Source organism: Sphingomonas parva (ex Maeng et al. 2020) (genome assembly GCF_004564275.1).
GTDB lineage: Bacteria > Pseudomonadota > Alphaproteobacteria > Sphingomonadales > Sphingomonadaceae > Allosphingosinicella > Allosphingosinicella parva.
This window is the reverse complement of the sequence record NZ_SPDV01000047.1, coordinates 1-41,372: the sequence shown is the minus strand read 5'-3', so window position 1 is coordinate 41,372 and position 41,372 is coordinate 1. Positions and strand designations below refer to the sequence as shown.

The window sequence follows — 41,372 nt, the reverse complement described above, 5'->3', positions numbered from 1 at the left end:
TCGGGCGAGACGGGCCATGGAACGAGGCTCTCGCAACCCCCAGATTGCGTCAATTAAGTGGAGTGTCACCGTAATTCTATCCCCTAGGTACTTTCGATGCAAAGCCAAATAAAATGGATTCACAATGAGAAACCTAAAGTCATTCATAAGTGCGCCTAGAAGCGAGCGTGAGTATTTCCGCGCAACAAGTCGAAAGTTGATCTTCGTTGGCGGCTGCATACTCTTCGCAACTGTAGCTATGTGCATCGCTCACTTCGCAGGAGGCGTTCCGATCACCGCCGATGCCATGACCTCGGTTCCTGAGGAGGACAGAGCAGCCTACCTCCTAATAATTTCTGCTGGAGCTGGCCTGTTCTTACTCGTCGGCGGCTTGATAATGCGGTCCGTAGTGCGCGGACCGGAACGGCCGCACTCCGAGGCGAACGACGGGGGCAGGCGATCAGTATTTCTTGGTTCTGTGCGGATCATGTCCTGGTGGCGCAATATAGTGCTTATCTTGGTTGCAATCGTGCTCTTGGCCGGAATTATTGGGTTACGGTGACACTCCACTCAATTGCTTCGGCTTCGGCCCGCGCTTTCGCGGCAGGAGCGTGCGCCCCGTGGCGCTCTCGAGGCGGGTGACGAACGCCTCGCTCCCCACCGGCCGCCCGATCGACTCCGCCTTTCGCAGGCGCATCGTCATTTCCGCATCTTCACCCGCAGCAAGGATCGCCGCGAAATCGGGGAACCGCTCCCGGACCGGCGCGACCGTCGTCACACCATCTTCGGTCTCGGGGTCCAGGTGAGCATGGACGCTGGACCAGCGCCAGGCCTCCGCACGGTCGACAAGGCCGGCGCGCACCGGGTTCAGCGCAATGTACCGCAATGCCGCGGCGAGGTGATCCTCATCCATCGCCACGCAACCGAAACGCCCTTGCCAGAAGTGACCCGTCCGTTTCAGGCGCGCGTGGATACGCCCCGCATAGCGGCCGTGCACGGCCGACATTGCCCGGCCAATCCCGCCGGGGTCGCTCGGTACCAGGATCATGTGAACATGATTGGGCATCAGAACCCACGCCCACACCTCGACGCCCGCGGAACGCGCCCGAGCCGCCAGGAGATCGCGATAGGCCGCATAATCGGCATCCTCGAAGAACGTCTGCTGGCGCCCGTTGCCACGCTGCGTCACGTGGTGCGGGATGCCGGGAAAGACAGCTCGGGCGAGACGGGCCATGGAACGAGGCTCTCGCAACCCCCAGATTGCGTCAATTAAGTGGAGTGTCACCGTAATTCTATCCCCTAGGTACTTTCGATGCAAAGCCAAATAAAATGGATTCACAATGAGAAACCTAAAGTCATTCATAAGTGCGCCTAGAAGCGAGCGTGAGTATTTCCGCGCAACAAGTCGAAAGTTGATCTTCGTTGGCGGCTGCATACTCTTCGCAACTGTAGCTATGTGCATCGCTCACTTCGCAGGAGGCGTTCCGATCACCGCCGATGCCATGACCTCGGTTCCTGAGGAGGACAGAGCAGCCTACCTCCTAATAATTTCTGCTGGAGCTGGCCTGTTCTTACTCGTCGGCGGCTTGATAATGCGGTCCGTAGTGCGCGGACCGGAACGGCCGCACTCCGAGGCGAACGACGGGGGCAGGCGATCAGTATTTCTTGGTTCTGTGCGGATCATGTCCTGGTGGCGCAATATAGTGCTTATCTTGGTTGCAATCGTGCTCTTGGCCGGAATTATTGGGTTACGGTGACACTCCACTCAATTGCTTCGGCTTCGGCCCGCGCTTTCGCGGCAGGAGCGTGCGCCCCGTGGCGCTCTCGAGGCGGGTGACGAACGCCTCGCTCCCCACCGGCCGCCCGATCGACTCCGCCTTTCGCAGGCGCATCGTCATTTCCGCATCTTCACCCGCAGCAAGGATCGCCGCGAAATCGGGGAACCGCTCCCGGACCGGCGCGACCGTCGTCACACCATCTTCGGTCTCGGGGTCCAGGTGAGCATGGACGCTGGACCAGCGCCAGGCCTCCGCACGGTCGACAAGGCCGGCGCGCACCGGGTTCAGCGCAATGTACCGCAATGCCGCGGCGAGGTGATCCTCATCCATCGCCACGCAACCGAAACGCCCTTGCCAGAAGTGACCCGTCCGTTTCAGGCGCGCGTGGATACGCCCCGCATAGCGGCCGTGCACGGCCGACATTGCCCGGCCAATCCCGCCGGGGTCGCTCGGTACCAGGATCATGTGAACATGATTGGGCATCAGAACCCACGCCCACACCTCGACGCCCGCGGAACGCGCCCGAGCCGCCAGGAGATCGCGATAGGCCGCATAATCGGCATCCTCGAAGAACGTCTGCTGGCGCCCGTTGCCACGCTGCGTCACGTGGTGCGGGATGCCGGGAAAGACAGCTCGGGCGAGACGGGCCATGGAACGAGGCTCTCACGGCCCCCAGACTGTGTCAATTACGTGGAGTGTCACCGTAATTCAGGCTCTCACAACCCCCAGATTGCGTCCATTAAGTGGAGTGTCACCGTAATTCGCGTAATTCCCTAGTGGAGTGTCACCGTAATTCCAGATTGCGCCAATTAAGTCGAGTGTCACCGTAATTGATGCTGCCGTTACGGTGGTCGTTGCGGTGACCTTACGGTGATGGGGTGGACGCCCCCCGACGGCATCGACGTGCCGGGCGGCGTCGCGATTGGCAAGCGAGGTTTGCCGGTGCTAGTGGCACCGCAAACCTTCCGGGAGAGTAGGCTTGTCCCCGTTGACGCGACATAATGTTCACCTTCGCGGCCAGGGTTCCCGGGCGATGGTCTTCGCCCATGGCTTCGGCTGCGATCAGAACATGTGGCGCTACGTCGCGCCCGCTTTCGAGGACGAATTCCAGACCGTGCTGTTCGATCATGTCGGCGCGGGCGGATCGGATCTCGAGGCCTACGACCCTGTCAGATACGCCTCGCTCGACGGCTACGCCGACGACGTCGTCGAGCTCTGCCGCGCATTGGGCGTGCGCGGCGGCGTCTTCGTCGGCCATTCGGTGAGCGCGATGATCGGCATCCTCGCCGCGAAGCAGGCACCCGAGCTGTTCTCCGAACTGGTGCTCGTCGGGCCGTCGCCGCGCTACATCGACGACGGCGACTATGTCGGCGGCTTCAGCGAAGCGCAGATCCACGAGTTGCTGGACTTCCTCGACAGCAATCACATGGGCTGGTCGCAGGCCATGGCACCGGTGATCATGGGCAATGCCGATCGGCCGGAGCTGGGCGAAGAGCTCACCAACAGCTTCTGCCGCACCGATCCGGAGATCGCGAAGGCCTTTGCGCGCGTCACCTTCCTCTCCGACAACCGGGCCGACCTGGCGGGTGTGTCGGCGCGTGTGCTGGTGCTGCAATGTTCGGAGGACGTGATCGCGCCACGCAGCGTGGGCGAGTTCGTGCATCGCAGCCTCCCGCGCAGCGAGCTCGTGCTGATGGCGGCCACCGGTCACTGCCCGAACCTGAGCGCCCCTGAAGAGACGATCGCCGCGATCCAGTCCTTTGTCCGGGCCTGATCCAGATACGACGTTCGAGCCTTTGGGCGCGGACGATGTCGACGACCTGTTCGAGCATGCGCCCTGTGGTTACGTGTCCGCGCAGGCGGACTGCCGCATCCTCCGGGTCAACAGCACCTTGGCGAAGTGGCTGGGCAGCGCCCCTCACGAGCTTGTCGGCCGCCGTTTTCCCGATCTGCTGAATATCGCCGGCAAGATCTTCTACGAGACGCACTTCGCGCCCCTGCTCAGGATGCAGGGCTCCTTCGACGAGGTCGCGCTGGAGATGGTGCGATCCGACGGGACAATGCTGCCGGTCCTGGTGAACGCCGTCGAACGCCGGGACGAGGCGGGGCAGGTTCGCTTCACGCGGATTACCGTCTTCAACGCCACCGACCGGCGACGCTACGAGCAGGAACTGCTGCACGCCCGCAGGTCCGCCGAGCAGGCCAGCGCGGAGCTGCGGGAGCTGAACGCGACGCTGGAAGCCCGCGTCGCCGAGGCGGTCGAGGAGCGCATGAGGGCCGAGGAGGCGCTTCGCCAGTCTCAAAAGATGGAGGCGATCGGCCAGCTGACCGGCGGCGTCGCGCACGATTTCAACAACCTCCTCACCGTGATCCTCGGCGGCCTCGACACCATGATTCGACAGATGCCCTCCCTGCCCCGTTCGGCGCAGACGGAGCGGATCGAGCGATCGGCCCGCATGGCGCTGCACGCCGGCGAGCGCGCCGCGACGCTGACCGCGCGGCTGCTGGCTTTCGCGCGCCGCCAGCCATTGGACCCGAAGCCGCTCGACGCCGGTCGCCTGATCACCAACCTTGCCGATCTGCTGCAAAGGACCCTGGGCGAGACCATATCGCTGGAGACGGTCAGCGGGGGCGGGCTGTGGCGCACCCAGGCTGACGCGAACGAGCTGGAGAACGCCCTGGTCAATCTGGCGGTGAACGCCAAGGACGCGATGCCGGCTGGAGGACGGCTGACGATCGAGACCAGCAATGCCTATCTGGATGAGAGTTACGTCGCGCAGGTACCCGAGCCGGTGCCGCCGGGTCAGTACGTTCTCATCGCAGTGAGCGACACCGGAACCGGCATGGCGCCCGAGACCCTTGCGCATGTCTTCGAGCCATTCTTCACGACGAAGGAGGTCGGCAAAGGGACCGGTCTCGGTCTCAGCCAGGTCTACGGGTTCGTTCGGCAATCGGGCGGACATCTCCGGATCTACAGCGAAGTCGACGAGGGTACGACGGTCAAGATCTACCTTCCGCGGCTGATGGCCGAGGTTGCGCCCCCGGAGTCCGAACGCGCGCGCCCGCAGCCACTCACGCACGGAGGCCTGGAGACCATCCTCGTCGTAGAGGATCACGATGACCTGCGCGCCTTCAGCACCGGCATCCTTCGCGAGCTCGGCTATCGCGTACTCGAAGCGGCGAATGGCCGAAGCGCCCTCGAGGTTCTGCAGGCTGCGCATGACGTAGATCTGCTGTTCACCGACGTGGTTCTGCCGGAAGGCATGGACGGTCGTCGCCTGGCTGACGAGGCGAAGCGCCGGCGTCCCGCGATCAAGGTGCTTTTCACGACCGGGTACACCCGCAATGCCATCGTGCACAACGGGCGCCTCGATCCCGGCGTGAACCTGATCAGCAAGCCTTTCAGCTTCGAAGGCCTGGCGGCCAAAGTGCGCGAAGTCCTCGATGCCGGTTCAGAAGTGTCGGTTTCGCCCTGAAGCCCCTCTCCTGGAGAAGGGCGATAATCGACAGCTTCGCTGCCCTGTCGATCAGAGTGAGCAAAAGAACCCCCTCGCCCGACCAGGACCCTGACGATATCGCTACACGCGGGTGCGGTTAGCCGGGTCGGGAGTCCGCAGCGGTGGTCTGGGCTCGACGACGTCGCCGGCCGGCGGACGCCCTCGTGCCGATCCTCTTCCCGCACGGGATCCCTAATCCCGGACAGAGGTCATCCCCCTCCCCCGAAGATTTACCCTACATCTCTCCTGCGCGATAGGTTATCGCGCCCTTTCGGGAAAGGGTGCCGCGCCCGAGGGCGCATCGACGGGATCCCAAAACCGCAGGATAATGATCTTCGGGCCGCGGCACGCCGGCCGAAAGGAGCGATTGCTTGTTCAAGGGGTCGATCACGGCATTGGTGACGCCGTTCCGCGGCGAGCAGATCGACGCGGACGGCCTGCAGCGGCTGGTCGAATGGCAGATCGCCGAAGGCTCGCACGGGCTGGTGCCGTGCGGGACGACCGGCGAATCCCCCACCCTCAGCCATGACGAGCATCACCGCGTGATCGAGCTGGTCGTCGAGGCGGCCGCGGGCCGCGTGCCGGTGATCGCCGGCACGGGCTCCAACAGCACCGACGAGGCGATCCAGCTCTCCCGCCACGCCGAGCAGGCCGGCGCCGACGGCCTGCTGGTGGTCGCGCCTTATTACAACCGGCCCAGCCAGGAAGGCCTCTACCGCCATTTCCGCGCGATCGACGACGCGGTCGGCATCCCGATCATCGTCTACAACATCCCGCCGCGCAGCGCGGTCGACATCTCGGTCGAGACGCTGCAGCGCATCCACGCCGACTGCCGCAACGTGATCGGCGTCAAGGACGCGACGATGAACCTCGCCCGCCCCTCGCTCGAGCGGATGGCCTGCGGCAAGGACTTCAACCTGCTCTCGGGCGAGGATGCGACCGCGCTCGGCTACATGGCGCACGGCGGCCACGGCTGCATCTCGGTCACCGCCAACGTCGCGCCGCGCCTCTGCGCCGAATTCCAGGCAGCGTGCCTGGCCGGCGATTTCGCCGCCGCGCTCGGCCTGCAGGACCGGCTGATGCCGCTCCACCGCGCCCTGTTCCTGGATCCGAACCCGGCCGGCGCGAAACGGGCGCTGGAGCTTCTGGGCAGGATCGGCGGCGGCGTCCGTCCGCCGCTGGTCGCGGCGTCGCCCGGCGCGGCGCGGGAGATCGAGGCGGCGATGGCGGCCGCGGGGCTGATCGGATGAGGGGGATAGACTGATGGAAGTGTTCGTTGCCAGCCGGGAGAGCCCGGACGTGCTGGCTTTGGTCGAGCGGCTGAAAGCGCTCGGCCTCAGCGGCCGCGACGCCGCCTATCTCGCCTCGGTCGACCTGCCGGCCACGGCCGATCCGCAGGTGCGCGCCAACTTCCTCTCCGAATTCCGCTTCATGGTCGGTGCGGAGCGCAGGGCCGAGGCGGCGCGGCTGGTCGGCCTCGAGGAATGGTGACCGGGTCGGCGGCGCACCGTCGGGTCCTGCTCGCCAGCCTGGTCGGCACCGCGGTCGAATTCTACGATTTCTACATCTACGCGACGGCGGCGGCGCTGGTGTTCGGGCCGCTGTTCTTCCCGGCGAGCTCCGAGGCGGCGCAGCAGCTCGCCTCCTACGCCAGCCTCGGCGTCGCCTTCATCGCGCGGCCGGTCGGCGCCAGCCTGTTCGGCCATTTCGGCGACCGCGTCGGCCGCAAGTCGACCCTCGTCGCCTCGCTGCTGCTGATGGGCGGATCGACCCTGCTGATCGCCTTCCTGCCGACCTACCAGAGCGCGGGCTGGCTGGCGCCCGTGCTGCTCTGCCTGCTGCGCTTCGGCCAGGGGCTCGGCCTCGGCGGCGAATGGGGCGGCGCCGCGCTGCTCGCGGTCGAGAACGCGCCGCCCGGCTGGCGCGGCCGTTTCGGCATGGTCCCGCAGCTCGGCGCGCCGGTCGGCTTCATCGCCGCCAACGGCCTGTTCCTGATCCTCGGCGCGCTGCTCGACGACCGGGATTTCGTCGCCTGGGGCTGGCGGATCCCGTTCCTGATCAGCGCCGTGCTCGTCGGGCTCGGCCTGTGGGTGCGGCTGAAGCTGACCGAGACCCCGGCCTTCGCCGCGGCGCTCGCCGAGGCGCCGCCGCCGCGCGTCCCGATGGGCGAGCTGCTGCGCGACCATCTGCGCGCGACGATCGCCGGCACCTTCTCGGTGGTCGCCTGCTTCGCGCTCTTCTATCTGACCACCACCTTCGCGCTCGGCTACGGCACGACGACGCTCGGCCACGACCGCCAGGCCTTTCTCGCCGTCCAGCTGACGGCGATCCTGTTCATGGCGCTCGGCATCCTTCTCTCGGGCATCTTCTCCGACCGCTGGAGCCCGCGCGCCGTGCTGATCGCCGGCGGCGTCGCCGCGCTCGCGGCCGGCCTGCTGATGGGGCCCTTGTTCGGCGGTGGCACATTGTTCCTGGTCGGGCTGTTCCTGGCGCTCGCCTTGTTCGTGATGGGCTTCGTCTACGGCCCGCTCGGCGCCTTCCTGCCCGAGCTGTTCCCGGCCCGCGTGCGCTACACCGGCGCGTCTTTGACGTTCAACGTCGGCGGCATCATCGGCGGCGGCGCGGCGCCGGCGGCGGCGCAGTGGCTCGCCGTCCATGGCGGCCTGTTCTTCGTCGGCCTCTACATCACCGCGGCGGCCGCGATCAGCCTGGTCGCGCTCGCCGCGCTGGGAGCGAGACCGGCGGCCTGAACGCCGGTCAGGCGCCCAGACGCGCGCCCTGCGCCCGCAGCCGCTGCAGCACCTGCGGATCCGCGATCCGGCGGAAGCGCGCCTCGACCAGGCTGAACAGGCCGAAGAGCAGCAGGCCCGCCGCGACGCCGGCGCGCAGGCCGGGAGAGAAAGACGCCAGCACGTCGGCCATGCCTGCGGCCTGGCCGGCATCGTGCTCGGCCGCCGCCCGAAGCAGGAACCAGCCGACCGCCAGGAACACGATTCCCCGCGCCGCATAGCCGGCACGGCCGAGCACCTCGACCCAGCGCCGCCGGGCCGCGTCGGAATGAAGATCGCCCAGGAAATCGGCCTTGGCCGCCTTGCGGAACTGAAGGGCGGCGGTGAGCAGCAGACCGGCCGATGCGAGGCCGAGGAGCAGGCCGCCGGCGGGAAGGTGGAGCGCGGTCGCCGCGCCCTCGCGCGCCGTCTCGCCGCTGCCGCTGCCGCCGTGACCGCCGAGCAGGAGCGAGGCCGCCGTCACGAAGAGGCCGAAATGGACGATGGCGCTGATCGCGCCGCCGCAGCGCACGGCCAGGCCGGAGAGGGCGCGGCCGTTCCCGTCGGCATCGACGATCGCTTCCGAAAGCCGCCAGACGGCGTAGCCCAGGAAGCCGAGGCTCATCGCCGCGAGCAGCAGCCGCCCGGCGCCGCCGTTCAGCCGTTCGAGAACGTCGCTCCCGTCCGCCGTCCGGCCCGCGGACAGCGCCAGCCCGCCGACCAGCACGTACATCATGCCGCGCGCGCCGAAGCCGATGCGCGCCAGGGTCTGCAGTCTCGGAACGCCACGCATGCTCGACCTTCCCCGCTGTGCATCCGCACGAAAGCGCCAGGCCCCGGCTCGGTTCCGCCGCCGCAACGATCCGGGCTTGGCCGGCGGCATCCCGGCATCCTAGAAGGTGGCGTCGATGCCGAAAGGAACGAAGGTGACGCTCGCGCTCTACGCCCACCCTTTCTCCTCTTACTGCCAGAAGGCGCTGATCGCGCTCTACGAGAACGACATTCGCTTCGAATTCCGGCTGATCGAGCCCGACCAGCCGGAGGTGCTGCGGGATTTCGCCGCGCTCTGGCCGATCGGCCGCTTCCCGATCCTCACCGACGGCGGCCGCCTGGTCGTCGAGGCGACCTCGATCATCGAGCACCTCCACGTCCATCATCCCGGGCCGGTCCGCCTGCTGCCAGACGATCTCGAGGCGGGCGTCGAGGTGCGGATGCTCGACCGGATCTTCGACAATTATGTGATGACGCCGATGCAGAAGGTGGTCGGCGACGCGCTGCGGGCGCCGGAGGAACGCGACCCGAAGGGCGTCGCCGACGCGCGCGCGATGCTCGACACGATCTATCCGTGGCTGAACGCGGCGCTTGCCGGGCGCGAATGGGCGGCCGGCGCCGACTTCAGCCTGGCCGACTGCGCCGCGGCGCCCGCGCTCTTCTACGCCGACTGGGTGCAGCCGCTGCCGGAGGCGCTCACCGATCTGAGGGCCTATCGCGGGCGGCTGCTCGCGCGTGCGTCGTTCGCACGGGCGGTGAACGAGGCACGCCCCTATCGCGCCTATTTCCCGCTCGGCGCGCCCGACCGCGACTGAGCGACGCGGGATCGGGACGCGCGCGCAACGATCCGGCGCGCATTTCGAATCGCCCGTCGCAAAAGCGCGCCGCCCCCGTCGCTTCCGCGGCAGGACAGGCTAAGCCTGGGCCAGGGATCCGCCGGGGAGGCCAAGGTGCTCAAGCTGCTCATCGTCGAAGACGAACCCGGCCTCGCCGCGATCCTCAAGCAGATGATCGAGCTCAACCCCCGCTATGCGGTGACCGGCCTCGCCGACGATCTGGCGACCAGCCTCGCCGCCTGCGACCGCGTCCTGCCCGACATCGCGCTGATCGATCTCCAATTGGCCAATGCGAGCAGCGGCTTCAACGTCGCCGCCAGGCTCCACGACCGCGGCGTGCTCTGCCTGTTCATCACCGGCAGCGCGCCGAGCTTCCCGCTCCCGGACCTGGCGATCGGCTGCCTGGCCAAGCCGTTCCGCGAGGACGATCTGGTCCGCGCGCTGGCCGAGGCGGAGGACATATTGCGCGGTCGCGAGCGGCTGGTCCTGCGCCCGAGCCTGCCGCCGCAGCTCCAGCTCTACGCGAGCGCGCCGGCGCCGCGCCCGGCGAGCGGCTGGGCGCCGGCCGTGCGCAGCCGCCGGTCATGGCGCGAGCGGGTGATGACTTGGGTCCATCGTCCCGCCCGGTTCAGGACGACCGCGGGGCGCTAGGCTCTTCGCCTCAGAAGATGATGGCGACGATGACGAGCAGAAGGATGAGGCCGCCGACGCTGATTCCGATCGTCCGATTCATGACGTGTCTCCTGAAGTCTCGCCATCTCAACCTCTCTCAATACGCTTCCGTTCCAAGCCCCGCTCAGCCGAACAGGCCGCAGGCACGGGCGAGGGCGTGGACGCCGGCGTCGAGCGTCTCCGGCTTCTTGGCGAAGCAGAGCCGGACGATATTGGTGGCCGGGGCCTCGGCGTAGAAAGGCGAGAGCGGGATCGCCGCGACTCCGGCCTCGCGCACGATCCGGTCGCAGAAGGTCATGTCGTCGACGCCGAGGCCGGAGGCGGCGAGATCGACGCACAGGAAATAGGTGCCTTCGGCGGGCAGCACCCGATAGCCCGCCGCGCCGAGACCGGCCGCGAGCCGGTCGCGGGCGACGGCGAACCGGCTGCGCATGCCGGCGAAATAGCCCTCCTCGAGGCCGAGGCCGTAGGCGACGGCGGTCTGCAGGTTCGGCGGCGTCGCATAAGCGAGATATTGGTGCGCCTTGGCGATCGGCCCGCCCAGCGCCGGCGGGGCGACGATCCAGCCGACCTTCCAGCCGGTCAGCGAGAAGATCTTGCCGGCCGAGCCGACCTTCACCGTCCGCTCCGCCATGCCGGGCCGTCCGGCGAGCGGGAGATGGGCGCGGCCGTCGAACACGACATGTTCCCACACCTCGTCGCTGAGGGCGATCGCATCGTGGCGGACGCAGGCGGCGGCGAGCAGGTCGAGCTCGTCCGCCGAGAACACCCGCGCCGTCGGATTGTGCGGGTTGTTGAAGATCACGAGCTTCGTCCGCGGCGTGAAAGCCCGGTCGAGCGCTTCCGCGGTGATCCGCCAGTCGGGCGGCGCCAGCCGGACGAAGCGCGGCACGCCGCCGGCCCGCAGCACCAAGGGGACATAGGCATCGTAGAGCGGCTGGAAGAGCAGCACCTCGTCGCCGGGCGAGACCAGGGCCAGGATCGCGGCGGCGAGCGCCTCGGTCGCGCCGGAGGTGATCGTGACGTGACCTGGCTCGACCGCGAGCCCCTGATGCCTGCGGTAATGAGCGGCGACCGACTCGCGCAGCGACGCCAGGCCGAGCATCGGCGCATATTGGTTGGACTCGGCCAGCGCCGAGGCGGCGCGGGCGACGACGTCGTCCGGCCAGCCGAAATCGGGGAAGCCCTGGCCGAGGTTGACCGCCTCGTGCTCGGTGGCGAGCGAGGACATGACGGCGAAGATCGACGTCGGCATGGTCGCGAACAGGGGATTCATCGGCCGCTCACAGCCGCTCCAGCAGCGCCATCGCCGCCGCGGGCGCGCGCTCCTTGGCGCCGTTGATCATGAACACATAGGTGTCGCGGGGGCGGACCGGGGCGGCTTCGGCGGCGTAGGGAAGATCGGCGGGGCTCTCGCCCGCCGCCCAGGCGCTGGCGATCGCCGCCCAGCGGTCGAGCTCGGCGGGCGAATAGCCGGCCGGCTCCTCGCTGCGGGCGCCCATCAGCCGCGCATAAGCGATGTCGCCGCTCAAATCCGCGAAGCAGGGGAATTCGGCGCCGTCGCCGAAGACGATCGCGACTCCGGCCGCGCGCGCCATCGCGACGAAGGCGGGATCGCGGAAGCTCTCGTGCCGCACCTCGATCGCATGGCTGAGCCGGACGCCGGCGACTTCGCGCGGCAGCAGGGCGAGGAAGCCGCGCATGTCGTCCGGATCGAACCTCTTGGTCGCCATCAGCTGCCAGACGATCGGCCCGAGCCGGTCGCCGAGCTCGGTGAAGCCCTGGCCGCAGAAGCGGGCGACCGCCTCCCCGCCTTCGGCCAGCAGGCGGCGGTTGCTGCAGTAACGCGAGCCCTTCAGCGCGAATTTGAACCCGTCCGGCACCGCCTTCGCCCAGCGCGCGAACAGATCCGGGCTCTGCAGCTTATAATAGGTCGCGTTGATCTCGATCGCGGTGACGTGGCGCGCCGCGTGCTCGAGCTGCTTCGCCTTGGGGAGCCCGGGCGGATAGAAGGTCTCGCGCCAGGGCTCATAGTCCCAGCCGCCGATCCCGACCCTGATCGCGCCCGCCGCCATCGCGACGTGCTAGACGGGGCGCGTGGCAGGCTCAACAGGTTTGAAATTGACACCGGTTTCCGGTAGTCTCCCCCGATGAGGATCGACAGGCGCGGCGCGATGGCGCTGGGAGTGGCGGGGCTCGCGGCGGCGGGCACGGCAGCGGCCGAAACCAGGGCCGGCGGCCGGCCGCCCGATCCGTCCGAGACCGTTCGCCTGTGGCCGAACGGTGCGCCCGGCGGCGAGCGCGTGACCGTGACGCCGGTGGTCACCGAGCGCAGCACCTCGCCCGATTTCCACGACCGCTTCGCCGCCCATACGCGCGACCCGCTGATGATGGTCTACCGGCCGGAGCGGCCGAACGGCGCGGCGATGCTGCTGATCCCGGGCGGCGGCTACAAATGGGCGGTGATCGACAAGGAAGGCACGGAGATCGCCCTGCCCCTCAGCCGCGCCGGCATCACCTGCTTCGTGCTGCGCTACCGCCTTCCGGCCGACGGATGGGCCGCGGGGCCCGACGCGCCGCTCCAGGACGCGCAGCGCGCCCTGCGGCTGATCCGCGCCCGGGCGGCGGACTATGGCGTCGATGCGAAGCGGATCGGGGTGCTCGGCGCCTCCGCGGGCGGGCATCTCGCCGCCTCGCTGGCGACCGATTTCGCCCGCAAGGTCTACACGCCGGCCGACAGAGCGGACCAGGTCTCCGCCCGCCCCGACTTCACCGTGCTGCTCTATCCGGTGATCAGCATGGCGGAGCCGAACGTCCACGCCGGCTCGCGCACCGAATTGCTCGGGACATCGCCGTCGGCGGAGCAGATCGCCGCTTACTCGCCGGAGCGGCAGGTACGCGCCGAGACGCCGCCGGCCTTCCTGGTCCATGCCTATGACGACAATGCGGTGCCGGTGGAGAACAGCCTGATCTACGCCGAGGCCCTGCGCGCCGCGAAGGTGCCGGTGGAGAGCCATCTGTTCGAGGAAGGCGGCCACGGCTTTGGCATCCGCCTCGCCGCCGGCAAGCCCGCGGCCGAATGGCCCGCCATGTTCCTGAGCTGGGCGCGGCGCCGAGGCCATCTGGGAGCGGCGCGATGAACCCGTTGCTGATCGCGGCGGCGATGCTCGGCGCCGCGCCGCCGATGGTGGTGATCGACGAGCGCGACGTCGTCCGCGACGAGCCGCCGCCGCACGGCGCGATCGGGATGAGCACCGCCTATCGGATCAGCGATTCCGCGCCGGGCCGGGCGATGGAGTTCCGCCGGCGCGTGCTCCACAAGGGCGCGGCGATCGGCCTTCATCCGATCGCCCACGACGAGGTCTATTACGTGCTTTCGGGCGAAGGCGAGGTGGAATCCGACGGCGTCCGCACGCGGCTGACCGCGGGGATGACCGCCTATCTCTACGACGGCGCGGTCGTCGGCATCTGGCAGCGCGGGCGCAAGCCGCTGTCGCTGATCATCGCCTATCCGCTCGCCGAGCGGGTCCCCGCCAGGCGCTGACCCCGGCGGCTCAGCGGCTCTCCAGCCAGGCGTAGCGGAGCAGCGCGGCGGCGACCGCAATCGAGCTGGGCAGGCGGATCGCGTCGGCCGCCGCGATCTCCGTCCGCCAGCCGGCGAAATAGACCGCGACGCCCGCGAGCACGCCGGCGAAGAAGCCGAATGCGAGGGCCCGACTGCGGTTCTGCAACGAGAGCTCGTCATTGATCAGGCCGCGCATCGCCGCGCGCAGCCGCAGCCCGCCGCCGTTCCACAACAGGAACAGCCAGAGCAACAGCACGACCACCCAGCCGGCGCCGCGCGCGCCGGGCGCGCCATAGGCCGGCTCGCCATATTCGAGCGCGGCACTGACCAGCAGCACGACGGCGGCCAGGGTCATCAGGATCGCGCGGGCCCGGGCGGTGCGCTCGGCCGTCTCGATCGTCACCTCACAGGTCGTGGTCATCGTCTTCCTCCTCGAGCGAAAAGATGTCCTCGACGCGGCAGTCGAGCGCGCGCGCCAGCTTGAGGGCGAGGAGAGTCGACGGAACGAACACCCCGTTCTCGACGGTGTTGATCGTCTTGCGGCTCACCCCGACCAGCTGGGCGAGCGCCGCCTGGGTCAGCTCGCGCTCGAACCGAAACTCGTAGAGCCTGTTGCCGAGCACTTCCGCCATGCGCCTCATCCATCTGTAACTTGCGGGTGACATGTAACCCGCGCGTTACAAGCGGTCAAGCGCGATCATGGCCGACCGCTACGGGCGCTGGTCGAGGCTCCGGATGAGGGCGGCCATGTTGGCCATGTAGGTGGCGGTCGAGATGCCGGTGACGGGCGTGTCGGTATTGTAGGGCGAGGTGTCGGTCTCGTCGCCGACCTGGGTCGAGCGATAGTCGCCCGGCACCGGCGTCGCCGGCCCGTCGCCCTTGTAGGTGTGGCTGGTCGCCTTGAGCGGTGTCGGCCACCAGCCCTGGGCGTTGAGGGAGCGGATCAGCTCGCGCGGGGACCCGGCGTCCGCCCCGGCATTGAGGTCCGAGCCGACCATGCCGCCGCTGACGAAATAGCGCGGCAGCGGCGCGCCCTGCGCCGCCGCGAGCAAGGGCGAGTTCTTCGTCGCCTCGGCGACCGGCATCGCCTTCAGCGCCGCATAGTCCCGGCGGAGCCTGGGGACGTCGATGTTGCGGAACGCCGAATAATGGCCGAGCGTCGCCTCGGGGCTGTAATCCCAATAATATTCGCCGTTGACCACGTTCGAGCCGCGGCGGTGGACGTAGATCGGACGGTTGCTGCCGATCTCGACGAAGGTCGGGAAACGGCGGTTGGCCGGGCCGACGCCGTCCGGCAGCCGCACGCTCTCCAGCCAGTCGAGCGCCTCGGGAATGCGCGCCAGGAAGCGGCTGTCCCCGGTCATCCGGTAGAAGTCCATCAGCTGCTCGACGTTCGAGGCCGTGGTGTGGGTGGCGAGCGCCTTGGGCTCGTAGGTGCGCGCCGCCGCCGGCTCGAGATCGAGCGTGTGCTGGAGCGCCCAGCCCGCCTGCGGCGCGCCCTGCTGGGCGGCGAGATAGACGTTCATGCCGCGGTTGATCGCGTCGAGCGCCCGGGTCTCGCCGAGATGCTGATAGGCCATCAGCAGGAACTTCACATTCTCCGCGGCGACGTCGTCGTTGAACGTGATGTAGCTCTGGTAATCGGGATATTCGGGATCGTAGGGCCAGCGCTGCGGCCAGCCGCCGTTCGGATATTGGCTGTCGAGGACGAAGCTCACCGCCCGCTCGAGCGCCGGGCGATAACGCGGGTCCTGCTTCTCCAGATAGATGCGCAGCAGGAACTGGGCCGCCTCCGACGTACCCATGTCGTCGAACGTGGCGTTGTCCGCATAATGCTGGAATTCCTCCATGCGCCACGCGTTCTTGCCGATCGTCTGATACCAGCGCCGGGTCGCGGCGGGGCCGGCGAAATCGATGAAATAATGCCAGCCGCCGGAGCGGTGCTGGCCGCGGATCAGCGCCCCGGCGACCTTCTCCGCCGCCTGGTAATAATATTCGTCGCCGGTGGCGTGATAGGCGTCGAGGAACAGATGCCCCATGGTCGCCGTGCCCGGCGGCTGCACCCAGATCATGCTCGGAGTCGCCTCGATCTCGCCCCAGCGGCGCGACATGTCGGGCAAATAGGACCAGACGTAGCCGCCGTGGCTCGACGCCTTCTCCACCATGAAGCTGGTGGCGCGCTTCATCGTTCGCTCGATCTCGGGACGGGTCTGCGCCGCTGCGGGGGCGGCACAGAGGGTGGCGAACGCCGCGAAAGCGAGAAAGCGCGCCTTGAGCATCATCAAATCCTTACGCCTCACATCTTGAATCGGGCGCCGACCTGGATCGTGCGGCCGAAGTGGTTGTATTCGTAGTTACGGTTGGCATCCACGTCGGTGAACCGATCGCGGAAATCGTCGGTCAGGTTGATGCCCTCGAGCGACAGCTCGATGCGATCGGTGATCCGGTAGCGGAGCGAGGCATCGACGTTGATCGTCGAATTGAAGCCCTCGAACTGGTTGCCGGTCGCCGAGGCGTTCTCGAGGAACTTGCTGCGGTAGCTGGCCGAGACGCGGGCGCTGAAGCGATCGTCCTCGTAATAGAGGGTGCCGTTGAACGCCCGCTTCGAGAGGCCGAACAGAGTCGCGGCTCGCGCCGCCGAGCCGAGCGCGAGGGTCGCCGGATTGGTCGCGGCCGTGCTGACCGTATAGGTGGCGTCGGAATCGACCAGGGTGACGTTGGCGATGCCGCCCATGTTCTTCAGGAAGCCGGGCAGGAAGCGGAACGGCGCCTGCAGCTGGAACTCGATCCCCTTCAGCGAGGCGCCGGTGCCGTTCTCGATCGTCGAGATCTGGAACGGCGCATTGGGGCTGGCCGCGGCCGGGGAGCCGGACGGAAGGATCGACAGCGGCAGGCCCGTCTCGGCGAAGGTGCCGTTGCGCGTCACCGAGATCGGGAAGCTGGCGATGTCCTTCTTGAACACCGCCACCGAGGCGATCGCCTGCGGCGCGAAATACCATTCCAGCGCGAGATCGTAAGCGGTCGCCCGATAGGGCTCGAGGAACGGATTGCCGAAATTGACCCGGAAGTTGAACGCGTCGACCGAGCCGCCGGGGGTCAGCTGGCCGAGCGTCGGCCGGGTGATCACGTCGGCGACGGCGGCGCGCAGGATCAGATTCTCGGTCGGGAAGATCGCCAGGTTCAGCGCCGGCAGGAAATCCTCGTACGAGCGCTCGACGGTGACCTCGGTCGTGCCGTTGATGATGCCGGTCGAGCTCTGGTCGGTCTTGACGTAGCGGATGCCGGCGTTGGCCGCGTAGCGCACTCCGGCGATCTCGCCCTTGGCCCGCGCCTCGAAATAGCCGCCGGTCACCTTCTCGACGACCGCGCGGTTGTTGCCGACGTCGGACAGCAGCGGCCGCTCGTAGAGCTTGGTGAACGCGGTGGCCGCCTCGAGATTCGGGATCAGGAAGCTGTTGGTGTTGCCGCCCGGCTGGCCGGAGGCGCCGAGGTCCCAGATCTCGCCGAGATTGCCGGCGGGGAAACCGTAGACCGCATTCGCGCCGAAGACGTTCGACGGGGTGCAGGTGATCGTCCCGAGCACCACGTCGGGCGCGGCGGCCGGGCGGCTGGGGCAGACCAGGGTATCGCGCAGGAAGGCCGTGGTGTCGAACTGGAAGCGGCGGTAGACGCCGCCGCCGGCGAACTGCAGGCCGTCGGCCACGTCCCATTCGCCGCGCAGCGACAGGGTCCTGAACCTGTTGGTGACGTTCGAGGGACGGTCGCGGATCTCGGCGAGCTGGAAGACGGCCGGATCGGTGACGCTGGTGCCGAAGGTCAGCAGCGGGTGGCGGCTGTCGCTGTAATCGTAGCTGTAGCCGGTGGCGTCGCGATCGTCGAACATCAGCGACGTCTCGATCGGAATGTCGGCGTCGGACTTGGAGAAGCCGCCGAGCAGGGTGAAGCGCAGGCTGTCGCTGAGGTCCTGGTCCCAGGTCGCGCCGAGCTGATAGAAATCGGTCTTCGAGCGGCGCAGATAATGTTCGGTGCGCACATAGACGTCGTTGAACGTGCCGCTGACCAGATTGTTGGTCGCGGGATCGATCTCGAACGCGGCGACGTCGATGAAGCGCTCGTTGTTGCGGAACAGAATTTCTCCGTGCTTCTCCTCGCGATCCTCCTTGAAGCGCGAGAACAGGCCGTCGACCGAGACCTTGGTCGCGTCGCTCGGCGCCCATTGCACGCTGCCGGTGAGGCCGAGCCGTTCGCGATCGTGGCCGACCTCGCTGTAACGCGGAATGCGCGGATGGAAGGCGAGCGCCACCGCGTTGCAGCCGGCGCTCTGCCGGTACACGCCGCCGGCGTTCGGCGCCGGCGTGGTGCTGGTCGCGCTGGTGAAGAAGCACGGCACGCCGGCCACCGAGTCGAAGCGCGACTGCTGCCAGCGCACCGTGTTGTTGCCGAGCTCGAGCGTCTTGTTCTCCTGGTACGCCGCCGAGACCGCGACGCCGAACGTGCCCGCCTGGTTCTTCCAGGAAACGAGGCCGGCGAGCCGGGGACCGACGTCGTCGCTGAGATCGTTGTACGAGGCCTGCGCCGAGGCGACCAGGGTGAGCCCGCGCTTCCCGCCCAGCGGATTGCCGGTGTTGAGATCGACCACGGCGCCGAGCGAGCCTTCGTCGAGCGAGGCTTCCGCCGTCTTGTGGACGACGATCGAGTTGAACAGCTCCGAGGCGAAGACGTTGAAATCGAACGCCCGGTCGCGGTTCGCCGCGGCGCCCTCGGTCGACGTGGCGACGGTCTCGAGGCCGTTGACCCGGACCCGGGTGAACTGGGCGCCGAGGCCACGGACGGTGATCGTCCGCCCCTCGCCGCCCTCGCGCTGAATCGAGATGCCGGGGATGCGCTGCAGCGACTCGGCGAGATTCTGGTCGGGGAACTTGGCGATGTCCTCGGCGACGATCGCGTCGACCGCGGCGACGCTGTCGCGCTTCACCTCCAGCGCTTCGGCGAGCGACCGCCGGAAGCCGGTGACGACGATCCCGGAGTCCTCCTGGGCCGCGTCGGCCGCCTGCTCCCCGACGTCCTCGCTCCCGGTCGGTTGCGTCTGCGCGGCAGGATCGGACGCCTCCTGCGCCGACTCCTGTGCCCAGGCAGGCGCCGCGACGCCCGCGAGGGCGAGCAGCGAGGCCGCGCCGAGCAGCCGCGTGATCGTGACGGTGCGGGTGATTTCGAGAGCCATGGACATGTCCGCCTCCTGTTCGGCGCCAGACGTGGCGCAATGAACCATGACACCGGTGTCCAGAGGGCGCGAGATCGCGCGCGTCGCTGTTCGCCGATGCTGAGGAAGAAGCGAGACCGCCGCGTTGCAGCCTCTACATCCTCTCGCCCGGCGCCGGGCTTGTCCTCGCCTCGGTCGCCTTTACTAAGTAACCGGTGTCATAAGGAGGGCTGCGCTGTCAAGTGGGCGGCCGCCGCAGCGCCTGATGCGCGACCTCAGACCGTCTCCAGCCGCTCGACCCGGCGGCCGTTCACGCGGACGTTGTCGAGCCGGAGCCCTTCTGTGTACCGGACGATGCTCGGCTGGGTCACCCCGCCAAAATCGCAGTCGCGAAGCGTGATGCCCTCGACCGGCGCACCGGGGAGCCCTTGCGAGTCGAGCACCCGGACCGCCGAGTCGGCGCGGAGCCGTTCGACGACGACGTTGCGCAGGATCGGCTTGAAGGCCCCCCTGCCCCCCTCCTCGTAATTGAAGTCGCAGGTGATCGCGGCGCGGCCGACGCGGCCGACCTGGAGGTCGCGATAATAGAAATTCTCGAGCAGGCCGCCGCGAAGCGCGTTGTTCTTGAAGCGGATCGCGTACCAGAGATCGGGACTGTCCATGCGGCAATTCTCGGCGAAGACCCAGCGCGCGCCGCCCGAGATCTGGCTGCCGACGACGACTCCGCCATGCCCTTCCTTCATGTGGCAGCCGCGCACGAGGATGTTCTGGGACGGCACCGCCAGGCGGCGACCGTCGGCGTTGCGCCCGGAATTGACCGCGATGCAATCGTCGCCCGTGTCGAACGTGCAGCCCTCGATCAGCATGTGATCGACCGATTCCGGATCGCAGCCGTCGTTGTTGGGGCCATGGCCCTCGACATGGACGTTCCTCAGCATGACGTTGCGGCACAGCACCGGGTGGATGTTCCAGAAGGGCGAGCGGATCAGGCGGACGCCCTCGATCAGCACGTTCTCGCAGCGATAGGGCTGGACGAAGCTCGGGCGCAGGAAGTGGCCGTCGCCGAAGCGCCTTCTCTCCACCGGCACGCCGTCCTCGGCCATCTGGAACAGGATCGCCCGCGCCTTGCGCTGGTCGGGCATGCCCTCGCGCCAGCCGTGATCGATCGTGCCGCCCCACGGGCCCTTCCACGCCCACCAATGCCGGGCGTCCGCCTGCCCGTCGAGCGTGCCGCGGCCGGTGATCGCGATGTTCTTCTGCCCGAAGGCATAGACGAAGGGCGAGTAGTTGATCAGTTCGATCCCCTCCCAGCGGGTGAAGACCATCGGATAATCGGCGGGATCGGTGCTGAAGGCGAGCGTCGCGCCTTCGGCGAGATGGAGCTCGACGTTCGACCTGAGGTGCACCGCGCCGGTGAGGAACCGCCCCGCCGGCACCAGCACGCGTCCGCCGCCGGCTTTCGCGCAGGCGTCGATCGCCGCGGCGATCGCGGCCGTGGCCAGGCTGCGGCCGTCGCCTCTCGCGCCGTAGCGGACGATGTCGAAGGTGCGGGCGGCGAAGACCGGCGGCCGCACCGCGGCGGCGATCGCCCGGGCCCGCGACCAAGGATCGCTCTCGGCGGCGAGCGCGGCGCGCAGCGGCAGCAGTCCCGCGGCAGCGCCGGCGCCGGCGAACCGGAGCATGTCGCGGCGGGACGGCGTGACGATCATCCCGGCCTCCTCAGACGCGGGTGGCACGCGGCGGCATCGGCACCGGCTGGCGGCGCGTCGGCATCGGCGGCAGCTCGGGCCGCGCCAGGCCGGCGACCATGTCGGCGATGCGGACGGGTCCGCCGGTCTCGAAGCATCGATTGGCGGCGGCGCCGATCAGCATAGAATTGCAGCCGCTCCTTTCGTCGGCGACGCGGCCGGCGGCGTCGGGGCTGGGCGGGCCGAACAGATCGGCGAGCATGACGTCGTCGCCGCCGCCGTGGCCGCCGGTGCCGGTGCGCGGCACGATGTCGCGGGCCGCGCCGCGCAGCGGATAGAGGCGGGTCCTGATCCGCTCGGCGTCGGTTCCGCCCTGCTCCATGTCGCCGCCCGCGACATAGGTCTTCTCGACGATCGAATGCTCGAGCCGGCCCCTGGTCCCGTTGAAGGCGATCTGATAGCCCTCCCAGGCATTGCAGGCGTTGAGGCTGTAGGAGAGCGTCGCGCCGGTGTCGTAGCCGACGATCACGTTCATCGTGTCCTCGATCGAGATCTCCGGCCGCCACACGCAGCGATCGCGGAAATAGCCGTCGTAGACCTCGTTATCGAGGTACAGCGCCTTGAGGCTCGGATCGGCCGCGATGTCGAGGAAGAAGCTGCACTTCTCCTTCTCCGGGCAGGTGCGACAGCGTTCGTGATGCGACTGCAGGCCCAGCCGCCGCGCCATCTGCGGCGTGTAGAACTCGCGCTTCCCGACCGCGGTCACCGTCTCCGGCACGGCGCTCAGCCACCAGTTCACCAGGTCGAAATGGTGGGTCGCCTTGTGGACCATCAGGCCGCCGGAGATCTCCTTGCGGCTGTGCCAGCGCCGGAAATAGTCCGCGCCGTGGGTGGTATCGAGCAGCCAGTGGAAGTCGACCGAGAGCACGTCGCCGATCGCCCCCTCCATCAGCAGCTCCTTCACCTGGGTGCGCGGCGGCGTGTAGCGATAGTTGAAGGCCACCCGCACGTGACGGCCGTTCCGTTTCACCGCGTCGAGGATCCGCTGCGCCTTGGCCGCGGTCGTGGTCATCGGCTTTTCGGTGATCACGTTGCAGCCGGCGTCGAGCGCGCGGACGATATAATCGTCGTGAAAGGAATCGGACGTGGTGACGATGATCGTCTCCGGCCGGGTCTGCCCGATCATGTCGTCGAACGCACCGGCGAGGAACACGCGGGGCGCCGCCGCGCCGGCCCGTGCCGCGCGGCGCGCCGTGAAGGCGAGACGGCCCGGGTTGGTGTCGCAGATCGCGACCAGTTCGTTGCGGTCCTTGTGCGCACCCCAGATCGCGTCCTGGTAGATGCGCGCGCGGTGGCCGGTGCCGACGATCGCGTGGCGGTGCCTGGCCCCCGCCGCCTTCGCTGCGAGCGATGACGATGCCAATGCGGCGCCGCCCGCGCCTGCGGCCTTGATCAGGGCGCGCCGGTCGCAGCCCGCCTGCCTGTCGTCGCTCATCCACCCTCTCCCGCAGGGCCGCGGATAGGCTTCCGCTTGCGCCCCTTCTAGCCTGACACCGGTAGCATCCGCCGCCGGACGCGCGGCGTCAAGCGGCCGACGCGGGCGTCGTCAGGTCCCGGGCTGGATGTACGGCACGCGGGCGAACAGCGCGCGCTCCCAGCGGCGAGGATCGTCGATCGCGCGACTCTCGACGTCGAAAACCATCGTGGCACGATCCGGCAGGCGGTAGCGCGGCCAGGACGGCAGGCCGGCGTGGCTCGGATCGCCGCTCCGCGCGAAGGCGAGGAAGGCGTCCATCACCTGCCCGCTGAGCGTGCGGGCGGCGACGCCCGTGCCGGTGATGGAGCCCTGGGCGTCGAGCGTTCCAAAGGAGAGCGGGATGTCGATCGTGTGCGGCGCGCCGCGCCACGGCTCGACCGGCGACTGGAAATCAACCTGATAGACCCAGGTCGGCGTCTCCGCGGCGGCGCGGGCATCGGCCTCGAGCACCTGGCCCGGCCAGCTGCGCCCGGCGGTCGTCGCCGCGTAGAAGATCCGCTCGGCCGACCAGGACGGATAATGCTGGCGATACTGGCCCACCACCCATTCCGGGTGGATGTCCATCTTCAGCTCGGGGGCGATGCGTTCGGCGAGGTTCGACCAGTCGAGGCCGGCGAGCTTCGGGCCCCTGGGATCGATGAAGGCGCGAGTTTCGTCGCGCGTGTTGCCGAGGATCATCGGGATGCGGTTCGACTGCGGGTTGGCGTCGGGCCAGAACGGGTGGCGGGTCAGCCATTTCATGTCGAGCACCGGGCCGAAATAGACTCCGCCGCCGAGGATCGGATCCGTCGCGGAGAGCCCCTCCACCAGCCGCTCCACCGACATGTCGAGGAGATCGCCGGGCGTCGCCTTCAGCCCGTCGAGATAGGCGCGGGCGCGCGCCGTCGCGTTCAGCGGCCCGGAGGCGGTGACCTGCTGACCGCTCATCGTGATCGCGCGATGGAACAGCCCCTCGGCCGCGGGCATGCCCATCAGCGTCGCGATCTTCGCGCCGCCGCCCGACTGGCCGAAGACGAGCACCCGCGACGGATCGCCGCCGAACGCCGCGATGTTGTCGCGGATCCATTGCAGGGCGAGGATGAGGTCGAGCTGGCCAAGGTTGCCGCTGTCGGGGAAGCGCGGGTCGAGCCGGGCGAGATAGAGATAGCCCAGCGCGTTGAGCCGGTGGTTGACGGTCACCACCACCGCGTCGCCGCGGGCGGCGAGATGGCGGCCGTCGTTGAGCGGATCGGCGACGCTGCCGCCCGAATATGCGCCGCCGTGAAAATAGACGAGCACCGGACGACGCCCGCCGGCCTTCGCCTCCGGAGTCCAGACGTTGAGGAACAGGCAGTCCTCGCTGGCCGGCTGGTAGCGGTCGCCGCGCTGCGGGGCGGAAGGGCCGAACGCGGCCGCATCGACGATCTCGCGGCTGCGGGCGGGCGCCGTCGGAGCCCGGAAGCGCTCGGCCGTACCGTAGCGAACGCCGCGGAAGACCGACAGGCCGGCCTCGGTTCGGCCGCGAACCCGGCCGAGCGTGGTGGTGACGATCGGAGCCCTGGGCGCGGCTCCCAGCGCGGTCGGCAGCGCGGTGGCGGCGCCGAGCACCGCGCCGGCGCCGAGCAGTGTGCGGCGATCGATCATCTTCACCCCCTTTTGGCTTGCGGCGCCGGTTCAGCGCCTTACGTCGAGCTCCCCGGCCAGGAAGGCGTCGATGTCGCGCGGCGCGAACAGGCTCGCGTCGCCGGGGAGGCTGTGCTTGAGCGCGGTCACGGCGAGACCGGCGCGGACCGTCCAGTCGAGATCGCGCCCGCTCTGCACGCCGTGGAGGATACCGGCGGCGAAGGCATCTCCGCCGCCGATGCGATCGACGATCCCGGAGACGGCGACCTCCTCGGTCTGCGCCGCGCCCTCGCGGCTGTCGATCCGGGCGGCGATGCGGTGCGTGTCGGCATCGACGACGTGGCGGGCGGTGGAGGCGATCAGCCGCAGCCTGGGGAAGGCGGCGAAGGCGGCCTCGGACGCCTCGCGGCGGCGCCCTTCGCCATCGCCGCTGAACTCGGCGCCGAGCAGCAGCGAGATGTCGCGGTGGTTGCCGAACAGGATATCGGCCTTGCCGACCAGCTGCGTCAGGATCGTGCGCGGATCGCTCGGCCAGCGCTGCCACAGCTGGGCACGGTAATTGCCGTCGAACGAGATCGGCACGCCGCGCGCCGCGGCGGCCTCGGCCGCGGCGATCGCCATCTCGGCGGATTGCGGCCCCAGCGCCGGCGTGATTCCCGAGATGTGGAACAGGGCGGCGCCTTCGAGCAGCCGGTCCCAGTCGAAATCGCCGGCGGTCGACTGGGCGAAGCTGCTCGCCTCGCGATCGTAGACGATCTCCGAGGCCCGCAGGCCGGCGCCGGGCGAGAGGAAGTAGAGCCCCATCCGGCCCGGTCCGGTGGTCACAGCCGAGGCGTCCACGCCGTAGCGCCGGAGGTAGCCGATCGCCGCCTCGCCGAGCGCGTTGGCCGGCACGCGGCTGACCATGGCGGTGGCGTGGCCGAGCGACGCGAGGCCGACCGCGACATTGGCTTCGGCCCCGCCGATCACCACGTCGAGCCGGGGGGACTGGAGCAGCAGCTCGCGGCCCGGGGCGGTGAGCCGCAGCAGCAGCTCGCCGAAGCAGACGATCCTCCGCCCCGCGGCGGTCATCGCGCCAGCCAGCCGCCGTCGACGGCGAGGACGTGGCCCTGGACGTAATCAGAGGCGGACGAGGCGAGAAAGACCGCGGCGCCGCCGAGGTCGGAGGGGCTCCCCCAGCGGCTCGCCGGGATGCGCTCGAGGATCTGGCGGTTGCGGGTCTCGTCGGCCTGCAGCGCCGCCGTGTTGTTGGTCGCGATATAGCCGGGCGCGATCGCGTTGACGTTAATGCCTTTGGCCGCCCATTCGTTGGCGAGCAGCTTGGTGAGGCCGGCGACGCCGGACTTGGAGGCGGTGTAGCTCGGCACGCGGATGCCGCCCTGAAAGCTCAGCATCGAGGCGATGTTGATGATCTTGCCGCGGCCCCGGGCGATCATGTGACGGCCGGCCGCCTGGCAGAGGAAGAACACCGACTTGAGGTTGGTGTCGATCACCGCATCCCAGTCTTCCTCGGTGAAATCGACCGCATCGTTGCGACGGATGATGCCGGCATTGTTGACCAGGATGTCGAGGCCGCCGAGATCGGCGATCACCTGATCGACGACGTCCTGGACCGGCGCGATGGTCGAGAGATCCGCCTTGACCAGCGCCGCTCGGCGGCCGGCGCCGCGGACCAGCTCGGCGGTCTCGTCGGCGCTGGACCGGCCGACCAGGGCGACGTCCGCCCCCGCTTGCGCCAGCGCGACCGCGATTCCCTGGCCGATGCCGGTGTTCGCGCCGGTGACGACCGCCACCTTGCCGCTGAGATCGAAAGGATGGGTCATTTCAGCCCCCTTGAACGTCATTCCCGCGAAAGCGGGAATCCAGCTCCCGCGCGGCCCGAAGAAAGCAACTGGATCCCCGCTCGCACGGGGATGACGAACGATCCCTCAAGCCAGCTGGCAGATGTCGAGGACGTTCATGTCGGTATAATCCTGGTTCTCGCCCGCCATCGCCCAGATGAAGGCGTAGGACTTGGTGCCCGCGCCCATGTGGATCGACCACACCGGGCTGATCACCGCTTCCTCGTTGGCGACGACGATGTGGCGCATCGCCTCGCCCTCGCCCATGAAGTGCATGACGCGGTCGTTGTCGCCGTCGAGCTCGAAATAGAAATAGATCTCGCTGCGCCGCTCGTGGATGTGCGGCGGCATCGTGTTCCAGACCGAGCCCGGCTTCAGCACGGTGAGGCCCATCACCAGCTGCGCGCTATCGCACACGCCCGGGATGACCAATTGGTAGATGGTGCGCTGGTTCGATTCCTCGAGGCTGCCGCGCTCGAGCGCATTGGCGTCGGCGATGCCGAGCTTGCGGGTCTGGAACGCCTTATGCGCCGGGCAGGAGGCGAGATAGAAGCGCGCGCCCTGGCCGGAGAAGACGACGTCCTTCGCGCCCATCGTGACGTAGAGGCAATCCTTGTTGCCGAGCTCGAACGTCTCGCCGTCGACGCTCACCGTGCCGGACGTGCTGCCGACGTTGACGATGGCGAGCTCGCGCCGCTCGAGGAACGGCTTGCCGGCCGCGGACGCCGGCTCGGTCTGCTCCGGCAGGCGGACCTCGCCCGCGCCGACGGCGACCCCGCCGATCACGAAGCGATCGGCATGGGTGTAGTTGAGCACGCACTCGCCCTCGCGGAACAGGCCCTCGATCAGGTAGCGATCGCGCAGCTCGTCGTTGGAGACGCAGTCCATCATCTCCGGGTGGGTGGCGTAATAGGTGCGTTCGAACATCGGGATCTCCGTCGGAAAAAGGGGCGTCAGGCCGCCTGCGCCTGCGGCTGGTCAAGCCGGTAGGCGCGGCGGACGAGGCCGTAGGTGAGCTCATGGGCCAGCTCGGCCGCTTCCCAGTCCTGCAAGCGGTGCTCGGCGACGAGCCTGGCGAGGAAGGCGCAATCGACCCGCCGGGCGACGTCGTGGCGCGCGGGGATCGAGAGGAAGGCGCGGGTGTCGTCGTTGAAGCCGACCGTGTTGTAGAATCCGGCCGTCTCGGTGGTCATCTCGCGGAAGCGGCGCATCCCTTCCGGGCTGTCGTGGAACCACCAGGACGGGCCGAGCTTCAGGCACGGATAATGGCCGGCGAGCGGCGCGAGCTCGCGCGCATAGACGCTCTCGTCGAGCGTGAAGAGGATGATCGACAGCTCGGGCTCGTTGCCGAAGCGGTCGAGCAGGGGCTTCAGGGCATGGACGTAGTCGGTCCGCGTCGGAATGTCGGCGCCCTTGTCGCGGCCGTAATTCTGATGGAGCCAGCGATTGTGGTTGCGCAGCGAGCCCGGGTGGATCTGCATCACCATGCCGTCCTCGACGCTCATCCCCGCCATCTCGGTCAGCATCTGGGCGCGGAACAGCTCGGCGTCGTGGGCGCTCCAGCTGCCGCCGACGATCCGGCCGAACAGCGCTTCCTTCTCGCTCTGCGGCAGATCGCAGGTCAGCGCCGTCGGGTGGCCGTGATCGGTGGCGGTGGCGCCGGCGGCGCGGAAATCGGCGCGGCGCTTGCGGTGGGCGGCCATGTAGCCGTTCCAGGTGAAGACGTCCTCGCCGGAAAGCTCGCCGAAGCGCTTCAGCGCCGTCTCGAACTCCTCGTGCTCGGGATCGATCACGGCGTCGGGGCGATAGGTGGTCACCACCCTGCCCGCCCAGCCCGACTGACGAATCGCGGCATGGTGGACGAGGTCCTCGTGCGGTCCCTCGGTGGTGGCGAGCAGCTCGATGTTGAAGCGATCGAACAGCGCGCGCGGCCTGAACGCGTCGCTGGCCAGCGCCTCGTCGATGCGATCGTAATAGAGATCGGCGATCGCCGGCTCGAGCGCGACCTCGAGGCCGAACACCTCGGCGAAGACATGATCGAGCCACATCCGCGACGGCGTTCCGCGGAACAGATAGAAATGCGAGGCGAACAGCCGCCACGCCTCGCGCGGATCGGCGCCGGACGGGCCGGAGCGGCTGGCGACGCCCAGCCGGTCGAGCGGCACGCCCTGGCTGAACAGCATCCGGTAGAGATAATGATCGGGCGCGAGCAGCAGCTCGGTCGGGTTCGTCCAGTTCGCGTTGGTCGCGAACCAGGCAGGATCGGTGTGGCCGTGCGGACTGACGATCGGCAGCCCCGCGATGTCCGCGTAAAGGGCCCGCGCGATGTCGCGGGTCGCCGGCTCGGCAGGAAACAGCCGGTCGGGGTGGAGCGTGAGAGGCCTGGTCATCGCTTTCCTAACGCATCGCTGCCGGGACTGGTCGCCGCCATTCCCGCGTTTCTTTTTTGGTAACCGGTGTCAGAACCCGAAGCAAGGGCCAAGACGCGGTTGTCACGGATTGGGCGCGGGCGCCACCGAGGCCCTGCGCACCAGAGTCGACAGGAACATGGACGGCTCGGCGACCTCGGAATCTGATTCGCCGATGCCGGAGAGCAATTTGAGCGCCGCCGAGCGCGCCATCGAGACGATCGGCCAGCGCACCGTCGTCAGCGGCGGCCAGATGTGGGCGGAGATCGGCGTGTCGTCGAACCCGATCACCGAAAGCTGGCCGGGCACGTCGACGCCCCGCTGACGCGCGGCGTGGACGACGGCCGCCGCCATCTCGTCGTTGGAGGCGAAGATCGCGGTCGGGCGGGGCGAGAGATCGAGCAATTTCTCGGCCGCTGCGAGGCCGGAGGCGAAGGTGTAATTGCCTTCCGCGATCAGGCTCCGCGGCAGCTTGATCCGCGCCTCGGCCAGGGCATCCTCGAAACCCTGGCGGCGCTCGGTCGCCGAGCGGAAGCCGTGCGGGCCGGCGATCAGCCCGATCGACCGATGCCCCTGCTCGATCAGATAGGCGGTGGCGGCGCGCACCGCCTCGCGGTCGTTCGAGGCGACCATGTGATCGGCATCGTCGAGCTCGGCCGAGCCCATGCGCACGTAGCGGCAGCCGGCCTCGTCGCACAGCCGCGCCAGTGCGTCGTTCTCCGAGATCGGCGGCAGCAGGATCACGCCGTAGAGGCGCTGGCGCTGGAGGAAGTGACGCACGTCGTCGAGCATCGCCGCCGACCCGCGGTCCACCGGACGGACGATCATCTCGAAGTCCGTCCCCTGCAGCGCCTCGAGGATTCCCTGCTGAACGTTCAGCACCATCTGCGCGTTGGGATTGTCGTGGATCAGGCCGATCAGGAAGTTCGTCCGCAGGGCCAAAGCGCGCGCCTGCGGGTTCGGCACGTAGCCGAGCTCGCTGATCACCTCGAGCACGCGTTTGCGCGTATCCTCGTTGAGCAAGGGAGAGCGGTTGATGACCCGGCTGACCGTCTTCTTCGACACGCCCGACAGGCGCGCGACGTCGTTGATCGTCGGCTTCCCCGTCCCCCAACGGGGGCTTGGCGTGTCTTCGGCCCTGCTGCTCACATGTCCCTCTCTTGCGCCCACCGTAGCGTACCGACCCCGTTTTCAAAGTCCAAACTCCGCCGCGCCCTTGTGCCCGTCGACGGAGCGGAGTATTTCCACTTGTATGACACCGGTTTCCAGGTGACAATGGGATGATGTCGCAGACCAGTCTCGCCACCCCCGCGGAAAGCCGCGCCCTGCTCCGCCTCGACTCGCTCGACGACGTCGCCACCGCGCTTCGGCCGCTCGCCGCCGGCGACCGCGTCGAGATCGAGGGCATGGTGATCGAGGTACGCGAGCCGATTCCGTTCGGCCACAAGATCGCGCTGCGCGATCTCCCCACCGGGACGCAGGTGCGCAAGTTCGGCTGGCCGATCGGCGCCCTGAAGGCGCCGGTTGCGGTCGGCGAGCACGTCCACACCCACAATCTCGCGACCCTGCTCTCGGGCGTCGAAGGCTATGCCTATGCGCCGCTCGCCGAGCAGCCGACCGTCCCGGCCGAGGCGCACAATTTCCTCGGCTACCGGCGCGCCGACGGGCGGGTCGGCACGCGCAACGAGATCTGGATCCTGCCAACGGTCGGCTGCGTCGGCCGCACCGCGCAGAAGATCGCGACGATCGCCCACGCGCGTCACGCCGGCGCGGTCGACGGCGTCCATGCTTTCGCCCATCCGTTCGGCTGCTCGCAGCTCGGCGACGATCTCGACGGCACCCGCGGCGTGCTGGCCGCTCTCGCCTGCCACCCCAATGCGGGCGGGGTGCTGCTCGTCGGTCTCGGCTGCGAATCGAACCAGCTCGACCGAATGCTCGCCGAGATCCCGGAAAGCCTGCGCGGGCGGGTACGGACGCTGCGGGCGCAGAGCGCCGAGGACGAGATCGAGGAGGGTCTCGCGCTGGTCGACGCCCTGGTCGCGACCGCGACGCTGGCGACACGCCAGCCGGTGCCGCTGTCCGAGCTCGTGCTCGGGCTGAAGTGCGGCGGCTCCGACGGCTTTTCCGGCCTGACCGCCAACCCGCTCGTCGGGCGCATGGCCGATCGCGTGGTCGGCGCCGGCGGCAGCGCCGTGCTCAGCGAGATTCCGGAGATCTTCGGCGCGGAGCGGCTGCTGATGGCCCGTGCCCGCGACGAGCGCGTGTTCGATGCCGTCGTCGGCGTGGTCAACGACTTCAAGCGCTATTTCCTCGCCCATGGCGAGCCGGTCTCGGAAAACCCGTCGCCGGGCAATCTCGCCGGGGGCATCACCACGCTCGAGGAGAAGTCGCTCGGCGCGGTGCAGAAGGCGGGCCGCAGTCCGCTCGACGACGTGCTGCGATACGGGGACCGGGTCCGCCGCCGCGGTCTCAGCCTGCTCGAGGCGCCCGGCAACGATGCGGTGTCCTCCACCGCCCTCGCCGCCGCCGGCGCGACCGTGATCCTGTTCACCACCGGCCGGGGCACGCCACTCGGCTTCCCCGTCCCGACGGTGAAGATCGCGTCCAACTCCGATCTTGCCGGACGCAAGCGCGGCTGGATCGATTTCGACGCCGGCCAGGTGCTGAACGCCGGTCTCGACAAGGCCGGCGACGCTCTGCTCGACCGCATCCTCGAGATCGCCTCGGGCGCCGAGACCGCAGCCGAGCGCAACGGCGAGCGCGAGATCGCGATCTGGAAACGAGGCGTGACGCTGTGACGGCCACGCCTTATGGCGGCGCCATGCAGACCGGAATCGTCCACTTCGGCCCAGGCGCCTTTCACCGCGCCCACCAGGCCGATTACATCGATCGCCTCCTGGCGGACGATCCGCAATGGGGGATCGCCGCCGTCTCGCTGCGCTCCCCCGGCACGGTCGCGGCGCTCGAGGCGCAGGAGGGCCGCTACACGCTCGCCATCCTCGACGCCGAGACCCGGTTCCGCACCCTCGCCGCGCACAATCGCTTCTTCGGCCCGGGTGAGAGCGCCGGCGTCCGCGCGCTGCTTCGCGACCCGGCGATCCGCATCGTCTCCAGCACCGTCACCGAAAAGGGCTATTGCCTCTCCGGCGACGGCAGCCTCGACTTCGATCATCCCGACATCGTTCACGATCTGGCGAACCCGGAGGATCCGGTCAGCATCGTCGGCTGGCTGACGCTCGGCCTCGCCGATCGCCGCGAGGCCGGCCTCCCCGCCTTCACGCCCTTGTGCTGCGACAACATGGTGTCGAACGGCAAGAAGCTGAAAGCGGCGGTCGTCGCTTATGCCGAGCGGCGCGACCCGGCCCTGGCCGCCTGGATCGCGCGCGAGGCAATATTCCCCGACACGATGGTCGATTCGATCACGCCCGCGACCGACGATCGCCTCCGCGCGCTGGTCCGCGACGAGACCGGCTGGAACGATGCGCTGCCGGTCAGCCGCGAAGCCTATGCCGCCTGGGTGATCGAGGACGTGCTGCCGCCCGGGTCGCCCGACTTCGCCTCCGTCGGCGTCGTGCTCGCCCCGGACGTCGGCGCGTGGGAGAAGGCCAAGCTGCGCATCCTGAACGGCGCCCATTCCAGCCTCGCCTACCTCGGCCTGCTCATCGGCCACGAGACCGTCGCCGACGCGATGGCCGATGGAGAGCTGGCCGGCTTCGTCGAGCGCCTGATCCGGCGCGACATCGTGCCCGGCCTCGAGCCGTCGCCGCTCGATCTTCAATCCTATGCGAGCGAGATCCTCGACCGGTTCCGCAATCCGGCGATCGGCCACAGATTGTCGCAGATCGCCTGGGACGGGTCGCAGAAGCTGCCGTACCGCCTGCTCGACAGCGTGGGCGACGCGCTCGCCGGCGGCCGCGACGTCGCGCGGCTCGCCGTTCCGGTCGCCGCCTGGATGCTCTTCATCCAGCGCCAGGCCCGCGCCGGCGCGCAGATCGTCGATCCGCTGGCGGCCGAGCTCGCTCGCCACGGCGTGGGAGACGACGCCGCCGAGGCGCTGCTCGGCATGCGCCAGGTCTTCCCTGCGGCGCTGGCGGAGAATTCGACCTTCCGCGCAGCCGTGCTAGGGGCGGCCGACGCGATGCGGCAGGAAGGGCCCAGGGCCCTCCTCGCCGCCTGACATCAGGAGCTTGTGAACTTGGCCGACATCGATCGCATTCTTGCCGCCGCCCCGGTCATCCCGGTGCTCGTCGTCAACCGCGTCGAGGACGCGCTGCCGATCGCCCGCGCGCTCGTCGCAGGCGGGCTGCCGGTGCTCGAGGTGACTCTGCGCACGCCGGCGGCGCTCGACGCGATCCGGGCGATGAAGGAGGTCGAAGGGGCGATCGTCGGCGCCGGCACGGTGCTGAACCCGGGCCAGTTCGATCAGGCGGTCGAGGCCGGCTCCGAGTTCGTCGTCAGCCCGGGCCTCACCGAGACGCTCGGCAAGGCCGCGCAGGATGCGCCGGTGCCGCTGCTGCCCGGCGTCGCCAGCGCGGGCGACATCATGCGCGCGCTCGATCTCGGCTATGATCGCCTCAAGTTCTTCCCGGCCATGTCGTCCGGCGGCCTTCCGGCGCTCAAGGGCTTCGCGGCCGTGTTCGGCGGCGTGCGCTTCTGCCCCACCGGCGGCATCACGCTCGAGACCGCGCCCGAGTGGCTCGCGCTCGACGCGGTGGCGTGCGTCGGCGGCAGCTGGCTGGTGCCGGCGGGGGAGATCGATCCGGCCCAGATCACCGAGCGCGCCCGGCGCGCCGCTGCCCTGCGACACTGAAAAATCCAGCCGAACGGCAGACCGTCCTTCCGGTAGTTGCCTATGACACCGGTTTCCAATACGATTGCGCGAAACACGAAGAGAGTTTTGCCCGTGACGATTCTGACCGACGCGCCGCGCGAGATCGCCGGCAGGTTCCTTGCTGCCCGCCGGTCCGCTGCCGGGCTTTCCGATTACCCCGGCACGCTTCCGGAGACGCTCGACGCGGCCTATGCCGTCCAGGACGCGGCGATCGCGGGCTGGAGCAGGCCTGTGGTCGGCTGGAAGGTCGGCCGCATCCTGCCGCCGCTGTCCGACCGCTACGGCGCCGACCGGCTCGCCGGTCCGATCTTCGACAGCACTCCGGCGGCGGAGACGGCCGTGCCGATGCCGGTGTTCGCGCAGGGCTTCGCGGCCGGCGAGGCCGAATTCCTGCTCCGCATCGGCCGTGCCCCGGCGGCCGGCCAGACCCGCTTCACCCTCGAGGAGACGGCCGAGCTGATCGACGCCGTTCACGTCGGGATCGAGATCGCCAGCTCGCCGCTCGAGCCGATCAACCGCATCGGTCCGGCGGCGGTGATCTCCGATTTCGGCAACAACAACGGCCTCGTCATCGGCGCCGAGATCCCGGACTGGCGCGCCAGCGGCTTCGAGGCGTGGCAGGTCGAGACGTTGATCGACGATGTGTCGGTCGGCACCGGCACCGCCGCCAGCTTCCCCGACGGCGCGATCGGCGCCGCGCGGTTCCTGTTCGAGCTGATGGCGCGCCGCGGCATTGCCCTTCAGCCCGGCCAGTGGATTTCCTCGGGCGCGGTCACCGGCGTTCACGACGCCAGACCGGGCCAGACCGTCGAAGCACGGTTCGGCGACGGCTTCTCGGTGTCCTGCCGGCTGACCGAGGTTCGTGCCGGCTGACGGCGCGGTTCACCGCCTTAAGCCCAGGACTTTAGGGACGCGCAGGGAACAAGCCGTTTCTCAAGCGTTACGGCTCGATGAGCAGATATCCATGGCTTGCGGGAGCCTTGCTCCCCCTCGTTGCGCTGGCATCCCCCGCGCCGGCGCAGCAACAATCCTCGTCAACGGCCGCCGCCGATCGCGACGATCAAGGCGAGGCCAAGCCGCCGCGGCGCTGGCGCGTCGGGCTGGGCGTGCAGGCGGTCCCCAGCTTTCCGGGCTCGGACTCGGTCAGCCTTCGACCGCTGGTCGACGTCGCGCGTGCGCGGGGCGACGAGCCGTTCGAGTTCGAGGCGCCGGACGAGAGCTTCGGCTTCCCGATCGTCCGGGGCGGCGGCTTCGAGGTCGGGCCGGCGCTCAACATCGAGGGCAGCCGCAAGCCCGGGAAGCTCGGCGCCGCCCTGCCCAAGGTCTCGACCACGTTCGAGGCGGGCGCCTTCGTGTCGTGGCAGCTCGGCGAATCCTTCCGGCTGCGCGCCGAAGGCCGCAAGGGCCTGGGCGGCCATGACGGATGGGTCGGCAATGTCGGGGCCGATTACGTCGCCCGCAACGGCGATGCCTGGCTGTTCTCTATCGGGCCGCGCGTCACCCTCTCCGACCGCACGTTCAACCGCGCCTATTTCGGCGTCACGCCCGCCGATGCGGCAGTGACCGGCCTTGCCGCCTTCGATCCCAATGGGGGAGTACAAGCCATTGGCGGCACCGCCGGCCTGCTCTTCCAGCTCAGCCCGTCCTGGGGCGTCTACAGCTACGCCAAATACGATCGCCTGGTCAGCGACGCCGGCCGCTCCCCGGTCGTCCGCCAGCTCGGCTCGCGCGATCAATTCTCCGGCGGCCTCGCCCTCACCTACACCTGGGGCGGCGGACGCAAGGCACGCTGAAGCGGCGCGCCCGCAGCCGACCGCAGCCAGTGACTTACGCATGCAAGACACCGCTTGCGATGCAAGCTGAACGAGAGTATCTAAGATATATCTAAGATTCTCTCGAGGAGGCTTTGGATGCGACACCACGGACATTGCGGCAAAGGCGCGGCCTTCGGCATTCCGGCGGCGATCGTCGCCATGACCATGGCGGGGCGCGGCTGGGGCGGAGAGTGGAGCGGCGAGTGGGGCGGCGGCTGGGGCCGCGAGGGCCGGCGGCGCCGGATGTTCGATTCCGGCGAGCTGCGCCTCGTCCTCCTCAAGCTGATCGCCGACCAGCCGCGGCACGGCTACGATCTGATCCGCGCGATCGAGGAGATGACGCACGGCACCTATGCGCCGAGCCCGGGCGTGGTCTATCCGACGCTGACCATGCTGCAGGACATGGGGCTGATCGAGGAAGCCGGATCCGGCGGCGCCCGCAAGGCATTCGCGGCGACGGCGGACGGTCTCGCCCATCTCGCGGAACGAGCCGACGAGGTCGAGCGGCTGATGGCGCGGCTGACCGAGATCGGCGACGATCGCCGCAGAACCGGCGGCGGTCCGGTCGGGCGCGCCGTGGCGAACCTTCTCGCCGCCTTGTGGAACCGGGTGGGCAAGCAGCGGGTCGACGAGAAACGCCTGCACGATATCGCCGCCATCCTCGACGAAGCGGCGCAAAAGATCGAGCGGCTCTGAGGACGCGGGCGGCGTGCCGCCGCCGGTCGCGCAGGCCGCTCAGGCCAAAGCCGGCACCTGAAGGCGGAAATGGACGCGCCGGCGGGCGTCGGGATCGGAGGTCAGGCTGCCGCCGAGCCGTTCGCAAATTCGCCGGGCAAGCGCCAGCGACAGGCCGTAGGCGCCCGCGCGACCGGAGACGCCGCCGGCGGCGCCCGCCATTCGCTCCTCCCCCGCTCCGGAAGTCGGGCTGCCGGCATCCGTGATCTCGATGACCAATTGTTCGCCGCCCTCGACGACGCGGGCCACCCGGCACTCGATCCGCGGGCCCAGCGCCATCTGGGCGACATGGCGGCCGAGCGCGACCAGCGCCGAGGCGAGCAGCCGGCCGTCGGTGCTGATCGAGACGCGATCGGGGTCGAGGACGATCAGCTCGGCACGATCGGCGATCATCGGCCGGATCTCGGCCGCGGCGACATCGAGGATCGCTGCGATATCGACCCGTCCGAGCTGCTGGGGCCCGCAGGCGACGTCCGAATAGAGGGCGATGTCCCTCACCACCTCGGCGAGATAGTGGCTCGCCTCGCCGATGCTGCGCAGCTCGGTGAAATCGGCACTGCCCTGGCGTTCCGCCTCCTCGGCGAGGAGCGACTGGCAGCAGCGTTGCAGGGCGGCGAGCGGCGGCGTCGCGTCCTCGCCGAGGCGGGCGAGCCGCTCGCTCTTGGCTGCGCCCGCCTCTCGAAGCCGCAGCAGCCGGGCCTCCAGGGCCGCCACCGCCGTCTGGTGGGCCGCCGCCTGGCGCTCGACCGCATCGCGCGATGAGAGCACCCGGCCGAAATTGGTCGCCATGACGCCGACGTAGACGGCCGCGCATGCTAAGGAGAGGACGGACAGCCAGGAGAGATCGGCCGCGCCGACCGCGGGCGGCGATGCCAGCCAGGTGGAGACCAGCAGGTACAAGGCGACGTTCGCCGCCATCGCGGCGACCAGCGCAAGCCACAGGCGCGGGCTCGGCGAAAGATAAAGAAAGGCGAGAAGCGGCACCACCGCGAGCCAGAGCAGGAACGGCGACATCAGGCCGCCGTAAGCGTGCGTGGCCCAGAGTATGGTCAGCTGGAGGTGCTCGAGCGAGCAGAGGCTGAGCAGGCGATAGCGCCCGGTGGCACGAAGCGCGGCCGGATAGACCCAGAAAAGCGCGACCAAAGCGGCGAAGCCGCTCAGGCGGTAATCGTGCGGAAAGCCGGCGGCGAGCAGGAAGACGCAGAGGCTGAGGCCCAGCAACGGCCCGGCCAAATGGCTCAGTACGAACATGCGGACATGCTGGCGATCGGCGCCTTGCACGTCCGGGAGCGCTCCCTCCAGCCGCTCGCGGGCCCGCCGCGCCGCACCATCGGCTGCGGTCTTCATGCCCGAACGCGGATAGGTGGCCGTCAACAACAAGGGACCTGCAGTCGTGGATCGCCGGATCGGCGGGTAACGGCCCATTAACGGGGCAGAGTTAACGGCGGGTTATGGCCGAGGGGGCGAAGTCGCTGGCGACGAGTGGCGAAGGCGCCGCATCGTCACTCAAGGAAAGGGCCGCGACGCTGGTCGCCGGCTTCGTTCGAGCCGTGGACTGGATGATCGGCGGCGCCGGCGCCGAGGACCGGGCCCGGCGGCGGCTGTTTCGCAGCTTCGCGCTCCTTCATCTCGTCGGTGCCCCGTGCGGCCTCGCCGTGGCGGCATTCCTGTTTGCGGTCGACGATCAGCGCCACTGGATCGTCGCCTCGGCGGCAGCCGGAATCAGCCTGTTCGCAGCCCTGCCGCTGCTGCTGCGCGCCACGGCGCGGATCGAACTGCCCGCCTTTCTCTCCGTCCAGTTGCTGGTCCTGGCAAGCCTCGCGGGCGGTTATCATTACGGCGGCTTCCATTCGCCGTTCACCGTCTGGCTGCTGGTCGCGGTGCTGCTGAGCTTCCTGTTCGCGGGACGGATCATCGCCTGGTGCCTCGGTGCGGCCGCCTGTCAGACGGCGCTGTTCTTCGCGCTGCTCGGCGTCTCGACCGCTTCTCCGGAGCATGAAGCCGCCGCCTGGAACGCGGTGTTCGCCGCCTCGGCGGTCGCGGCGACGCTCTACATCTCGCTGATCGCCGGCTTCTACGCCTGGCTGAAGACGGAAAGCTCGCAGCTCTCCGCCGCGCTGCGCCAGCATCAGCAGACCGGGCGACGGGTGGCGGCGGAGATCAGGGACGCGGAAGCGGCGAATGCCGGCACCACCGCCTTCCTGGCCAATGCCAGCCACCAGCTGCGCACGCCGCTCAACGTCGTGATCGGCTATAGCGAGCTGCTGATCGAGGATGCCGAGATCGAGGAGCGCGAGGACTCCAGCCGCCAGCTCGCCCAGATCGTCGAGGCGAGTCGCGCCTTGCTCGCCGTCGTCGACGAGGTCGTCGATCTTGCCGAGGCGGACGACGCCGGCGGCGAGGATCCGATCGCGATCGCCGCCGATGCCCAGCCCGACGCGCAGCCTGCGCGGCGCGCGTCGCCGGCCGGGGTCGTTGCCCGGCTTCCCAGTACGATCCTGCGCTCGCGCCTGCGCAGGCCGATCTGCGCCGGTCTCGTCGCGGGGCTCCTGGTCCTGTGCCTCTGGTTCGCGGCCCAAGGCTCCGCGCCCGCCGCTCTGGCGGCGGCGCTGGCGGGTCTCGGCGCCGGGCTGCTCGGCGCGCGACTGCTGGGGACGGCGCGCGGCGGGACTCGCGCCGAGCCGACGCGCGACGAGCTGACCGGACTGCGCAACCGCGCCTCTTTCCAGAGCATGCTCGACCGCGGCATCCGCCGCCGCAGCGGCGAGACGGTCGCCGTCCTGTTCGCGGATCTCGACGGCTTCAAGGAAGTGAACGACAGTCTCGGCCACGATGCGGGCGATCAGTTGCTGCGGCAGGTCGCGCAGCGCTTCCTGGCCGAGACGCCGAGTGACGTCCTGCTCGCCCGCCTCGGCGGCGACGAGTTCGGCGCCGCTGCTTTCGGCGAGGACGCCGCCGAGCGCATCCACCGCCTCGCCGAGGCGATGCTCGATGCGGTGACCGATCCGATCGCGACCGACGAGGACCATCTCACCGTCGGGCTCAGCGTCGGCATCGCCACCGGCCGGACCGGCGCGATCACCAGCCGCGAACTGCTCCGCCGCAGCGACGTGGCAATGTACCGCGCCAAGTCCGACAAGAGGCAGCCGATCCAGGCCTTCGAGCTGCACATGGACGAGGCGCTGAGCTTCCGCCGGACGATGCGCAAGGATCTCGCGGTCGCCATTGCCGAAGACCAGCTGCACCTGCTGCTCCAGCCGGTGGTCGGCGCGCGCACCGGCGAGCTCGCCAGTGCCGAGGCGCTGCTGCGCTGGACCCACCCGGTGCTCGGCGCCGTCTCGCCGGCCAAGCTCATCCCGCTCGCCGAGGAGAGCGGCCAGATCATCGCGATCGACGATTGGGTGCTCGAGCAGGCCCTGGTCTATGCCGCGGCGCTCGGCGATGTCCCGATCGCGGTCAACATCTCGCCGGTCCAGTTCCGCCACCCCGGCTTCGCCCGCAAGATCGTCGATCGCCTGTCGGCGCACGGCCTGCCGCCGCATCTCCTGAAGCTGGAGATCACCGAAGGGGTGCTCGTCACCCACACCCGCGCCGCGAGCCGCGCCGTGAACGAGCTGCGCGAGGCCGGCATCCGCATCGCCCTCGACGATTTCGGCACCGGCTTCTCGAGCCTCAGCTACCTCAAGGATTTCCAGTTCGATTCGCTGAAGATCGACCGCTCGTTCGTCACCGATCTCGAGAACGGCAGGCAATCGGCCGAGCTCCTGCGCGCGATCATCGATCTCGGCCACAGCCTCAACATGACGGTGATCGCGGAAGGCGTGGAGACCGCGCGCCAGGCCAGCCTGATCCAGCTGCTCGGCTGCGACTTCATCCAGGGCTATTTCACCGGCCGTCCGATGCCGTTCGAAGCCCTGGAGGCGATGAAGGCCGGGCCGCAGCCGCAGGCGAGTCCGCTGGTAAGGAGCTGAACGAAGCGAGCGGCAGGGACGCCCTTGCCCGCGTCCCTGCCGCTCCTCCGCCAGCGCATTAGGTGCTTCTCCGGGGAAGGCACCACGCGCCTCCCCCGAGACACGTTCGACGCTAGGCGAAGATGATGTCGCTGGTCAGGATCTGGGTCGATCCGGTCATGATCGTGAAATCGGCGACGGCATCGCCGTTCACGTCCCCGGCGAGGAAGGCGCTGCCGCCGGCGCTGAACGCCCGCAGCTCGCCCGCAGCGCCGGTGAAGGCCGACGATCCGATCCACGCGAAGCCCTGGTGCCCTTCGCCGAGCAGGTTGGCATCCATGCCGCTGAGATCGATCTTGTCCTGGCCGCGGCGGAAGTCGGTGATCGTATCGTGGCCGCTGCCGTCGGAGAAAGCGAACACGTCCTCCTGGTTGCCGCCGGTCAGCACGTCGTCGCCGGTGCCGCCGTTCAGCACGTCGCGGTGGTTGCCGCCGTTCAGCACGTCACGGCCTGCCCCGCCGTTCAGCACGTCGGCGTGGTTGCCGCCGTCGAGGCGGTCGTTGCCCGCGCCGCCGTCCAGCCGATCGTCGCCGTTGCCGCCGTCCAGCTGATCGTCGCCGCCGAGGCCGAGCAGCGTGTCGTCGCCATTGCCGCCGGACAGACGGTCGGCGAAGCCGCTGCCTTCCAGCGCTTCGACGAACAGGTAGCGGTCACCGGCAGCGTCGCCGCCCGAGCCCTGGCCGTTGCCGAGCGAGGCGGAGACGCCCTGGCGGGCATCGGCATAGCTGACGATGTCGAACCCGGAGCCGCCGTCGATCAGATCGCTGCCGGCGCCGCCGGAGAGCCAGTCGTCACCCTCGCCGCCCGACAGCACGTCGTTGCCCGCGCCGCCCTCGAGCCGGTCGCGACCGGCGCCGCCGGTGAGCGCGTCCCAGCCCTCGCCGCCCAGGATCAGGTCGTCGCCGGCGTCGCCGAACAGCAGGTCCCATCCGTCGCCGCCGTCGATCTGGTCGTCGCCGGCCTTGCCGCTGATCAGATCGGCGCCGTCGAGGCCGCGGATGATGTCCGCCTTGTCGGTGCCGGTCAGGATGTCGGACCGATCGGTGCCGGTGATCACGCGGCGGGTCGGATCGACCGGGATCGGGGCCCCGTCGGCACTCTTCGCGGCGAAGTTCGCCGCCGAGAGGCTCTCCGGCGCGACATTGCCGAGGAAGGCGAGGGCCGTGCCGGCAGCGCCCCCTACACCGTCGGCGTCAAAGACGAGCGTCGTGCCGTTCTCGCCCTGCTCGAGGCGCAGGCGCCCCGAGGCGAACGGATCGCCGCCCGCGGCGAACGCGGAGATTTCGATCACGTCGCCGCCCGCACCGGCGGCGAAATCCAGGATCCGGACGTCGCCGTCGGCCGCGTCGAGCACGATCGTGTCGCGGCCGCTGCCGCCGGTGATCGTCGCACCCGCCGCGGCGTGAAGCACGTCGGCGCCGTCGCCGCCGTCGAGGAGGTCGCCGGCCGATGCCGCAGCGCCGCGAGCGAGGCCGGGCGTGACGCCGATCGCATCGGCCCAGAGCACGTCGTCCCCGACGCCGCCGATCAGCGTGTCGGTTCCGGCGCCGCCGACCAGCAGATCGTTGCCGGCGCCGCCGAGCAGAACGTCGTCGCCGGCCTCGCCGGACAGCAGGTCGTTGCCGTCGAGGCCGTCGACCATGTCGGCATAGGCGCCGCCGGTGATGTGGTCGTCGAAGCGGCCGGCGGTGAAGTTCACCAGCTGCTCGATGCCGCTGATCTTGGTGCCGTTCACCGTCACGACGCCGGCGAGGTTGTCGGCGATGCTGAAGGTCACCGCCGCGCCCTGGAAGACGAACTGGCCCTGATCGATGCCGTCGCCGCCCTGGACCTCGGCCGC

At 69.2% G+C, this 41,372-nt stretch carries 35 protein-coding genes; 16 read left to right on the top strand and 19 right to left on the bottom strand.

The features are described from left to right. Positions 1 to 532: 532 nt before the first annotated feature. Positions 533 to 1,213 carry a transposase gene (locus tag E2493_RS18005; protein WP_135089684.1) on the bottom strand — a complete coding sequence of 227 codons (681 nt, stop codon included), beginning with the start codon at positions 1,211 to 1,213 and terminating at the stop codon, positions 533 to 535. Between the two features lie 514 nt (positions 1,214 to 1,727). Further along, positions 1,728 to 2,408 (bottom strand): transposase, encoded by a 681-nt coding sequence (locus E2493_RS18000; protein WP_135089684.1) that lies wholly within the window; start codon positions 2,406 to 2,408, stop codon positions 1,728 to 1,730. Between the two features lie 337 nt (positions 2,409 to 2,745). On the opposite strand from E2493_RS18000, the gene E2493_RS17995 reads away from it, so the two are divergent. The 5 genes from E2493_RS17995 to E2493_RS17975 all read left to right on the top strand — a co-directional run bounded on the left by E2493_RS17995 (position 2,746) and on the right by E2493_RS17975 (position 8,004). Next, entirely contained in the window at positions 2,746 to 3,531 is a 786-nt protein-coding gene (locus E2493_RS17995) for an alpha/beta fold hydrolase (protein ID WP_225421578.1), read from the top strand. 22 nt (positions 3,532 to 3,553) lie between these two features. Further along, the gene (locus tag E2493_RS17990; protein WP_225421577.1) at positions 3,554 to 5,233 is read left to right on the top strand and encodes a PAS domain-containing hybrid sensor histidine kinase/response regulator; all 1,680 of its coding nucleotides are present in this window, start codon (positions 3,554 to 3,556) and stop codon (positions 5,231 to 5,233) included. 392 nt (positions 5,234 to 5,625) lie between these two features. Next, on the top strand, positions 5,626 to 6,504 hold the full coding sequence (dapA, locus tag E2493_RS17985) for a 4-hydroxy-tetrahydrodipicolinate synthase (protein WP_135089678.1): 879 nt from the start codon (positions 5,626 to 5,628) through the stop codon (positions 6,502 to 6,504). A 13-nt stretch (positions 6,505 to 6,517) separates the two neighbouring features. After that, positions 6,518 to 6,745, top strand: coding sequence for a hypothetical protein (locus tag E2493_RS17980; protein ID WP_135089676.1), 228 nt, complete (start codon positions 6,518 to 6,520; stop codon positions 6,743 to 6,745). Beyond that, positions 6,739 to 8,004 (top strand): MFS transporter, encoded by a 1,266-nt coding sequence (locus E2493_RS17975; RefSeq protein WP_135089674.1) that lies wholly within the window; start codon positions 6,739 to 6,741, stop codon positions 8,002 to 8,004. The genes E2493_RS17980 and E2493_RS17975 overlap by 7 nt, the downstream gene beginning before the upstream one ends. 7 nt (positions 8,005 to 8,011) lie before the next feature. Here E2493_RS17975 and E2493_RS17970 read toward each other — a convergent pair whose 3' ends face one another. Then, positions 8,012 to 8,815 carry a DUF1206 domain-containing protein gene (locus E2493_RS17970; RefSeq protein WP_167737616.1) on the bottom strand — a complete coding sequence of 268 codons (804 nt, stop codon included), beginning with the start codon at positions 8,813 to 8,815 and terminating at the stop codon, positions 8,012 to 8,014. A gap of 115 nt (positions 8,816 to 8,930) precedes the next feature. On the opposite strand from E2493_RS17970, the gene E2493_RS17965 reads away from it, so the two are divergent. Both E2493_RS17965 and E2493_RS17960 read left to right on the top strand, forming a co-directional pair. Beyond that, positions 8,931 to 9,608: a glutathione S-transferase family protein gene (locus E2493_RS17965; RefSeq protein ID WP_225421576.1), complete on the top strand. Its 678-nt coding sequence runs from the start codon at positions 8,931 to 8,933 to the stop codon at positions 9,606 to 9,608. 135 nt (positions 9,609 to 9,743) lie between these two features. Then, the gene (locus E2493_RS17960) at positions 9,744 to 10,280 is read left to right on the top strand and encodes a response regulator (protein WP_135089669.1); all 537 of its coding nucleotides are present in this window, start codon (positions 9,744 to 9,746) and stop codon (positions 10,278 to 10,280) included. A 145-nt stretch (positions 10,281 to 10,425) separates the two neighbouring features. On the opposite strand, the gene E2493_RS17955 is transcribed toward E2493_RS17960, so the two are convergent. Next, positions 10,426 to 11,577, bottom strand: coding sequence for an aminotransferase (locus E2493_RS17955; RefSeq protein WP_135089667.1), 1,152 nt, complete (start codon positions 11,575 to 11,577; stop codon positions 10,426 to 10,428). 7 nt (positions 11,578 to 11,584) lie between these two features. Further along, positions 11,585 to 12,376, bottom strand: a complete 792-nt coding sequence (locus tag E2493_RS17950; protein WP_135089665.1) for a DUF72 domain-containing protein — start codon at positions 12,374 to 12,376, stop codon at positions 11,585 to 11,587. A gap of 75 nt (positions 12,377 to 12,451) precedes the next feature. On the opposite strand from E2493_RS17950, the gene E2493_RS17945 reads away from it, so the two are divergent. Continuing rightward, on the top strand, positions 12,452 to 13,441 hold the full coding sequence (locus tag E2493_RS17945; protein WP_135089663.1) for an alpha/beta hydrolase: 990 nt from the start codon (positions 12,452 to 12,454) through the stop codon (positions 13,439 to 13,441). Further along, positions 13,438 to 13,845 carry a cupin domain-containing protein gene (locus tag E2493_RS17940; protein ID WP_135089661.1) on the top strand — a complete coding sequence of 136 codons (408 nt, stop codon included), beginning with the start codon at positions 13,438 to 13,440 and terminating at the stop codon, positions 13,843 to 13,845. Before E2493_RS17945 ends, E2493_RS17940 begins: the two co-directional genes overlap by 4 nt. Positions 13,846 to 13,855: 10 nt before the next feature. Here the strand turns inward: E2493_RS17940 and E2493_RS17935 are convergent, their stop codons facing one another. The 12 genes from E2493_RS17935 to E2493_RS17880 form a co-directional block, all read right to left on the bottom strand. Further along, a complete protein-coding gene (locus E2493_RS17935) occupies positions 13,856 to 14,287 on the bottom strand; it encodes a hypothetical protein (RefSeq protein WP_135089659.1) in 432 nt (143 codons plus the stop codon). Beyond that, the gene (locus tag E2493_RS17930) at positions 14,271 to 14,498 is read right to left on the bottom strand and encodes a helix-turn-helix transcriptional regulator (protein ID WP_135089657.1); all 228 of its coding nucleotides are present in this window, start codon (positions 14,496 to 14,498) and stop codon (positions 14,271 to 14,273) included. The genes E2493_RS17935 and E2493_RS17930 overlap by 17 nt, the downstream gene beginning before the upstream one ends. Before the next feature lie 78 nt (positions 14,499 to 14,576). Continuing rightward, the gene (locus E2493_RS17925) at positions 14,577 to 16,145 is read right to left on the bottom strand and encodes a pectate lyase (protein ID WP_225421575.1); all 1,569 of its coding nucleotides are present in this window, start codon (positions 16,143 to 16,145) and stop codon (positions 14,577 to 14,579) included. A gap of 17 nt (positions 16,146 to 16,162) precedes the next feature. Then, positions 16,163 to 19,093 (bottom strand): TonB-dependent receptor, encoded by a 2,931-nt coding sequence (locus tag E2493_RS17920; RefSeq protein ID WP_404828336.1) that lies wholly within the window; start codon positions 19,091 to 19,093, stop codon positions 16,163 to 16,165. A gap of 248 nt (positions 19,094 to 19,341) precedes the next feature. Then, entirely contained in the window at positions 19,342 to 20,775 is a 1,434-nt protein-coding gene (locus E2493_RS17915; protein WP_225421574.1) for a glycoside hydrolase family 28 protein, read from the bottom strand. A gap of 10 nt (positions 20,776 to 20,785) precedes the next feature. Further along, positions 20,786 to 22,249, bottom strand: a complete 1,464-nt coding sequence (locus tag E2493_RS17910; RefSeq protein ID WP_135089655.1) for a Gfo/Idh/MocA family protein — start codon at positions 22,247 to 22,249, stop codon at positions 20,786 to 20,788. A gap of 111 nt (positions 22,250 to 22,360) precedes the next feature. Beyond that, a complete protein-coding gene (locus tag E2493_RS17905; protein WP_191993020.1) occupies positions 22,361 to 23,914 on the bottom strand; it encodes a carboxylesterase/lipase family protein in 1,554 nt (517 codons plus the stop codon). Positions 23,915 to 23,944: 30 nt separating this feature from the next. Beyond that, positions 23,945 to 24,964: a sugar kinase gene (locus E2493_RS17900; RefSeq protein WP_135089651.1), complete on the bottom strand. Its 1,020-nt coding sequence runs from the start codon at positions 24,962 to 24,964 to the stop codon at positions 23,945 to 23,947. Further along, entirely contained in the window at positions 24,961 to 25,716 is a 756-nt protein-coding gene (kduD, locus tag E2493_RS17895; RefSeq protein WP_135089649.1) for a 2-dehydro-3-deoxy-D-gluconate 5-dehydrogenase KduD, read from the bottom strand. The genes E2493_RS17900 and kduD overlap by 4 nt, the downstream gene beginning before the upstream one ends. Positions 25,717 to 25,821: 105 nt before the next feature. Beyond that, complete coding sequence (gene kduI, locus E2493_RS17890) at positions 25,822 to 26,661, bottom strand: 5-dehydro-4-deoxy-D-glucuronate isomerase (protein WP_135089647.1); 840 nt, start codon at positions 26,659 to 26,661, stop codon at positions 25,822 to 25,824. A gap of 26 nt (positions 26,662 to 26,687) precedes the next feature. Further along, positions 26,688 to 28,124 (bottom strand): glucuronate isomerase, encoded by a 1,437-nt coding sequence (gene uxaC, locus E2493_RS17885; RefSeq protein ID WP_135089645.1) that lies wholly within the window; start codon positions 28,122 to 28,124, stop codon positions 26,688 to 26,690. A 102-nt stretch (positions 28,125 to 28,226) separates the two neighbouring features. Further along, positions 28,227 to 29,291: a LacI family DNA-binding transcriptional regulator gene (locus E2493_RS17880; RefSeq protein WP_135089643.1), complete on the bottom strand. Its 1,065-nt coding sequence runs from the start codon at positions 29,289 to 29,291 to the stop codon at positions 28,227 to 28,229. A 134-nt stretch (positions 29,292 to 29,425) separates the two neighbouring features. Between E2493_RS17880 and E2493_RS17875 the strand changes: the two genes are divergently transcribed. From E2493_RS17875 to E2493_RS17850, 6 genes are all read left to right on the top strand, one after another. Further along, the gene (locus E2493_RS17875) at positions 29,426 to 30,940 is read left to right on the top strand and encodes a UxaA family hydrolase (RefSeq protein ID WP_135089691.1); all 1,515 of its coding nucleotides are present in this window, start codon (positions 29,426 to 29,428) and stop codon (positions 30,938 to 30,940) included. Beyond that, positions 30,937 to 32,319, top strand: coding sequence for a mannitol dehydrogenase family protein (locus E2493_RS17870; protein WP_225421573.1), 1,383 nt, complete (start codon positions 30,937 to 30,939; stop codon positions 32,317 to 32,319). The genes E2493_RS17875 and E2493_RS17870 overlap by 4 nt, the downstream gene beginning before the upstream one ends. 18 nt (positions 32,320 to 32,337) lie before the next feature. Continuing rightward, positions 32,338 to 32,952, top strand: coding sequence for a bifunctional 4-hydroxy-2-oxoglutarate aldolase/2-dehydro-3-deoxy-phosphogluconate aldolase (gene eda / locus E2493_RS17865; protein ID WP_404828335.1), 615 nt, complete (start codon positions 32,338 to 32,340; stop codon positions 32,950 to 32,952). Between the two features lie 93 nt (positions 32,953 to 33,045). After that, positions 33,046 to 33,846 (top strand): 2-keto-4-pentenoate hydratase, encoded by an 801-nt coding sequence (locus E2493_RS17860; protein ID WP_404828334.1) that lies wholly within the window; start codon positions 33,046 to 33,048, stop codon positions 33,844 to 33,846. A 77-nt stretch (positions 33,847 to 33,923) separates the two neighbouring features. Continuing rightward, a complete protein-coding gene (locus E2493_RS17855; RefSeq protein ID WP_135089639.1) occupies positions 33,924 to 34,766 on the top strand; it encodes a MipA/OmpV family protein in 843 nt (280 codons plus the stop codon). Positions 34,767 to 34,883: 117 nt separating this feature from the next. Next, entirely contained in the window at positions 34,884 to 35,483 is a 600-nt protein-coding gene (locus tag E2493_RS17850; protein ID WP_225421572.1) for a PadR family transcriptional regulator, read from the top strand. 39 nt (positions 35,484 to 35,522) lie between these two features. On the opposite strand, the gene E2493_RS17845 is transcribed toward E2493_RS17850, so the two are convergent. Further along, the gene (locus E2493_RS17845) at positions 35,523 to 36,869 is read right to left on the bottom strand and encodes a histidine kinase (RefSeq protein WP_135089637.1); all 1,347 of its coding nucleotides are present in this window, start codon (positions 36,867 to 36,869) and stop codon (positions 35,523 to 35,525) included. Positions 36,870 to 36,973: 104 nt separating this feature from the next. Between E2493_RS17845 and E2493_RS17840 the strand changes: the two genes are divergently transcribed. Then, positions 36,974 to 39,493, top strand: a complete 2,520-nt coding sequence (locus tag E2493_RS17840; protein ID WP_135089635.1) for a putative bifunctional diguanylate cyclase/phosphodiesterase — start codon at positions 36,974 to 36,976, stop codon at positions 39,491 to 39,493. Between the two features lie 112 nt (positions 39,494 to 39,605). Here the strand turns inward: E2493_RS17840 and E2493_RS22145 are convergent. After that, positions 39,606 to 41,372, bottom strand: a 1,767-nt coding sequence (locus tag E2493_RS22145; RefSeq protein ID WP_135089633.1) for a calcium-binding protein, incomplete at its 5' end; no start/stop codon positions are given.

What these genes read in the sequence shown, in the direction of transcription:
- E2493_RS18005 (WP_135089684.1), bottom strand. Translation starts at nt 1,213, where the DNA reads ATGGCCCGTCTCGCCCGAGCTGTCTTTCCCGGCATCCCGCACCACGTG.
- E2493_RS17920 (WP_404828336.1), bottom strand. Translation starts at nt 19,093, where the DNA reads ATGTCCATGGCTCTCGAAATCACCCGCACCGTCACGATCACGCGGCTG.
- E2493_RS17950 (WP_135089665.1), bottom strand. Translation starts at nt 12,376, where the DNA reads ATGGCGGCGGGCGCGATCAGGGTCGGGATCGGCGGCTGGGACTATGAG.
- E2493_RS17850 (WP_225421572.1), top strand. Translation starts at nt 34,884, where the DNA reads ATGCGACACCACGGACATTGCGGCAAAGGCGCGGCCTTCGGCATTCCG.
- E2493_RS17840 (WP_135089635.1), top strand. Translation starts at nt 36,974, where the DNA reads ATGGCCGAGGGGGCGAAGTCGCTGGCGACGAGTGGCGAAGGCGCCGCA.
- E2493_RS17970 (WP_167737616.1), bottom strand. Translation starts at nt 8,815, where the DNA reads ATGCGTGGCGTTCCGAGACTGCAGACCCTGGCGCGCATCGGCTTCGGC.
- E2493_RS18000 (WP_135089684.1), bottom strand. Translation starts at nt 2,408, where the DNA reads ATGGCCCGTCTCGCCCGAGCTGTCTTTCCCGGCATCCCGCACCACGTG.
- E2493_RS17930 (WP_135089657.1), bottom strand. Translation starts at nt 14,498, where the DNA reads ATGGCGGAAGTGCTCGGCAACAGGCTCTACGAGTTTCGGTTCGAGCGC.
- E2493_RS17955 (WP_135089667.1), bottom strand. Translation starts at nt 11,577, where the DNA reads ATGAATCCCCTGTTCGCGACCATGCCGACGTCGATCTTCGCCGTCATG.
- E2493_RS17965 (WP_225421576.1), top strand. Translation starts at nt 8,931, where the DNA reads ATGCCGAAAGGAACGAAGGTGACGCTCGCGCTCTACGCCCACCCTTTC.
- E2493_RS17915 (WP_225421574.1), bottom strand. Translation starts at nt 20,775, where the DNA reads ATGATCGTCACGCCGTCCCGCCGCGACATGCTCCGGTTCGCCGGCGCC.
- E2493_RS17905 (WP_191993020.1), bottom strand. Translation starts at nt 23,914, where the DNA reads ATGATCGATCGCCGCACACTGCTCGGCGCCGGCGCGGTGCTCGGCGCC.
- kduD (WP_135089649.1), bottom strand. Translation starts at nt 25,716, where the DNA reads ATGACCCATCCTTTCGATCTCAGCGGCAAGGTGGCGGTCGTCACCGGC.
- uxaC (WP_135089645.1), bottom strand. Translation starts at nt 28,124, where the DNA reads ATGACCAGGCCTCTCACGCTCCACCCCGACCGGCTGTTTCCTGCCGAG.
- E2493_RS17980 (WP_135089676.1), top strand. Translation starts at nt 6,518, where the DNA reads ATGGAAGTGTTCGTTGCCAGCCGGGAGAGCCCGGACGTGCTGGCTTTG.
- E2493_RS17875 (WP_135089691.1), top strand. Translation starts at nt 29,426, where the DNA reads ATGTCGCAGACCAGTCTCGCCACCCCCGCGGAAAGCCGCGCCCTGCTC.
- E2493_RS17855 (WP_135089639.1), top strand. Translation starts at nt 33,924, where the DNA reads ATGAGCAGATATCCATGGCTTGCGGGAGCCTTGCTCCCCCTCGTTGCG.
- E2493_RS17900 (WP_135089651.1), bottom strand. Translation starts at nt 24,964, where the DNA reads ATGACCGCCGCGGGGCGGAGGATCGTCTGCTTCGGCGAGCTGCTGCTG.
- E2493_RS17940 (WP_135089661.1), top strand. Translation starts at nt 13,438, where the DNA reads ATGAACCCGTTGCTGATCGCGGCGGCGATGCTCGGCGCCGCGCCGCCG.
- E2493_RS17975 (WP_135089674.1), top strand. Translation starts at nt 6,739, where the DNA reads ATGGTGACCGGGTCGGCGGCGCACCGTCGGGTCCTGCTCGCCAGCCTG.
- E2493_RS17845 (WP_135089637.1), bottom strand. Translation starts at nt 36,869, where the DNA reads ATGAAGACCGCAGCCGATGGTGCGGCGCGGCGGGCCCGCGAGCGGCTG.
- E2493_RS17935 (WP_135089659.1), bottom strand. Translation starts at nt 14,287, where the DNA reads ATGACCACGACCTGTGAGGTGACGATCGAGACGGCCGAGCGCACCGCC.
- E2493_RS17945 (WP_135089663.1), top strand. Translation starts at nt 12,452, where the DNA reads ATGAGGATCGACAGGCGCGGCGCGATGGCGCTGGGAGTGGCGGGGCTC.
- E2493_RS17925 (WP_225421575.1), bottom strand. Translation starts at nt 16,145, where the DNA reads ATGCTCAAGGCGCGCTTTCTCGCTTTCGCGGCGTTCGCCACCCTCTGT.
- kduI (WP_135089647.1), bottom strand. Translation starts at nt 26,661, where the DNA reads ATGTTCGAACGCACCTATTACGCCACCCACCCGGAGATGATGGACTGC.
- E2493_RS17910 (WP_135089655.1), bottom strand. Translation starts at nt 22,249, where the DNA reads ATGAGCGACGACAGGCAGGCGGGCTGCGACCGGCGCGCCCTGATCAAG.